The following is a 57,671-nucleotide window of genomic DNA, read 5'->3' as shown; positions in this document are numbered from 1 at the left end:
TTCTGCAATCTGCACTAGACGTCTTGTGATATTGCCACCAATTGCTCCTGCATCGCGTGTTGCAAGGTTGCCATTGTAACCAGTTGGAGATAATTGAATACCTAACTCTTGGGCCACTTCATACTTCAGTTGATTGATCGCTGCCTGTGCTTGTTGTACTACTAAAGAATTATTGTTTGCCATTTGGTAATCACTCCTTTTCATTGGTGTAATAGTAGTATTCGATGAAATAACGGAGTTATACATGGAAAATTAGGGCAATACCTTCATCGCTTGCCAGGGGGAATTTAAACGTTTCCTCCTGCCGCAGGCATCGCTAACTAATTATTCCTGCTTTTTTTTCTGCTATTATTGTCCGGTTTCTTCCCGATTGCTTAGCCTTGTACAAGGCTTGATCGGCCATATGAACCAGCTCCTCAGCCGAAACGGAGTGAGAAGAATAGTGTGAGATGCCCTGTGAGACGGTAATAATCCGCCCGATAGGATTCACACTTTTTTCAAGCCTATTGCGAATTCGTTCTGCCACAAAAAAAGCCTCATCAATGGCAACATGTGAAATAAGAGCAATGAATTCTTCACCTCCGAAACGACAGCACACATCGCCTGGCCTTACAGTGGAAGTAATAATTTTTGCGAAATGCTGTATCACTTTGTCCCCGGCTTGATGACCATATGTGTCATTAATGGTTTTAAATCTATCGATATCCATAATAATAATAGAAAAAGAAATAGATTCTTCAATCCACCGATGCATGATGGCCTCAAGTGTTCTTCGGTTTGTCAACCCGGTCAATGGATCTGTGGTTGCATCATGTGTCAATTGATCCGTCTGTTTTTTTATATCTGATAAAGCATATCTGATCGATTTTGATAACAAATCCGCCTCTCTGTTCCAATGGTGCTTCATTTCAGGGACTTCGACTTTTTCTTTGCCGATTTTGCTCACAAGGTCAGCCAAGGCAACGAAAGGCTTCGCCAATTTGCGGGCAAGCCATATGACTACTAACAGCAATATCGAAAACGGAATAATCATATTCAACAATACGGAAGTAATATGATTATTAAGTTGGTCATATACGACGCCGACAGGCGACACCACAACTACACCCCAACCATTTTCCGGAACCAATACGTATCCCGCTAATTGAGCCTCTCCCTGTAAGTTGACCATTTCTTCATGTCCGCTTTGGCCCCGAATAAGCTTCCGGACAACATGATTGGCGCTAATATCTTCACCTATCCGATTGGTGTCGCGATGGAACAGCAAACGACCGTCGGCTTCCACTATGTAAAAATAAGAACCTATTTCATCCGTTGGATTGCTTTCGAAGATCATATTCAAAACGTTGGATTCCTCAAGATAAATAGTACCTCCGATATACCCTCGATATGTACCGTCCATATCGTAGATGGGCTCACTCATAAATACGATAAGGTTTCCGCTACCTGAGGCTGCGTAAGGTTTGGAGAGGTAAGGCTTTTGTAAAGCCAAAGCGGTTTTTGCAGCCTCTGATGTAATATATCTGCCTGCTGAACTGTGAGTACCAGGAGACATGTCTCGAATAAGCCCTGTTTCATCGACCCATACCATGGAATTAAAGTAGTTGCTGCTATTACGTATTAATTCTAGCTTAGAATAGATTGCATCTGCATTCATGAAGCTTATATTTGAAAATGTATTCGCCGAATATTGCAGGCTGCTCCGCATGGATTTAAACAGAGAGTCTATGGTTTGACTCATTTTACTTGCATTAGTAAGATTCAAAGCTAGTGTAGTGTCGATTAGTGATTTTTTGCTTGATTGATAGGAGGCAATGAGAAGAATGATTAAATTCAGAAGAACAGATAAGGAGACTAGTCCTGTTAAAAGAGTGGCAAGACTAATATTTTTCCTTTGGTTTACTTTAATTTCATGCAGCATAGGCATCGAGTGCTCCCTTATGTTTTAGGTGTATGTTAAGACTTTGACAACATTTCGCCATAATTTGTCAAATCCCATTCTTATTATAGACCAATATGCCTATCAATACAGTATGGAAATACACAAAATAGAGACTAAAGGCATATTTTTTTAAGTTAAAATAGGTAAAAATAGTGAAACATCAGTTAAAATTATGGCTGAATCATAATTGGTTATATTTTCAGGATTAGTAAATAGTACAAAGGTCTTATATTAATTGCTGTGAATGACAAATTCGCTGTGGGGATTTCATGCAGGAAGCGCAATCCACGTCCAATCGAGAGAGCTTGAGGAACGTGGATCCGCTATTTTGAGGTGCACACGTTATCAATCAAGCGAAACGGAAGTACGATCTCTTATTTGCCTGAAATGTGGGGTTTCAGCTTAATATTGAAAAAATAGCGCATTGTAGTTCCGTAACATCTTGTTTTCTTGGGGGTACTGGGCATTTAGAGGATCGTAGTTCCGTATGCGGGTGGCAGGAGCCTAATACTTACTATAATTGAAAAAAACGAACTCTCAGACTTGCAGAAACGTAGGTTACTTGGGCAATTTTGGTTATTGGGGAAATAAACCATAATGTCTAAGCAGAGCTAACATGCAAGGAGAGTTCGTTTACTATGAAGGATTACCCGAAATACGTTGATTTAGACATGCTTGTAAAAAAATAGTTACTATGGTGGCAGCTTAGCTATACAGATTATGCCTTCTATCACGTTATCTCCACGCGGGTGTCAATCAAATAACCCCATCGTTCTATAGGTCCCCAGCATAGTAAGGCGAGTGAGCTGCAAGGCCATGTAGTGGGGAGTATACATAGTGGGGTCGTTAATCCAATTCAGGATGACCCCCATCACAGATGAACTTGAATAATTAAGTAAAATATCCATTGGAACGGACAGCTTCCGCTCCATCTTCATATTAGCGATCCTTGCATAGAAGCTTTCTCGAATTACTTCGTACAGTTTAACCGTAAAAACCTCAGGCTCCAGCTTGAAAAGCATAGCCTTGTAAAATCTTTGGTTTTCGGTTAAATGAGTAAACAGCAGGATAAAGAAAGGGTCAGGCTCGTCGAAGTTTCCACTATATGCTATGGGACTTGAGGGGGTTGGATGGATGAGATGAGACAATTCCTCCAGCTTTTCTTTTATAAGTTTGTCCAGCAGATCAAATTTATCCTGATAATGAGCGTAAAAGGTGGACCTGTTTATATCTGCGTTAGCTGTTATATCTTTTACTGAAATGGAGGGAAAGCCCTTTTCAAAAATTAAAGAAACGAATGCGTCAAGGATGGTTGAACGAGTTCTATGAATTCGACGGTCTGGGGAATGGGAATCCTGAATCATTTGACACCTCCAAGCTTGAGATCGGAATCAAAAAGATAAAACAACATAAATACATCATTTGTATGATAACCAACTAATTATTACAATGTGTTGCCTTGTTCGGCAGCTCCTTATAATTGTGTTTGAGTTTGTATGTGAGAAAGATAAATAAAGGGTATGCGTTTATTCTTACTTTTTCTTTCGTTCTCTGGAGTTGAGGACACTATCCGTTTATATGTTGAATAAACCGAATATAACCAACAAATCCAAGGAAAACTGTTGTTTAGAGAACATTTAAGGAGAAAATATCGGTTGTACATTACTTCGAGATTAGTATAATAATAAACATATTAAACCTACTTTATCAATAGGTATTATGTGATTTGTTGTTGAAGGAGAGAGGGTATGCCAACAAGGGGTGACCGTTTTATTTCGAGTTTGGCTGATGGACGGAATGTATGGTTAAACGGGGCGAAAGCGGATAATTTGTCTGATCATCCTGCATTTCAAGGGACGCTCGGCACGATCAAACGATTATTTAATCAACTCGATGATCCGGCAGTTCGTGATCATATTGGTTTTGCTCCTTCGGGAAGGGAAGCTTATGCGCACAGCTCATTCTTGGTGCCGTATTCTGCACAAGATTTGTCTAAGAGAAGTACGGCTTTTAATTATTGGGCCAAAGAAACCCATGGGATGATGAGCCGTTTATCCGATTACGGGCGCTCCATGATCACTGGCTGGTATGCTGCAAAGGAACAATTGGGTAAGCTGGATCCCCATTTTGAATCGAAGATCACGTCCTATTATCAGGATGCTAGAGACCGGGATTTGTTTCTGACCACAGCGATACTGGATCCGCAAATTGATCGGTCTGTCAGTCTGGATGATAACCGGATTGCCGAACGGTTTCTGCACGTCGTAAGAGAGACAAGTGATGGGATTATAGTCCGTGGAGCGAAAATGATTGCTACCGGAGCGCCGTATACACATGATTTCATTATATTTTCTTTTTTACAATTCGATAAAAAAGACCGTAAGCACGCCCACATCCTTATTGTTCCGGCCAATTCTGCGGGATTGCATATTGTGTGCAGAGAGTCTTTCGCGGATAGCAGGGAGCAAAATCATATATTGAGCTCCAGATATGAAGAAATGGATGCGGTGTTGTTTTTCGATGATGTGTTTATTCCTTGGGAGAGGGTCCTCTTGTATGGAGATTCGGAGGCTGTATTGAAGCTCCGGGCCAATAAGACGGCTAATTCGCTGGCATTCCATCAAACTGTAGTCCGTTACGTATCGAAGCTGGAATTTGTAACCGGAGTTGCTTTTGCAATTGCCGAAGCGATTGGAGTCAATGGATATTTACATATCCAGGAGAAGCTGGGTGAGCTGATAACCCAGGTAGATACGATGAAAGCACTTGTCATTGCGAGTGAAACGACGGCCAAACATGACGAATCGGGAGTCTTGGTACCTGAGATATCCTTTATTGATACGGCTAGAAATATTGGAACGAAGTTTTATCCCCGCGCTATTGAAATATTGCAGCAAATAGGAGGTGGAGGTTTCGTCCAGACACCATCGGGAATGGAGGATTTTTACGGGCCGATATCCAAGCTGATGCACTTGTATTTCGAAGGAGCTTCTGTAAGCGCAGAGAAGAAAATTCATTTGTTCAAGCTTGCCTGGGACTTGATTGGAAGTCCGCTGGGGGCAAGGCACGAGCTGTATGAACGCTTTTACGCAGGAGATCCGGTTCGAGCTTACGCCAATCAATATGTAAAATCCGATAAAGAAGCATTCACCGACCCTGTTTGGAAGCTGTTAAAAGAAGCGGGCAAATATGGATCCAAGCGGAATTACACCTATACCTAAGAGAGAGGATGAATAGGAATGGAAGTTTTCTGGTTTATTCCGACACATGGAGATGGACGTTATCTGGGAACGAAAGAAGGAGCAAGAGCAGTCAGTTATTCTTATTGCAAACAAATCGCACAAGCAGTCGATGAACTAGGATTCAGCGGTGTTCTGCTGCCGACAGGTAAATCTTGTGAGGATGCCTGGATTGTTGCTTCCACTCTAGTGCCGGTCACGGAAAACTTGAAGTTTTTAGTTGCGATTCGCCCGGGATTGATGTCGCCTACATTAGCAGCACGCATGACGGCAACCTTGGATAGATTCTCCAAAGGGAGGCTGCTGATAAATGTGGTGACAGGTGGAGATCCGGTTGAATTGGCTGGTGATGGGGTGTTTTTAGACCATGATGACCGGTATGAATTGACGGATGATTTTCTAAACATTTGGCGTAAAGAATTGGAAGGGGAGGATGTGGACTACGAAGGTGATCATTTGCGGGTGAAGGGCGGAAAAGTGTTGTACCCTACCGTGCAGAAGCCTTATCCCCCACTTTATTTCGGTGGCTCCTCAGAAGCGGCCCTGGATATCGCAGCTGAACATGTGGACGTGTATCTGACCTGGGGAGAGCCGCCTGCTCAGGTGGAACAAAAAATAAACCGCATGCGTAAGCTGGCGGAGGCACAGGGGCGAACGCTCCGCTTCGGTATCCGTCTGCACATCATTGTCAGGCCGACTGAAGAGGAAGCCTGGCAAGCGGCTGCTGAATTGATTCAGCATTTGGATGAAGATACGATTGCTGCAGCCCAACAAATTTTTGCGCGAATGGATTCCGAAGGACAAAGAAGAATGTCTGAGCTTCATAAAGGAGACCGTTCCAAGCTTGAAATCAGTCCTAATCTGTGGGCAGGCATCGGACTGGTACGCGGAGGTGCAGGCACCGCACTGGTCGGCAGCCCGGACAGCATAGCAGCAAGAATGAAAGAATATACGGAGCTTGGAATTGAGACGTTTATTCTCTCAGGCTATCCTCATTTGGAAGAAGCATACCGAACAGCGGAGCTGCTGTTTCCAAAGCTGAATCCGGGCTCCTCACGAAACGCTGATAATCCATCCTTCATCAGTCCATTCGGAGAAATGATAGCCAATAATGAGCTGCCTGGGACGACAACATCTGATTCCCAAACGCCAGTGAGCAGTGTTAAATAACAGGAAATCTACCGGATCGCCGGAGACCTTCAGCCTGGAAAGCTGTTGAGTCTCCTTTTTTCGTTCATAACAATTTTATGGAGGGGGATCGTTATGCCTTTCGAATGGAAAACAATTCGGTATGATTGCTTGCAGATTCCGAGCGTCTGGGGATTGGCCCTTCAATTAGGTGAAATGCAAAAAGATTTAAAGAGCTTGGGATTTCGACTGGAACCCGCTGCTGATTTAAAGAACGGAGAAGCGCTAGAAGTACCTCCTGCCGGAGAGGAAGCGGACATTTATTATAGCAACAGCTTAAGTACGCTTTATTCGTTAAGCAGAGGACAGAAGATTGCAATTGTAGGTTTAAACCAACTAACGGCAAAGGCATTTATTCTGGTTCGGCCGGATTCATGGATCGACTCGATTCCAAGTCTTAAGGGAGCGACTATCGGTGTTTCTTATGATTGGGATAATCGTGCAGATATCCATAAGATTGAAGCTATCCAACGGGTTACGGCAATTATCGAGCAGGCGGGATTGCTGGAATCGGATGTCCGTTGGGTCCACCTCCCTCCGGGTACAATGAATCATACGCAGCGTGAGACAGTAGCTTTGCTTCAAGGTGAAGTTGACGCAATTATCTCCTTTGGAGCGGATGCTTATGATGTGGAGCGGATCACCGGGGCACGGGTGCTTGATAGAGAGCGTCTGCCCCGCTGGGGGCAAAAAGCTGCGATTAGCAATTTAGATGAGGATATGGATTCCGCTTCGGACTTCGATTCAGACTCCGATTCAGAGCAAGCCGGGCTGTTCGCTTTCGCGCTATCCGTTGCATGGATGCAATCTTACCCGGAGGCAGTTGAGCGAGTGCTGGCACATCTTCAATTGGCTGCCGAGTGGGCGGATAAGCATCAGAAGGATGCTTACCGTCATGCTGCCAAAGCTGCTGGTATTCCCGAGAGCCGGATTGAGACCGCTTATGACGGATCGTTACTTAAACAACTGCCTCTTACTCTGGATCAAAGGCATCTTGACCTGTTGGCTAAGTATAAAAGCAGTTACCTAAAGAAGGAGCTGCTGGAGTCTGATTTCATACTCGATGATTTCGTTGACAGGAAGCTCTCTGCAAACACACAAGTTTTGATAGCTTCAGGATTGGTGCAAAGCCCGCTCTCTGACCGCGTTTCATCCTTTATGATAGACGATGTTCCCGTCCGTTATTTTGAGGACCGTAAAGAGGCAAGGCTTATCCGGTCGGACGAAGAGGCTTTGTACATAGCGCATGAGTTTGCGGATAAGATTCGCGCCGGAGCTTCGGATCGGGACCGGTATCGCCGTCTGCCCTTTGATGAGATTAAGCAGTTAGCGGAAAGCGGCCTGCTCAGTATGGTTGTACCCCAAGAATATGGGGGACCAGGAGTATCTACAGTTACCTTGGCTGAAGTGTTCAAGATCATTTCAGCTGCCGACGCGGCAATCGGGCAAATTCCGCAGAACCATCATTTCTTTGTGAAGGTATTGGAGCTGAACGGGACGGAGGATCAGAAGAGACATTTCTTCGCTGAAGTGTTGAAGGGTGCGCAGTTTGGTAACGGATTAGCTGAGCGGGGCGCTCGTGTGGGGAAATTGATGTCGACTCGCGTTACAAGCTCGGGGGAAGGTACATGGAGGGTTAACGGCAGGAAATATTATTGTACCGGCTCCTTGTTCTCTCCATGGATACCTGTATTTGCCGATGACGACGACGGTAAGCGGGTGGCGGTATTTATCCCCCGACAGGCGGAAGGACTGACGTTAATCGATGATTGGTCAGGAATAGGGCAGCGGACAACAGCAAGCGGGAGTGTTGTTCTGAGCAATGTAGAAGTACCCGATGCTTATATAGTGCCACATTGGAAAACGTTCGAAGTGCCTCAATATTTTGGCGCGTTTGCCCAGATCATGCATGCTGCAGTGGATGTAGGGATCGCTGTAGCAGCTATCGAGGATGCATCAAGGTTCGTCCGCGAGAAATCAAGACCCTCCATCCAGAGTGGTGCTGCACGAGCTTCCGAGGAACCCTATTTGATTAAACGTTTCGGGGAGCTGGGAGTGCGGCTTCAGGCGGCAGAAGCGCTGCTGGAGAAAGCGGCCGCTGCTATTGACACGGCACGAAGCAACTTGAATGAAAAGACAGCAGGACAATCCTCGTTGTTGGTTGCTTCAGCTAAAGCTGTAGCTACGGATGTCGTAATTGACATCACTAACGCCTTGTTTGAAGTAGCGGGCACCGCCTCCATGGATGAAAAATATAATTTGGATCGGCATTGGAGGAACGGAAGAATTCATACGCTTCATGACCCGGTACGCTGGAAGCTGCATCATGTGGGCAATTGGTATTTGAACGGCTTATTGCCGCCCAATCAGGCAGGGTTATAGAAAGGGAGTGATGAGATGGGAAAGAAGAAGAAACTGCTGCTGAACTTATTCGACATGAACTGTGTAGGACATAACTCCCACGGATTATGGAAACATCCGGACAACGAGCGCAGACAGTATAATGAACTTGGTTATTGGACCGATTTGGCGCAGCTTCTGGAAAAAGGGAAATTCGATGCGCTATTCCTGGCAGATGTTATCGGTGTCTATGATGTATACAAAGACACGCGTGATATATCTGTGAAAAATGCGGTTCAGGTGCCTGCCAACGATCCGGCGCTGATTGTTCCGGTGATGGCCCATGCGACTAAGCATCTGGGATTTGCTGTTACCGTTTCGACATCGTATGAGCATCCTTTTGCTCTATCTCGTCGAATGTCGACATTGGATCATCTGACTAAAGGTCGTGTTGCCTGGAATATCGTTACATCGTATTTGCCGAATGCAGCAAGAAATTTTGGTCTGGATGAGATGATTAAGCATGACGACCGATATGAAATCGCCGAAGAGTTTTTGGAGGTATGCTACAAGCTATGGGAAGGGAGCTGGGAGGAGGGCGCTGTTGTATTTGATCAGGCCAACGATACGTATGCAGATCCTGCCAAAGTACATGAAATTGGCCATAAGGGCAAGCATTTTCAGGTTGCGGGGCCGCATTTATGCGAGCCTTCTCCACAGCGCACTCCGGTTATTTACCAAGCCGGCAGCTCGGTAAGAGGCAGAACATTTGCTGCCAAGCATGCGGAATGTGTGTTTGTTGGTGGACAGACGCCGGAGGCGCTCCGCTTTTATGTAGAGGATATTCGCTCCCAGGCGAAGGCTTACGGGCGCAATCCCGAACAAATTTTAATGTTTAAGGGATTTTCGGCAATTGTTGCGGAAACTTCAGCGGAAGCACGCGATAAATTTCTTGATTTTGAACAGTATCGCAGCAGCGAAGCAGCATTAGCCCAGTACTGCGGGTCCAGCGGGTATGACTTGTCAAAGCTCGATCCTGACCAAATCTTTGAATATATGTCCACGGAAGGAAATCAAACCAGGGCGGCACAATACACCCAGTTTACGAAGAAGCGGACGGTCGGAGAAGTGAAGGAATCGATTGGAAAGTTCGGGGGAGGCTGGATGCAAGTTGGCACACCGATTGAAATTGCCGATGAAATCGAGCGTTGGATAGACGAGGCAGGCATTGATGGCTTAAATTTCGCGCAGGTGGTTACGCCAGGAACCGTAAAGGATTTTATTGATTTGGTTGTGCCGGAGCTTCAAAATCGCGGACGGGTCAAGGAAGAATATGAGGAAGGAACATACCGCCAGAAGCTGTTCGGCCGTGGTACGTCCCATCTCCCGAATGCCCACCCGGCGGCTTCCTACCGTCAAATAGCGGTACCTGCTGTTAGACGCTGACAAAACTGTTCCAAATAATATTGGTCCGTCTCGGTGAAGCGAGCTTCAACCGGACTATCAATGTCAAGTACGCCAATAACGGTATCTTGACGGAACAAAGGGATGACGAGCTCTGACCGTGAAGCCGCATCACAAGCGATGTGACCCGGAAACAGGTGGACATCATTCACACGCTGCGTTCGTCTTTGCGCAACAGCGGTACCGCAGACCCCCTTGCCGTAGGCAATGCGGGTGCAGGCAGGCAAGCCTTGAAATGGACCGAGAACCAGCTCATTGGCATCATTTAGCAAGTAGAAGCCCACCCAATTGATGGTTTCCAGGAATTGTCCAAGAAGAGCGGAGGCGTTAGCCAGATTGGCAATGCGATCCGGTTCGTCTTCAATAAGATGCTCCAATTGGCGAATCAGCAAGGTGTACCGTTCCTCTGGACTGCCTTCGTAACTTGTAAGTTGAAACATGCAATTGACCTCCTGAAATAAATATTTCATATTAATCCTATTTGAATAATATGATTATGTCAACCGGATGACTGGAGACATAACATCAGCTTGATGGCTATGTCTTTTTTCTAGAAGACTTTAGGTGTGAGGAGGAGAGCCTATGGGTAAACAAATTCGATTGAATGCTTTTGATATGAATAGCGCCATGCATAATTCACATGGGTTGTGGAAGCATCCGGGTAATCAACGGCATCGCTACAAGGAATTAAGCTATTGGGTGGAGCTGGCGCAGCTGTTGGAGAGAGGGAAATTCGATGCGCTCTTTTTGGCTGATGTGGTCGGTGTCTACGATGTGTATAAACAAAGCTTCGATCCGGCCGTGAGGGATGCGGTGCAAGTGCCGGTAAATGATCCCGCATTAATTATACCAGCAATGGCCTATGCGACCAAGCATTTGAGCTTCGCTGTCACAGTGACTACAACGTATGAGCATCCTTACGCTCATGCCAGACGGATGTCGACGCTCGATCATTTAACTCAAGGCAGACTGGCATGGAATATTGTCACCTCTTACTTGCCGAGCGCCGCCAAAAACTTCGGCTTGGACGGCATGCTCGATCATGATGAACGTTATGAAAGGGCGGATGAGTTTCTGGAGGTCGTTTACAAGCTGTGGGAAGCCAGCTGGGATGATGATGCAGTGGTCAGGGACGTGAAGAATAAAATCTACACGGATCCCGGGAAAGTTCATGAAATCAATCATGAAGGAAAGTTCTACCGGGTGCCAGGCCCCCATCTGAGTGAGCCATCCCCACAGCGAACGCCTGTCGTCTACCAAGCCGGCAGCTCGGAGAAGGGAAGGGAGTTCGCCGCCAAACATGCGGAATGTGTGTTTGTTGGGGCGTCTAATGTGGAAACTTTGCGATTCTATGTACAGGATATACGTAGAAAGGCAGCTGCATATGGAAGAAATCCCGATCACATCAAGATGTTTATGGGTTTGAACGTGATCGCAGGCGACACCCGGCAGGAAGCACAGGGGAAATTCGAGGAATATTCCAGACTGTGGAGTGTGGATGCTGCATTGGCTCAATATGGCGGCTCAAGTGGTTATGATCTGGATGCATACGATCCCCTGGAGTTTTTGGAATATAAGCCAACTAACCACGGTCAAACAACGGCAGCCCATTTCACCAAATATGCGGAAAAGAAGCTCACCGTAGGGGAAGTGAAGCAAAAAATCGGTACGATTGGAGGAAGGGGAACTGTGTTAGTGGGGACTCCTGCTGACATTGCTGATCAAATGCAGCATTGGGTGGAGGAGACCGGGATTGACGGCTTCAATCTTGCCCACTTCATAACCCCCGGAAGCTTGCAGGAGTTTATCGATAACGTTATTCCTGAACTGCAAAACCGGGGGATTTATAAGACGGAGTACGAGGAAGGCACCCTTAGAGAGAAGCTGTTTGGCCAAGGTCAGAGCAAGCTTCCGGAAGATCATCCTGGGGCAAAAGTAAGACGCCAGTCTGTTAATCAGCATTAAAATCATACCTGCGGCAATGCAGGCCAATCATCCAAATCCAATAAATCCAATGAAAAGAGGTTGTTACAATGGCAAATGAAAGACAATTAGCGCTGGAAACCTTAGCTGTACACGCAGGACAACAGATTGATCCAACGACTCTCTCACGGGCGGTACCGATCTATCAGACGACCTCTTATGGCTTCCGCGATACCGAGCATGCAGCTAACCTGTTTGCGCTGAAGGAGTTCGGCAACATCTATACGCGCGTTATGAACCCGACTACTGATGTATTCGAGCAGCGGGTGGCTGCACTGGAAGGCGGAGTTGGAGCTTTGGGCGTAGCCTCCGGGCAAGCGGCGATCACTTACTCCATACTGAACATTGCCGGTGCGGGTGATGAGATTGTTTCAGCAGCTAGCTTGTATGGAGGTACATATAATTTGTTCTCTAACACGCTTAGTAAATTGGGAATTAATGTTACATTTGTAGATCCTAGCGATCCGGAAAATTTCCGTAAAGCTATTACGAATAAAACCAAAGCCCTTTATGCGGAAACGGTCGGCAATCCGAAAGGTGATGTATTGGATATAGAGGCGGTAGCGGCTATTGCTCATGAGAATGGGATTCCACTTATCGTAGACAATACATTTCCAAGTCCTTACCTGCTGCGTCCTATTGAGCATGGCGCTGATATTGTTGTGCATTCGGCTACCAAATTCATCGGAGGCCACGGTACTTCCATTGGCGGTGTAATTGTAGACGGAGGAAAGTTTGATTGGGCGGCTAACGGAAGATTCCCGGGATTAACCGAGCCGGACCCAAGCTATAATGGAGTCGTATATACCGAGGCCGTCGGTCCGCTCGCCTATATCATTAAGGCAAGAGTGCAGCTGTTAAGGGATCTCGGGGGAGCTTTGTCTCCATTTAATTCCTTCTTATTATTACAGGGGCTGGAGACTCTGCATCTGCGTCTGGAGCGGCACAGCTCGAATGCATTAAAAGTGGCTCAATATCTTGAGCAGCACGAGGATGTAGAATGGGTAAGCTACCCGGGGCTGGAGAGTCATCCTTCCTATAAGCTGGCACAGAAATACTTGCCTAAGGGACAGGGAGCTATTCTTACCTTTGGGATTAAGGGCGGCATTGAAGCAGGGAAAAGGTTGATCCATTCCGTTCAGCTGTTCTCGCATTTGGCGAATGTGGGGGATTCCAAATCGTTGATTATTCATCCTGCGAGCACGACCCATCAGCAATTAAATGAGGAGGAGCAAGCGGCTGCAGGGGTAACATCCGGTTTAATTCGGCTTTCTATCGGTACAGAGGCGATTGACGATATTCTTTTTGATCTGGAGCAGGCTATAGCGGTTAGCCAACAACCAGCAGCAGTCTAGTTGAGCTTGATGTTTCGTGATCCAATACCAAGTAAATCCATGCGAAAAATTAATATTAAAAGGAGAGAAATCAGAATCATGAAAAAATCTTTGGGGTTATTCATATTAACTTTTATTTTGTTCCTTACGGCATGCGGAACGCAGCCGGCAGCGTCCACAGGAGGATCAGGGGGGACGGTGAATACATCGGCAGCAGGCGGTGGAACTAAAGAAGCCAAAAAAGAGGATAAAGTCATCAAGCATATTATGAGCGACAGCGGTTTTAACGGGGATATCGTGAAAATTTTAAAGGAGGAAGTCGAAAAACAAGGATATGTTTTGGAGCAGGTGGTCGTAAACGATATTATTCAGCCTAACAAGATTGTCAACGACGGCCAAGCGGATACAAATTCTTTTCAGCACGAGGCTTATTTTGACCAGTTTGTAACCGATCATGGGTTGAAAAACGTTGTTCGTGGTTTCTATACGATTTTCACGCCGTCGGGACTATACTCTAAAAAATACAAAAAAATTGAGGATGTACCGGATGGCGCTACCTTCGGGATTCCTGTCGACCCGGCAAATAACGGACGTGCGTTGTTCATGCTTCGTGACCTAGGACGTTTAAAGCTGAAAGAGGGAGTTAGCGTCACCCATGCAACGCTTAGAGATATTACGGATAATCCCCATAAATACAAATTTAAAGAAGTGGATCAATTGATGCTGCAGCGTACATTAGAAGATGTTGATGTCGGCTTCCTGTTTGCCGGAACAGCTGTACAAATCGGTTTCAAGCCTAAGACGGATGCGCTTGCTTTGGAGAAGGGTGAGGGTTTGCCGTACAAAAGTATCGTTGCTGTCCGTAAAGATTTAGCAGGATCGGAAAAAGTGAAGGTATTGCAAAAAGCTTATGAAAGCGAACGGATAAAAGAATTTTACCGGAGCAAGTATGGGGATGCGATTGAATTTATCGATAACCTAAATAAAAAGTAAGCTCTGCTTACAATAAACGAAGGAGCGATGCGTTGTGATTACGCTTCAAGATGTGAATAAAGTATTCCAAATTCCCAATGGAGAACCGCTGAATGCGGTCTCCTCAGCTTCCCTGCAGATTGATGAAGGAGATATTTACGGGATCATCGGGTTCAGCGGTGCTGGTAAATCGACGCTTCTGCGGACGATTAATTTATTGGAACGGCCGGATAGCGGCAAGATTATCGTTAATGGCCAGGATATGCTGGCTTTAAGCGAAAGCGAGCTGCGCAAAGCGCGGATGTCGATAGGGATGATCTTTCAACACTTCAATCTGCTTAATAACCGGACTGTATTCGAAAATGTCTCTTTTCCACTAGAAATTGCGGGAGTTCTTAAAAGTGAAAGAAAGCAGCGGATTGAGGAATGCTTGAGAATCGTAGGGCTGGAGGACAAGACTAAAGCTTACCCGGCCAAGCTGAGCGGAGGGCAGAAGCAGCGTGTGGCTATTGCCCGCGCACTGGCCAACCGACCCAAGGTTTTGTTATGCGATGAACCGACCTCTTCTGTCGATCCTTCAACAACCGGAAGCATCCTGGCCTTTTTGAAGGAAATCAATGAGCGCCTTGGCATTACGATCGTTATAGTTACTCATGAGATGAATGTTATCAAATCTATCTGCAATAAAGTAGCGGTTATGGAGCAAGGAGTTGTCGTAGAGAAGTTTGAGATGAATGATGCGAAATTTGTCCCTAAGTCCAATATTGCCCAATTTTTATTTAAGAATGAGATCGTGTTGGATAAAAGAGAGGTGGCTTATGTTTGATAATATCATCTATGCCGGTCCGGAGATTGTGGAGGCTCTGGGCGAAACCTTTTACATGCTGATTGTTACGATACCGCTGGCTGTACTTTTTGGTACGCCGCTCGGTACACTGCTGTATTTGACACGTCCGGGTTCTTTTGTCAAAGCACCGAAGTTTTACTTAATTCTTAACGGTTTGGTTAACCTGGTACGGTCCTTTCCGTTTCTGATTCTGATGATTGCCATTATACCTATCACCCGCTTATTGGTAGGTACGGCACTCGGAACTACTGCGGCCACTGTGCCTATGATTATAAATGCCGTGCCTTATTTTGCCCGTTTCGTGGAACAAACCTTGCTGGAAGTAAACCGAGGTGTTGTTGAAGCGGCTGAGTCGATGGGAGCGAACCGTTATCAAATTATTTGGAAGGTGCTTTATACGGAAGCCCGTTCGGGTATCGCCAATTGTATTACGATTATCACCGTCAGCTTTCTGTCCTATTCAACTGTTGCCGGGCTGGTCGGAGGCGGTGGCATCGGAGATTTTGCGATCCGTTACGGCTATTACCGCTATCAGACGGATGTTATGTTCTTTACGGTTATTTTGATGGTCATTTTCGTTCAGGCTTTTCAATTTACCGGTAACTTTATCGTTCGCAGACTGGATAAGAGACTTTAATGCATAAACCGGAGTGGAGGCGATGAATGATGCCGAAAAAGATACATTTGAATGCTTTCGAAATGAACTGTGTAGGTCATTTATCCCATGGCATGTGGGTGCATCCGGATAATAACCGTCACCGGTATACCGAGCTTTCCTACTGGACGGAGCTTGCCGAGCTGCTGGAGCGGGGGAAATTCGATGCCTTGTTTTTGGCTGATGTGGTAGGCGCTTATGATACGTACAAGGGGGGAATAGAAACCTCGCTAAGAGAAGCCGTTCAGGTTCCGTGTAACGATCCGCTCCTGATTGTGCCGCCTATGGCACTGGTAACCAAACATTTGGGCTTTGCGGTGACATTCTCCACCTCTTATGAGCATCCTTATGGGCATGCCCGGCGTATGACAACATTGGATCATCTGACGCAAGGGCGGCTGGGATGGAATGTGGTAACATCTTACCTGCCCAGCGCTGCACGCAATTATGGACTGGACCGGATGATTCCGCATGACGAGCGCTACGAAATGGCTGACGAGTATTTGGAGGTTTGCTATAAGCTGTGGGAAAGCAGCTGGGAAGATCAAGCGGTTGTTCGCGATGTGGAAACCGGCACGTATACCGATCCCGACAAAGTGCATGAGATCAACCATGAAGGCAAATATTTCAGGCTTCCCGGACCTCATCTCAGCGAACCTTCCCTGCAGAGAACTCCAGTTATTTATCAGGCGGGCAGCTCGGTAAAAGGCAAGACATTTGCGGCAAAACATGCGGAATGTGTGTTTCTGGGAGCTCCTACTGTGGAAGCATTGAAGCAGCATATCGCGGATATCCGCGCCCAGGCACAAGCAAACGGACGTCAGCCTGAGCACATCAAAATGTTTACCGGTTTGTCGGTCATCGTTGGCCGCACAGAAGAGGAGGTTCATCAGAAGGTGAAGGAGTTCGGGAGGCTTCGCAGCGTCGAGGGAGTTCTCGCCCATTATGGAGGCTCCAGCGGCTATGATTTATCCCGTTACGGCCCTGATGACTATTTGGAATATGTGGAAACCGATCACGGCCAGACGGCTGCGTCAAGATTCACCAAGCATAATAAAAAAACAGTGGGCGAGATTATCGAAACCTTCAAAAAGCTGGGCGGACAGTCGCCGTTCTTTATTGCAGGAACACCGGAGCAGGTTGCTGATAAAATCCAGTACTGGGTGGAAGAAACAGGGGTAGATGGCTTTAACCTCACGCAGTTTCTTTCTCCAGGGTCTTTCCGCGAATTTATCGAGCTGGTCATCCCTGAGCTGCAGCAAAGGGGATTGTATCGTACCGAATACGAGGAGGGGACCTTCCGTGAGCGCCTGTTCGGCCAAGGCATCCATCTGACTCCGAATGGTCATCCTGCAGCCTTGATCCGTCAGCAGACTTTTAAAGAATCTGTGGCCTTATAGTTAATTCAATATATAGGTTTTGGGGTAACCTCATGGTTGCCCTTTTATTAATTAGTAAGAGGTGTGATATTTCATACATACAAACAAGGGGTAGCGGAGTAATCTGTATGGTATAAGGAAAATAACAGGTTGATTGGAGGCCACAAAATGAGCATGCCGTGCAAATCACAGGCTGCTTCGGAGATTGCTCCTGAAGCTGAGCTGCCTAAGCTGCTGGACCGTTTGAAGCAAGACCATGCCGAATTGCTGCAGGTTCTGATGGATTTGGAAAACCAGGCGAGTCAGACGGAGCAGGAGGCCGACAAGAATCGTGCGATAAGCTCTCTACTGCATCTAAGACTCTGGACAATGGGATTCAAGGAAGAGCTGAATCGGCACTCGGAGTGGGAGGAGCGGGAGCTATTTCCATTGCTGAATATTTGTTGCCAAGGACATAATGCTCTTTCGGTCACACCGACCTTATGTGATCTGGAGAAGGATCATCAATTGGCGATGAATTACATGGACGCCTTCTTGAGAGCTGTGCATGCACTGAAATCGGATTCGGAAGCAATGCCTGTGAAACAAGCGGCGGCTTATTTGACTCATGCATGTCGCATTCTAATAAAGCATTTGGAGCAGGAGGAACGGCTCATTAATCCAATGACTGACCAAGTATCCAATGATATTCATTATTTTTCATATGATTAAATTTTTAAATTTATGAACTTCAGATGACTTCCATTATTTACTGTGCTACAATAGCTTGAGCCCTATGTATTATTTTATTAATTGAATATTTGTGGGAACAAGGTGCTTCAGCTTGCTGAAGCTTAAAAGGGAAGTTCGGTGTAAAACCGACGCGGTCCCGCCACTGTAACGGAGGAGTCATAGCGACAATGCCACTGATCTTTGTGCACAAGGATTGGGAAGGCCGCTTATGATGTGAATTCCGGAGCCAGGAGACCTGCCTGTTCTGACAACACTGCTTTGACCTACGGAAGATAGGGAAGTGTTTAGACGACCGTCGTTTATTTCATCATATATAAACAGGACATCTTTACCTTTTTTTTCTGAGGTAGGGATGTCTTTTTTTGTTTTTAAGTATGTATTGACGAAGCAAAGAATTATGAGTAAGATTTTAATTGTAATTATTACGAATAAACTTGGTAAATCAGGAGGCAATTTTTTATGAGATCCAGATCCAGATCCAAATCCAGTCGTCCAAAGTACAGCGGTTTTCTTGCACTTATTCTTGTTATTATTTTAGTCACATTGTCGGCTTGCCAAAGCTCATCATCCTCCAAGCCAACCGGTAATGGTCAGTCCACAGATACCAAAGATGCGTCCGCTGCCGGAGAGGCCAAGGAGCAGGTGTTAAAATACGTCACCTTAAATATGCCCCGCTCTTTGGATCCTGTCCATATTGATGCACAGCGGATTACATCAGATGGAATTGCTGAACCTCTCGTTATGCTTAATGATGATGGATCTATAAGACCATGGTTAGTGAAATCTTGGAAAAACCTGGAGCCGACACTGTGGGAAGTGGAATTACAGCCTAACGTAAAATTTTGGAGCGGCGCGGTCATGGATGCTGCTGCGGTAAAAGCGGCATTGGAGCGTCATCAGAAGCTTAATAAACGGGGGCCCTCACAAATTGGCGGTGTTGAATTTATCGTAAAAGACAGCCTGCATCTACAGCTCAAAACACCTAAGCCAGACCCTAACTTTATTTTCAAGCTGAACGGATTTGCAATACATAATGCTGAGGAAGCGAATCGTCTCGGAGATAAGTTTAATTCACAAGCCGATTTGACTGGCTTTATGAAGCCTATTCAGTTTACTCCAGGCGAGCTGCTCATTGCTGAAGCGTTTCCTGGATATTGGGGAGAAAAACCTAAGCTGCAGCGGCTGGAGGCAAGATTAGGAGCTGACGCACAAGCGCGACTGCTTGCATTGAAGAATGGCGATGCTGATGCGGATATGAACGTGGAAGTTGAACAGCGGGTGTCTTACGAGAAGGATCCGAAATTAGCCACTTACTTCCCAATCGGACAGACGACTAATCTATGGTTGAATATGAAAAAGGTACCGGCGCTTCAAGATAAAAATGTTCGGATTGCGCTGAATTTAGCTGTTGACCGCAAGGAGCTTATCGAAGGTGTTAGCCGCGGATTTGCGTCCAAAGCTACAGGGCATTTCCCAGCGGGACTTCCATATGCGATTTCGACAGGTGCAGAGACGGACAAGGCCAAAGCCGAGAAGCTTCTGGATGAGGCTGGCTGGAAGAAAGGCTCTGATGGAATCCGTGCCAAGGACGGACAAAAGCTGAAGCTGAAAATGTTGACTTACACGGTTTTTCAACCATTGGCAGTAGCTTTGCAATCGCAGCTTAAAAATGTAGGCGTTGAGATTGAATTAAATCCGGTCGAAACAACGGCCTCCAACCAAATGATGCTGGACGGCAATTTTGATACGGCTACCTATTGCTCTTGCGGAACGGCAACCGGCGATATTGGCGGTCAATTGTACTCCTACTACCAATCAGGCGTTGCATCTAATTACGGGGGATACAGCAATCCCGAGGTGGATAAGCTGATCAGTCAATTGACTTCGGAATTCGATGCTGTGAAACAAGTGGATTTGGCTAAACAGATCCAAACCCGCGTCCAGGAGGATGTTCCGATCATTTATTTATTCAATAATACACGTTGGGGCGCTGCCTATAACAGTAAAGTGAAAGGCATCGATAAAAATTTACAAACTAGAATCGTCCCTGGGATGTACATCTCCAAATGAAGCTAATCCGTTATTTGATCCTGCGTATACTTCTTACAGTTCCGGCTTTGTTAGGAATTACTCTTCTTATTTTCTCACTGATTCGTTTTATACCGGGTGATCCAGCGCGAGCGATTCTGCTTACAATGTTCGATCCTAGTACGAATCTCAGTGATTTGGAGAAGGATGCAGAGGTTCTGCACAAGCAACTGGGTCTTGATCAGCCCTTACCTATACAATACGGGAGCTGGTTATGGAAAATTATTCGCGGTGATTTGGGCGTATCCTTCCGGAGCAAAACGCCGATTCTCGATGAGCTGCTGCATCGCTTTCCGGCAACGCTGGAGCTTGCAGGGGCTGCGCTTATAATTATGCTCGTGATCGCGATTCCATCAGGGATCGCGGGAGCGGTATATCACCGTAAGGCTGTGGATCATGCAACAAGGGTTATTGCCTTGATTGGTGTGTCTGTACCGAGTTTTTTTCTTGGTTTGGTGCTTATGTATACCTTGTCTGTGAAGCTGGGCTGGCTTCCAACAATGGGAAGAGGCGGGGGCGATCACCTGATCCTGCCAGCTTTGACGCTAGGCATAGGGCTATCGTCAGTTACGGCGCGCTTGCTGCGAACAAGCCTGCTCCAAGTGTTTTCACAGCGATATATCATATTGGCGGAAGCAAAAGGGCTGCATCGGAGAACGATCCTGTTCAAGCATGCGCTGCCTAATGCGCTGCTTCCGGTGTTAACTTCGTTCGGGCTTGTAATAGGAGGACTTATCGGTGGAACTGTCATTATCGAGACTGTCTTTTCATGGCCAGGTGTAGGGCGGTATGTGGTGGATGCGATTACCGGGAGGGATTACCCCGTTATTCAGGCTTTTGCTCTGCTGATGGCTCTTGTTTACATCTTGTTGAATTTGGCTGTTGATGTTATTTACCGGTGGATGGACCCGCGGGTCAGACTGGAGCAGGAGGGACAGCATGGATAACCGATTTCGCAAACGTCTCTTCTATTCCTTGAAGACAGATCCGCTGGCCATTCTATTATTGGTCATTATTGTGGCAATTGTCGTGATGTCTATCGGCGGGGCATGGTTTTCGGGATATGATCCTGTCAAAGTTGACTACAAGCAGGCACTTTTACCACCTTCTGGCGATCATTGGCTTGGAACGGATAATTTCGGCAGAGATGTTTTATCGAGGCTGATGCATGGAGGAGTTGCTTCATTAGGCGCTTCGATTATGGCGGTGACCCTGATTATTTCTTTGAGTTTGATTATCGGACTTGCCGCTGGATATTTCGGCGGATGGGTTGATATGGTGCTGACCCGATTGATGGACGTGCTCTTCTCCTTCCCGCAGCTAGTGCTAGCCATAGCTCTTGCCTCGTTAATGGGTCCGGGACTCAGCAGTCTGATGATCGCGGTTGCGGCTGTGTCTTGGCCGTCATTTGCCCGGATTTTTCGAAGCTACGTATTGTCAGTTCGTAATGAAGGCTACGTGCAAGCAGCCAAAACCTCTGGAATTCCTGCCTGGAAAATCATTAGTACGCATGTTCTCGGTTCCATCGTCGGTCCGATACTGGTGTTGGTAACTCTGGACATAGGAAGCATTATCTTAAGTATAGCTTCCATGTCGTTTCTTGGACTGGGCATTCGCCCGCCGCAGCCGGAATGGGGAGCGATGCTGAATGAAGGACGGGCGTACATTGAAGAAGCGCCATGGTTGTTTCTTGCTCCCGGGCTGACCATTTTCCTAATGGTATTAGGAACTAATTATTTGGGCGATACATTGAAGGATGCTTTAGAACCCCGAGCTCTGAATATGCCCCGGCTTTTTGGCAGCAGGGGAAAAAGCAAGCGCAAGGAATCTCATATGAGCTCAACGAAACTGCTTGAGGTAGAAGGGCTGTATGTGACAGCCGCGGAGAGTAAACGAGATACACCCAAAGCGATATTGGAAGATATTCGCTTGGAGTTGCGGCCAGGAGAGTGTTTGGGTTTGGTTGGAGAAAGCGGCTCAGGGAAAAGCACGCTCGCGCTGGCGTTAATGGGGCTGCTGCGCCCTCCGCTCGAGTTAAGTGGCGGGACGATTCATCTGCTGGGAGCGGACACCAAGGATTGGGAGTGGAGTGATTGGCGCCAAGCACGCGGCAGCCGGATTGCGTATATAACGCAAGACCCTATGGATTCGCTCAACCCTGTTCTTACTATCGGCAGTCAATTGCAGGAATGCTTGACCGCTCATAAGAAAGCGGGTCTGAATAAAGCGGCGGCGAAGGCACAAGTGCTGAAGCTACTGGAGCAGACAGGCCTCTCCAAGGAAACCTACCATCAGTATCCTCATCAATTGAGCGGAGGAATGAGGCAGCGGGTTGTTATTGCTATGGCCATGATCAACGAACCGCAAATCATTGTGGCCGATGAACCAACCACTGCGCTTGATGTCAGCACCCAGGCGCGAATTATGGAGCTGCTTGCAGCTCTACAGAAGGAACGGCAAGTGGCGATGATCTTCATCACCCATGATTTGAGATTAGTTGCACAAATCGCAGATCGAATTTGCGTCATGAAGAAGGGGCGAATCATTGAGCAGGGGGATGTTCGGTCGGTATTCACAGAACCGCGCGAAGCTTATACGCGACGGCTGCTGCAGTCTATTCCCGCTTTACGGATTCCAGCTCATTTACGAAAAATAACCTGACACGAGAGTAGAAGGGGAGATGATTTATGCTTGAGATCGAGGGCCTGCAAAAAAGCTATCAAGGGAAAAAAGTGCTGGATTCGATATCGTTCTCAATCAATCCCGGTGAAATTGTCGGTTTGATCGGTATGTCGGGATCGGGAAAAAGCACTATAGCCCGCTGCGTGGCAGGACTGGAGAGGCCGGATGCCGGCAAGCTGCTGTGGAACGGCAGATCCTTAAATGAACGAGCTGTAAGACGGATGTCGCATCAAGACATTCAGATGGTATTTCAAGACCCTCGCAACAGTCTAAATCCAGCTTGGACGGTAAGAAGGAGTTTGTTGGAGTCGCTTCATCAGTTTCATAAATTTGTGAGTAAGCAGGGTTTTATAGGAAAAATGGAAAGCTTGCTTCAATCAGTCGGACTGAATGCCGATTACTTGGATCGTTATCCTCATGAGTTAAGCACCGGTCAATGCCAGCGGGTTTGCTTGGCGCGTGCACTTGCTCCTGAGCCGAAGCTTCTTGTGCTGGATGAATGCCTCTCCGCTCTCGATGTCTCGATTCAAGCTCAAATGATCAGCCTGCTTCAAGAGCTGCATCGCAATCGTCAGGTCAGTTATTTGTTTATCTCCCATGATATTGCGGTAGTTGCCGGACTATGCCAGCGAGTATTGGTTATTCAAAAGGGAATGATTGTGGAAGAAGCGGAAGTTTATGAGCTGATTCATCATCCTAAGCATCCGTATACACGTTCATTACTTGCGGCTACACCTGTTTTTCCTGAGTTTATAGAACTATCGGATGTGTTCAACGAGAGGAGTGTGATTTAAATGGGTACCGGAGTTGATTATGCCTTTCTCGAAAAACAATATAATTTTATAACGCAGGAGAATCCGCAGCCGGTATTATTAGCAAGTCTTTCTGACTTGCTGGATAAGGAGAAGGCCGAGGACCTAGTTTTGGCTGTCATGCAAATTATTCGTGCTGGCAAGCCCGATATTGCTGCATTTCATATGTCAAGCTGGTTCGGCATGGTCTGCTCAGCTATGCAGGCTTCACTATCGTTTTATGATACGGACTTGAAGTTATCCCCTGACCGGTTAAAGCTGCAAATCGTAATGGTAGAGGGACGAAGAAAAGTATCATTCGTTCTGCAGGATGCGGACAATGCTTCCATACTGTTAGAGACAGCAGGAGCATCCCGTTCCGCAGTACTGAATGCATTTTATGAACAGACTGTGCGTCCGATACTTATCGGTCTTGCCCGGGCATCCCATACCAAAGAAAATCAGCTGTGGGCGCAATTTGTCACAAGACTTTATAATGAGAAAGATTTCTTGTTACAAAAGGCTTCCTTACTCCCGGCAAGAAAATCTCTTATTGAACAGGATTTTGCCATTCTACTTCAGGAATTGAATATGGAGAAGCTGGGATTGCTACGGAATCCATTCGAACAGGAATTTCGCTGGATACAGCATATGCAGGAGCCGGATGAGCTAATACGTCAGAAGGTGGCTTGTTGTCTGGCATATCAAACAGATACTACTCATGGCTACTGCTATACTTGCCCTCGGTTAAGTGATGAGGGGCGGAGAATGAAAAGGGAAGCTTAGCACGAAAAAAATACACCATATAGCATTAGAGGATTGAAAATCAATAGGGAGAACCCTGCTGATCTTCAATCCTTTTTTATTTATTACTTTAAGTTCGCATTCAGCAATTATTAAGGTTTTATTAAGTTATCTGTTCTATCATTATAAAATACAAAGCGGCAAGCTGCTTATTTGCATCGGATCCTATTTCAATATATTAAATTTTAGTTGAGGAACTTCGATGTAAAGCTGCAATAGAACGATGACCATAAATAAAAAAACCGCAAATAAAGAAAGAGAAACGCGGGATAGGAGTGTGAGAGACCCATGCGTCCCTTGTCAAAAAGACGGAAGAAAGCAGGGCCTGGCCTAAATCGACTGTGGAGTAACTTCTTTATAGTGTTAGCCTGTGCAGTTGTGCCTTTAGTATTAGTTTTCGGCGTGGAATTTATTCAACGGGGAAATTTACAGGAAACCTGGACGTGGCTGATCCAAAACCCCAAACTGTTTACAATGAACGCTCTTTTGGATTTATTTATCTTTTTATTGATATATGCGTTATTGGGTGGGTTATTGCCATCGATTGCTGTATCTATTCTGCTATTATGTACAATGTCGTTTGTTAGCTTTTTCAAAGTGAAGTTGATTGGTGAGCCGTTTTTTCCATGGGATATCTTTCTTAATAAAGAAAGCATGAATGTTTTGCCTTTGGTAACGAACCAATCAGCTTTAATGCGAATCGGAACTATGGTGGGTACAGTATTAGTACTGCTTCTCCTGTCAATCTGGGTGCCGCGGCTTCGTTTGAAGCTAAAGACCCGTGTGGTAGTTGGGCTGATGGCAGTGTTTGCCGTGTATTCGTTTGGGGTTAATGCTCCTTGGGCTAGCCGGGTCATGGACCGCATGGGCGCAAGCGAGATCGTTTGGAATCAGTCTGAGAACTACGGGAATAATGGAATGATGCTCGCCTTTACGATGAATGTGAAGAATGCGATCGTTCCGAAGCCAGAAGGCTATGACGAGCCGACCATGGCGAATTTGGCACAATCACTGAAGGGGCAGTCTGGAATACAGCTGGCATCGGCAAAAGCAGATCCCTTTAATGGGAAGCAGCCGAACGTTATTTTTATTATGAGTGAAGCATTCTGGGATCCAACTCTGCTTCCGAATGTATCCTTTAGCGCCGACCCTGTGCCTACCGTTCACCGGCTGCAGCAGGAATCCACATCCGGTTACCTGCTCTCGCCCCAGTTCGGAGGAGGCACGAGCAATGTCGAGTATGAAGTGCTGACAGGGCAGTCGATGAGCTTCCTTCCTGCAGGCTCCGTGCCGTATCAGCAGTATATTTCCAAACCGTTACCTAGTCTTGCTGGATATTTTGAAGAACAGGGCTACAAAAGCATGGCTATTCATTCATATGAAGGCTGGTTCTGGAACCGTGAAAATGTTTATAAGCAAATGGGATTTGAAAGCTTCATGAGTAAGGATCAATTTAGCAATCCACAGTACAAAGGTGATTTCATCTCTGATGACGAGGTAGCTAATAATATTATTCAACAGGTGGATAGCACAGATAAACCTATGTTCATCTACACGGTGACGATGCAGAACCATGGCCCGTATGATGATCAGCGTTACGGCAGCAATCCGATTCAAGTCGAAGGTAATTTAACTCCGGAGGCGAAGGATACTCTCGAAACGTACACACAGGGCGCTCAGGATGCGGACGCGAGTTTGCAGAAGCTGATCGATCATTTCACCGAGACGGGTGAGCCTACGGTAATCGTTTTTTATGGCGATCATTTGCCTATGCTGGGTTATGATTATGATGTGTATAAACAGGGAGGTTTTATTCAATCCGGCAAATCGGAGCAATGGTCACTTGAGGAATTGAAGAAGATGCATAGCGTACCTTTCGTTACGTGGTCTAACGTAGATCTGCCGCAGGAGCAACTGCCGATCCTCAGTAACTCCTTTCTTGGTGCCTATATGTTGAACCATATGGGGATGCAGCTTCCGGAGACTCTTGCATACAATGCAGAGCTATCCCAGAAGATGCCCGGCATGCTGCGTAATCTGGTAGTGGATGCAAATCAGAATTTATATTCGTCCGTACCGGATTCACTCAAGAATGATGTGGATAAATACAGGCAGCTGCAGTACGATGCGCTATTCGGCAAGCAGTATTTGGCCAAGTACATCGATTCGCAGTACCTGCAGCAGACTGTGATGCCGAATTATAACCAGGAGTTTGCCGTGCAAGCTCCTGCCGAAGAAGAGATAGATGGAAGCTTGAACGCTAGCGATGGCGATAACAAGTAGGGGATAAAAGGGAAAAAGCGTTCGCGCCGCTAGGGTTAGGGGCATAATCCACGACGGAGAGGCCCTAACTTCTCGACTGTTTGCGTGAGATGGATATGGAATTTTAGTAATGGACGCACCCTTAATTAGGGTGCTTTTTTTTGTATGTGCAGCTGTTATCCCATTGCTTCCTTATATTCATTTCATTATTATTAATCATAAATGAGCCATCCGTCTTGTGCCGGTAGAGAGGTGAGTTTGAAGCGACTGTAAGGCATTTTTGCAAAGAAGTGGAAGTGTAGACATGGGCAGAGCTTCAAAGGAACGGATACAGCATGAGTCCAACAAGCGGCTATATGGAGGTAAGGTGAGAATGGTGAATACAGATGAGCTTGGGGAAATAAAATCAGTTCTTCCCGAATGGGTTGAAGCGAGCCGTCAACTGGCTGAACAAGGTAAGGTCGCGGCATACATTCCTGAGTTGGCTAAGTCACCCAAGGATGCATTGGGCATTTACATCATGGATACGGCTGGAGGCTCGGTTTCTGCCGGAGATTGCGGCTTGTCCTTTACGATGCAGAGTATATCGAAGGTGTTCACTTTGATCCTTGCTCTAATGGACCACGGAGAGGCGGCGGTGTTCTCCAAGGTGGGTATGGAACCGACCGGAGATAATTTCAATTCTATGCTGAAGCTGGAATTAGTGGAGCCTAGCAGACCTTTTAATCCGTTGATCAATGCTGGGGCGATAGCTGTCACTTCGTTAGTCGGAGGAGATAGTTCTGAAGAGAGGTCATTGCGGATATTACAATTTTTCCGTCAGCTGGCGGACAATGATTCATTGGATTATGATCTGGATGTGTACCGGTCCGAATCGGAAACAGGGCATCTTAATAGATCGCTGGCTTATTATCTCAAGGATAAAGGCATACTGCAGGATGATGTAGAGGCTGTACTGGATATTTATTTTCGTCATTGCGCTGTGAAAGTCACTTGCTCGGATCTAGCCCGAATGGCATTGGTATTGGCGCTGGGCGGCATCGATCCATCAACAGGAAAGTCGATTATTCCACGGCGATATGTTCAGATCGCGAAGGTTTTCATGACTACTTGCGGGATGTATAACGCATCCGGTGAGTTTGCAATCAACGTCGGCTTACCGGCCAAAAGCGGCGTGTCAGGCGGTATTTTATCGATTGTTCCGGGTCGGTACGGCATAGGGTTAGTCGGTCCTGCTTTAAACAAGAAGGGCAATAGCGTAGCGGGTGTGAATTTATTGGAAAAATTGTCCGGTGAGTTTGGTTGGAGTTTATTTTAAAAAATAAGGCAACCTTAGTCCGAAATTTCACAGGGCTAAGGTTGCTTTATTAATATATTAGAAAGCTACGGTACGGGGCCTTTAAAGGAACCGAAGTATGAAGCATATAAGCCTTTTACGGTACCAAAATATGAAGCATATAAGCCTTCTACGGTACCAAAATATGAAGCATAGACAGCTTTTTTAAGTTCTTAACAATGCTTTTATACATGGATTTACATAACCAAATAAAAGTTGAATTTCACTAAAACGACTTTTGACTTTCTACTCGCAAGAAGAGTGCTAGTCTAAAACACGAATGTATCTTGGTCAGGCGGTAGCGAATGGTTAACTGGAATTTCTGGAGCTAATTCTTCCGTTACATGCTTGATTAGGAACTTAGCTGGAAAATATCATGTTAATATAGATGTTTTTGGTTGAAATTCTATAAATCATTAGAAATAACAGGATGATTTCCAGTTATTTGCGAAAAAAACCTCACTAACCGGAATATAACTGGAGGAATTCCTGTTAGTTATGGAGTATCTAGCTGTGTACTTTCGACAAGCATCGATTTTGGCGGGAGATGTGTTCCCATCATGGCAAGATTACTTATCAGAGGAACACGACTTCAACCGCGGTTTATGTCCCACATCGATATCTCCCCAAGCAGAGGCTGGAACCCACCTCAATCCTCACGCGCCAACGTAGATCGTACATCAAGCTACTTTAAAGCCACCTCCATCACTCCCCAAGCAGAGGCTGGAACCCACCTCAATCCTCACGCGCCAACGTAGATCGTACAACAAGCTACTTTAAACCACCTTCATCTCTCCCCAAGCAGAGGCTGGGACCCATATCTTCCTCACGCGCCAAAGTAGATCGTACATCAAGCTACTTTAAGCGACCTCTATCTCTCCCCAAGCAGAGGCTGGGACCCATATCTTCCTCACGCGCCAAAGTAGATCGTACATCAAGCTACTTTAAGCGACCTCTATCTCTCCCCAAGCAGAGGTTGGAACTACTTCCATCCTCACGCGCCAACGTAGATCGTACATCAAGTTACTTTAAGACACATATCTCTTCATCGAAATGGCTTCAAATCACAGAGTAGAACCAGCGAGTCTGGTATTGCGCAAGAAAATCTACAAATGAATCGCGGTCGCTCATTTATGAAAGGACTCGATACTTGATAGAGATTTTCTTATTAAATAGCTACCTCTGATGTTCGAGCTGCCATTTATGTCGATTAAATAAACGGTCTTGTAAATACAGGGAATTATGGCTCGTTCCCCCTCAAATCCGAGTGTTAAGAAGAATACTATAGCATAACCGTTTGTGCAGCCTCCAAGCAGTGATTCGGTAATCGAACGAAGGAGGAGAGATTTTGTATGTTAAAACGATTTGATAAGTTATATGGTATTGACCTGGGAACATCTAACACTGTTATATATGAAAAGGGCAAGGGTATCGTGTTGAGCGAGCCGTCGGTAGTCGCAGTTAACCAAAATACCGGTGAATTATTAGCTGTAGGCGCTGAGGCGCAGGCGATGGTTGGACGAGCCCCTGGTTACGTAGATATCACTTATCCCTTAACGAACGGCGTTATCGCTAATATTGAGATGACAAGCAGGATGCTGCAGCATTTTATCAAAAAAATCCAAGGGCGCAAGTCGCTGTTGCGAAGCTCGCAGGTATACATTTCAGTGCCCTGCGGCATAACCAATGTGCAGAAGCGGGCGGTTGAGGAAACCATCATCCATAAAGGGGCCAGAAGAGCGGTTGCAGTTGAGGAACCATTGGCAGCAGCGCTGGGAGCAGGGCTCTTAATTGACGAGCCTATCGGACATTTGGTGCTTGATATTGGTGGGGGCACCTGCCAAGTAGCTGTCTTGTCGTTAGGCGGTATAGTGGCTAGTCACACTGTACATAGGGCCGGGATGTCAATAGACCAAGATATAATGGATTATGTCAAAAAGCAGTATAGTCTCGAGATTGGAGAACGTACGGCCGAAGAAATCAAGAAACGGATAGGAACAGCTAATGCGTCTGCTGAAGAACGAACGCTCGATATCCGAGGGCGTGATATGATTAGTGGCTTGCCTCGGTCAGTACGGCTAAGCTCAGGTGAAATTTACTTGCTGGTGGATGATTTTTTCAAAACGCTGGTAGAAGCGATAAGGACAACATTGGATCAGTGCCCGCCTGAGCTTGCGGGGGATGTAATTGAGCAGGGGATACTGTTATGCGGTGGAGGAGCTTTATTGGAAGGGATCGATAAACGCATTCAAGCGGAAACAGGAGTTCATGTGCATATCGCTGAAGATCCGTTGGATTGCACCGCACTCGGAGCAGGTATGATGCTGGGTGAACATGGATCCAGGCGCTCGATGAATCAGCGTACTTACAAACCGGAGGAACAGGTTGCAGTGAGCAAGGGTTCGAGTAATAGAGAAGGAAGTAAACAGTAGAAGCCAGGCAAATAGGCGGGGGTCTTGACCTGAATTTTCAAAATCATGGATGAGTCAGTCGATATGGAGCTAATGATCCAGATGCGAGTGCGCTTGGCTCATGCATGAATTGAAGATGGAGTGAGGCGGGCTGACTCTTCAACGTTTGCTCAATGCTCCTTCAGACTAAAGCCAGGACTACAGACTCAGACTACAGATGCCAAGATGAGCGGTCCATTTGTGTGTGCAGTTTGCATTTTGTAATTTTTCATTGACATAGGACGGACTCTTCAATTAGAGTACTCTTTAAATATAATTCTTAGTATTTTTGTAGGATTAATAAAATTAATGAAGTCGCCAGCATAAAATGAGGAAAACCATGGAAACTTTGCTGCATGTAAATCGTATAAAAATGGTTTTTCAAACGGGGCAGGCGAAGTAACTTCAGTGGATGATGTTAGTTTTGAAATACATAGGGAGAGACGTTTGCGTTAGTTGGAGAGTCCGGAAGCGATAAAGTGTAGCGGCGCTGTCGATCATGAGACTTCTTGGCAAAAATGGACATGTCTAAAGCGGATCCATTGCTTTGGAAAATCAGCAGCTTCTTGAGGCCAGTCCCAAAGAAATTCGCAAGCTTCGAGGAAAAGACATCTCAATCATGTTTCAAGAGACAATGACCTCGCTCAATCCGGTGTTTGGAATTGGAACGACTGGAAATCAAATTCGTGAGTAATCCGCACAAATCATTGCAGAAAATTTGAGATTAAAGGAGAAGCCCGGTTGTTCGGAACCGCGCATAATGTCCATGAGTGGGATTTTTCGAGCTAAAAAGATGTAAAATAATCTTAGTAGCTTGTGAAAAGGAGCAGGGAAATCATGACGGGATCTAAGATGCAAATGCAAGTAACAGCAGAATGGCTGGGGAAGCGCCGTTTTCAAGCAAAGGGTCCAAGCGGGTATCCTGTAGTGATGGATTCAAGTGAACAGTTCGGGGGCGAAGACTCCGGCAACAGTCCATTGGAGCTCATTCTCGTTGGGCTTGTGGGCTGCATAGGGATCGGAGTCACGAAGCTGTTGGAAAAAATGCGCCAGTCTCTGGAATCGCTCGACATTGTAGCAGATGGTATTCGTGAAGAGAGCCTTCCACATGCGATTATAGAAATTCATTTGACCTTTAATGTAAAGGGGGCGGTAGCTCCCTCTCGTATTTGGCAGGCGGTCAAGCTGGAAAGCGAGCAGTACTGCCCGGTAGCAGCGTCACTAAAGGCGGTTATTGTCCCGCATGTGGTGCTTAACGGAATCGACACACCGGCGCCCAGTCCGGAAGGACTGGAAGAACAGCAATAATAATAAAGCAGACTGTTTAAGGGAGAACCTGCTTAGACAGTCGCAAACAGTAGAAAGCAAGCTTGTACCGACCCCAAGCGCAATCGCACAATAATGCTTATTTGCTGGAAGCATCCATACAAGGAAGCCGAGCTTTCCGATTGACGGAGAGCGTTGGCTTCTGCGTAAGGATGCTTTTTCGTTATATTCCATAAAAAATGCCAATAGCTATTGAAGTTGTTGAGCGAACATGATATTATTACAATTGACTAATTGACCAAAAACAAATTATAGTCATTTTATCGGATGCAACAACTTTACTGAAGCTCAACTGCTGTAGGTTCCTCACACCAAGGAGGATTTATTTTTTAATTAAAAATGACCAAAATACTATATTGGTCATTTAGTTCATTGTGGAAGGTGATGGATAATTGAATTCGCTGAGAGAAGAATGGAACCTGATGCTGCAAGGAAAATACATACAAAGAGCGCTAATCACTCCGTTAATACTTGCGCTGGTATTCGGATACTTATTCAGCCAAAGTCAGCTGAACGAGAGCAAGATTGTAGTTATTGATGAAGACAATAGCCTCTACAGCCAGCAGTTAATCAACAAAATAAATGCTTCACAGTATGCCGATGTTATGGCAGTGCTTCATGAAGATATAGATCCGAAGACATTGCTGTATAGTGAAAAATACATGGCTGTTTTATATTTGCCTCATGGCTTGGAAGAGAACAGGTATCAAGGAAAACCATCGAATGTCGGCCTTCTGGTCGATTATACGGTACCTTCCGCAACGGCCAACTTGAGAGCGGGAGTATCCGAAGTATTGGGATATGAGAACTCCAGTGCGCCTGCTTTGGGGAAACTGAAGGCGATAGGGATGAATGATGAGCAAATTAACGGTACCTTATCGAGTATCACTCTTCAGCAAAGGCTCTTGTTTAATCCGACAAATAGTCTTGTCAATTTATTGGTTATCGGGTACGTGACCATTGTTTCTCTGGGTAATTTGTATAAAGCCACCATATCGATTGTAGCCCGGATGCGGGAAGAAAATAGGCTGATTGAAGAACTGAAGCGACCCGTTGGTTTACTGCTTAGAGTGGTTCCTTACGCAGGGGTATTTTTTGTCTCTATGGTAGTCATGATAGGGGCATTGAAGCAATTCGGGGGCTTGCGCTTTGACGGTAATGTGCTGGAATTTATGCTTCCCTTAAGCTTGTTTTGCATAACAAATGCCTGGTTTGCAATGCTGGTCGGCTGGAATGCGGCAACTCAGACTAAAGCAGAAAACCGGGTACAGCTTTTGGTTTCACCTGCTTTTCTATTATCGGGCGTCTTGTCACCTATCATGCTGTTTCCAAGCTACGTTCAAATGCTAAGTAATACTATTCCCGCGACATGGTACTTTAAGTTGTTTCGAGGAATGGGGCTCCGGGGTGGCGGGCTGGAATATTTCATGGAGGATATCGCGGCCTTCTTAATCATGATAAGCATTGTTCTTGTGCTGCTAACCTTGCTTATTGTACGAGAAAACAGGAAAGCGAACGCGGCTTCCAAACCGCTTCTACAGCTGCCGCTTAAGACCGAAGCAAGTAACAATATGACCGTGTGACCATATCACCATATGACCTTAGGAGAGGGGAACTATAGATGAAATTGAAGAAACAAGTGATTGTGGTATTGGCCTTAGCTGTGTCAGTTGGGGCCGGAGGCTGGATGCTTCAAGCGCAAGGGAAAGACGCTGTTACATTAGCCGGTGTAAGCAAGAGCAGTATCCTGACAGCCGAACAGGTTAACATCTCATTCCAAGGAGTAGGCGGCAAAATAATTGATGTTCGAGCCCTGGAAGAACAGAAGGTGAAGACAGGAGATGTGCTTATGGTCCTCGACTCGACGGATTTGGATTTGCAATTAAGAAAGGCGCAGACGGATGCGGATGTAACGACGTTAAAGATCAAGCAGAGTCAGGACAGTATTGACGTTGCCTTGAGTAAGCTGGATAACGCGGTCAAGCAAGCGAGAATTGGATTAGCTCAGGCGGAAACCCAGCAAGCGCAGGTTGAGGAAGGCGCACGCATGGAAGATATTGAACGGCAGAGGCTGGCCGTTGCAGGTGCCGAGGAAGCCTACTCCCATGCTGTTAAGCTTCAAAATCAATTGCTGAATATGGAAGAAACCTACGATTCGAATCCATATTCCTATAAGGATCATCGCGATGCAATAGAGAATACGAGGAGTCAAGTAGCAGCACTCGCCAACGCCAAGGAACAGCAGCAAGCGGTGCTCGATAAAATGGTCAATGGAGCGACCGATAAGGAACGCAAGCAGGCGGGGATACAGACCGAACGTGCACAGGCGACGGTTGAGCAGCAGCAGCTGGTTCAAGGCGATATTGACAATCAAAAAATTGGTCTAGATGCGTTAAACAAGCAGCTGGAGCAGCAGCAAATTGCGATACAAGCGTTGCAAATACAGAAGGACAGGCTGACCTTGAGGGCCCCTTCGGACGGGAAAGTTGTTAAGCTGCTTCCCAAGCTTGGCGAGAATGTAGGCTCGGGGGCGCCTGTCGTTGTTTTGGAGACCGGTAAGATGTACTACGATCTTTACGTGGATGAGACTCAGGTAGGCAAGTTTAAGCCTGACGGTGTTGTTCCGACACATTTCGCAGCTCAACAGGGCAAGATCGATGGAGTCATTCGTTTTGTGACGGTTGCTCCACAGTTTGCGGCATTGCGAATGAGCCGGGAGAAAGGTACGGCAGATTTGAATACATTCCAGGTACGTGTGTATATCGAGAAAAGCGATAGTTTGCTGCCGGGCATGACGGCTGAGGTACATATCAATGAGGTGGATAACAAGCGTTAAACCTATCGTTAGAGCTACAGACAAGATAAGGCAGAACAAGACAGAACAAGACAGAACAAGACAGAACAGACAAGACAGGAGTGATTCACATGCTTACTACCAATCAGCAGCTCAATAATGATTCTATAAGCAGGAAAAAAAGCAGCTTATTCCGCTGGAGCACAGCTTTTGCGTCCGTGCTGCTAACAGCTTCAATCCTTACACCCGCGTTCACTGCTCCCACCGCTGCATGGGCAGAAGAGGTTACGGATAACGTACAGCAGCAAGCTGCGGCACCCTATGCATTAACGGACTCGCTGCAGGTTGAGGTTAAAAGCTTGCTCAATGAGAAGACCAACGATGGAACCCGTCTCGCTGCAGTGATCCGCGTCAAAAGTCAGGGGACCAAGGCTGTTAAGTTCCCCGACCTCGATCTAAGAGTAACAACAACAGATGGTCAGGAATACACCCTTCAAGCTAGCGTCCTAAACGCGCATGTGATTCGCTCTCAAACCGTCGAAGAGCTTAATTATTACGTGGCTGTGGATCGCAATGATGTTTTCGGGCTCACTGAACTGACCTGGTATTCCGTGGATTGGTACGCCTACCCTAAGAAAGAAACCGTTCAATTGTCGATTCCCGTTAGTGGAATCAGTTGGAACGGTCAACTATCTGTGCCGCAGAATCCAGCGGACAACAGAAGCTGGGGAGAGCCGTTCGTGCTGCCTGCCGCCATCGATTCTCCGATTCGATACACTCCGGTGTCCGTGAGCAAGGACTTTGGACCGGACGGCCCGATTAACAATATTGTATTGTTAGCTGAGAATCCATCCGATGGCAGCCATACGGTGCCGGATTTCACATTGGACGGCAAGGCTGAACCAGGAGCATCCAATAAATTGGTTTTCAACGGCAAGAGAGTGGAGCAGGGGCCCATCGAGTTGGAGCCCAAGGCAAAGAAGTACATTCATTACACGATTCCAACGGATAAGGACACGGTACTCAACTCATTTAACGTACTAACAACAGAGACCTTCCAGCAAGTAGACGCTAAGGGTCAAGTGAGCGCCATATCCTACAATGTCGGACGATATAACATCCAATTGCCATCAGGTAACGGCATTTCCGCTGAATTCGCAGAAGCTCCCGTCTATGAAGCGGAAACAGCCTTTCATTTTGATTCAATCTCGAATGCAATTGACCCGAATCTATCTATTTCACTGGTAGAGTTTCATAAATACCTGAACGAAGGCGAGGGCTACCAAACAGCTATTGCCAAATATATGCTGACCAACAATGGGGATATCCCGGTACCGCTTCCTGTGTATCAAACGAAGCTGTTATCTCAACAAGGCCAGAAGTACAACGGGACCAGACAAGCGGCAGCAGCATCGGAGATTATGCCTCATTCCAGCTATGTAATCAGTTATTCGTACAATCTGCCTTCGGATTTGGAAGATAACCAGATGGTTGTATCCTTCTCAGACGGCAAAACGGCAGGAGTTACAGGTTCGTCTTTGGGAGCGTATAAGGTATCCTTCCAAGCTTCGGATCCAACCGCAAGTGAGATGTCATTTTATCCATTTAATGTAAAATTGAACACATGGACTCTGAATGCACAAACCTATGGTTCTACTACATCCCCTATCACTTACACTTACAGGCTGATGATGGATTTGGATATAGTACGGAATGAAAAAGTTACAGTCGATCAAAATTTTGCCAAGCTGCGTTTGGAGCTCATTGATCCTACAGGTAAGCAGATAGGTACCAAGGACCTTCCATTTACAGGAACGAATCGTATAATCAGCGGCAAACAATTCATTAAATTCGATAATCTTCGCACAGATGAACAAGAGTATCCACTGACGATCCATATGTATGAGGTCATTGCTACACCGACAGGTGAGGCTAAAAGGCTGGTAGGCATACTGAAGCAATAATAGCTGAACCGGAAAGCAGCAGACTTGGGCGAATAGTATTTATTCTTTCAGTCACTTTATGTGGTTACATTGCAATCCTGCCTCGAACATGGTAAGTTTTTATAAAATGACCATATGACCTATTTCGGTATGTAGTTCGAGTTTACAAAATCCGGTTGCTGATCCGGAAAGGCCGATGTGGCGCTGTCTAATATAGCCAAGCATTTTGAGTGAAAGAAGAGGTGGCCTATGTCCAAGGTTGATAAAAAGAAATTAATACTGGCTGCGGCCACGCAATCGTTTTCCCAATTTGGCTACAAGGCGACGACGATGGATTTGGTTGCTAAAATTGCGAATGTAGGGAAAGGCACGATATATACCTTTTTCACAACCAAAGAAGAGCTGTTCGAAGCCATATTGCAAAATGCTATGCTAGAAATGAAGGACGCTATACACAAGGGAATGCGTGAAGAAGATACATTTTTTCAAAATTTATTCAGGATGCTAGATTTACTGCTGGAGTTTCGCGCATGCCATGAGCTTTTTATTAAGCTGGCCCAGGAGTTTCGTGATATTGGAACACAGCAGGCACTGGAAGGCTTGCAGCGTTTGGAGAGCAGTGTTTTGGACTATTTGCGACAAGAAATTGACAAGGCGATTCAGAAGGAGGAAATCAAATCCTATGATTCTGAGGTGCTTGCTTTCACAATCCTGAAGCTTTATCTTGCCCTTGCCACGGATTGGACTAAATCGCAGACGCGGAAGCCCCTAGATAAGGAGCAAATTATGGAGTACGTCCGTTTGTTCGTTTTAGATGGGTTGACGACGGATAAGTCAATAAAGCTGTGAAGAGGTTCACTGAATATATAATAAAGGTGCCGTCCTAGAGGGTACAATGGAATGAGTCAGTCTTGAAATTCAAACAAAGAAGCTTCTATCCCATTTTAAGAGTGGGGTGGAGGCTTTTTTGTTGTTAGGAGATAAAAGTATAGGTTTGCTGGGTTCCCCGAGCACTTCAGAAGGGCTACCAACCCATACATCAAAGGAAACATAACATCAACAACGGCGGTACTTCCCCATCCCTCCCTCCCTCGAAACGTACAAACGCAGATCGTACAGCAAGGATGGCGTGTCCAATTGACTTTACTCAACCGTAACGACGCGCTTCTTCCTCAAGGTTTTTCCAACGCGCGCGAATCCCGGGCGCGCGTTGCGGCATTGCATGGCGGTCGGTCGAACCCCACTGCGTATCTGGTCACTCTTGGCATTTTGCCGGACGATAGGAATGGTTAACTGGAATTTCTGGAGCTAATTTTGCCATCCCATCGTTTATAAAGAGTCTAACTGGAAAAGCTCCATCTAATGAAGCTCTTATGGTGAAAAAACGGCGTATATGATGGGATTAACAGGATGATTTCCTGTTATTTGGGTAATTTGTCTGCGTGGCCCGATATTAGCGTGAGGATTTCCCGTTAATCCTGGTAGAACCCTGCTCCCCATTTATCCAATCACCTTTGCTTTTATTTTCAATAGGATTGCGCCATGCGCCAGATCAGCATCGCGAATAGGCTATGGACACTAATAATACGTAAATTAAATTACAACAACAAATTTATGTAATAAAATTTACAAAAATTCAATACCAAGTTTACACTCCTCAAATAGTTGATCGGTATAATTGCCTTCATGAAGCTATAGGAGGTAATCATTCTAATGAAAAAATCATTGCGATTTACCAAAATTTCCGTGCTGCTGGTTGCTGCTATATCCATGTCGCTTACCGCTTGCGGGTCCACTGGGCCAAAAGGGGGGGCTGCCCCTGTACAAGCTGGGGATGAATCGAAGCTGTTCGGGTTAAGCAAGACAGAGACACCGGATGAGCTTTATGAAAAAGCCAAGAAGGAAGGGAAAGTGGTTGTCTATTCTCCTTCCGCACGTGCCAATGATGCGAAGAAAACATTTGAAGCCAAGTATCCGGGCATTACGGTCGAAGTGTTCAAGCTGAAGTCTAATGATTTGATGGACAAGCTCATTAAAGAGCAGGATGCTGGCTTATTTAACGCCGATGTGATCATTACCAAGGAAGTCAGCGGCGCTGTTGGCGAGGAGATGGTCAAGCCGGGTCGAGTGTACAAATATTTGCCTGAGGATATCGCACCGAATGTGGATGAACCTTTTCGCACGAAGGACGGGTACGCCAACTATTTGGAAATGAGAACCTTGTACTACAATACGGAAGCTTACAAATCTGCTCCTGTCTCAAGCTGGTGGGATTTGACGACACCGGAATGGACAGGCAAAGTATACTTGGTTGACCCGCTCAGCTCGCCTGCTTTTATGGATTTGTTCACAGGGATGGTAGTTAATAGCGATGACATGAAAAAGGCTTATAAAGATAAATTCGGTAAAGAAATTGAACTGCACGGAACAGAAAATGCAGGCTACGAATTTATTAAACGTCTTAGAGAAAATAAACCTGTTGTCCTTAAAGGCAGCGGCGATGTGCTGGATGCAATCGGTAAAGCCGGGACCAAAAGCCAGGCTGTAGGAGTTGCGGTATCGGGAGACGAACGCAAAATCGAGGATGACGGCTTGAAGGTTGCCCCGATCTATGACATTAAGCCCAAAACCTCAGTACCTGATGCAGGATATGTGTACATGGCTCAAAAGGCGCCGCATGAGTATGCCGGCAAATTGTTTATCCGTTGGATGATGGGTGAAAAAGACGGCAAAGGCGCTGGTGTGGAGCCATTTAATGAGCTGGGCTCATGGGTTCCGCGTTCGGATGTAAAAAGTAAAAATGCGATTCCGTATGAAAAGCTGAATATGTGGACTTATGAGGCCAAAGGGTTTTATACCAATTCTGCAAAAGTAAGAGATTTTTGGATCAAGCTGAAATAATTATCGCAAGTTGAAAGGGAGTTAGCACAGATGGCTAAAGGAGAGGCTTCAAGCCTTATGCCAAAGGAGCGCTTGGTTCGTCTCAAGAACATCGCTAGAAGGATTATCACCAGTCCGGTATATCTTGTTAGTGCATTGTCACTATGCGTTCTTGCTTACACCATATTGCTGCCGTTATGGCAGATCATTCAAACTACACTGCTCTGGCAGCGCCAGGACCTGCGTCTGACACCAGAGGCGAATCCGGGGCAGCTAACGTTGTTCCATTGGCTGAGGGTGCTGGACAGCGATATGAGCCAAGCGTTGTTTTACAAGCCAATACTCAACTCTGTCAGCGTTGGGATTACCGTATCTCTATTGTCAATGCTGCTGGGGACGGCAATTGCCTGGCTCGTGACCCGTACGGATCTGCCTTTTAAGAAAATGATTGCCTTCTTGGCTTTGATTCCGTATATGCTTCCATCCTGGATCATTTCGTTGGCATGGTTAATTGTATTTAAAAACGAGAAGATCGGCGGCAGTGACGGCTTGCTGCAAGCGGTGTTTCATATTAATCCCCCGGATTGGCTATCCTATGGCTTCTTGCCTATTGTGGCTTCGCTTACGATCCATGACAGCGTGTACTTTTATTTATTGGTAGGCGTTGCGCTTAGTTCAATGAATAGTCAGCTTGAGGATACTGCCAGTATTATGGGAGCAAGCCGTCTGACAATTTTAAGGAAAATTACGTTGCCGCTGGTGCTGCCGGCTATTCTTTCCGCATTGATTCTTACGTTTACCAAGGCGATGGGATCTTTTGGCGTACCAGCTTTATTGGGGCTGCCTGTTGAATATTACACGATTGCGACTATGCTTTACAGCGCTATGAGAAACAGAATGACGACCGAAGCTTACGTATTAAGTCTGATTCTCATGTTTATTTCGATGGTCACGATCTATTTCAACCAGAGGATGATAGGAAAAAGAAAAAGCTTCGTCACGATCGGCGGCAAGGACGGCAGGAAGACGCTGACTCCTCTTGGCAAATGGCGAGTGCCGGTAGCGGGCGGCACGCTGCTGTTCATGCTGGTCATCGGTGTGTTTCCATTAATCTTGTTGCTGTGGCAAACCTTTATGTTAAAGGACGGAAACTACAGCTTCAGCAATCTGACCTTGCATTATTGGACCGGTGAATCGAATTTCAAAATTGCCTCCGGGGAGCCTGGTGTGCTGCGTAATAATGCGATGTATCTGGCGTTAATAAATTCGCTGAAAATTGCTCTCATTTCCTCGATTATAGCGGCACTATTTGGTTTGCTGCTTGGTTATGTTATATCCAGAGGAAGGAAACTTTTGATTGCACGCTGGATTGAACAGATTTCATTTTTACCTTATCTAATACCGGGCATTAGCTTGGCAGCTATTTATATTTCGATGTTTGCCAAACCTATATTATTTTTGCCGGCCTTATACGGTACGCTTACGCTGATAATTTTGATCTCCATAGTTAAGGAGCTGCCTTTTACAACCCGTGCCGGCAACAGCGCTATGCTTCAGGTAGGAGGAGAGCTGGAGGAGGCCGCCGTAATTCAGGGAGCTTCCTGGTTCCGCAGGTTTTCCAAAATCCTGCTTCCACTCAGTAGAAAAAGTCTGATCAGCAGCTTTTTGCTCGTATTCATAGGCGTAATGAAGGAGATGGACTTAATTATTTTACTGGTTACTCCGACGACGGGAACGCTGACGACCCTTACATTTTGGTATGCGGAAAAAGGATATTTTCAATTTACCGACGCCATTATTACGATCATTATTGTCATCATTATGATTATGTACTTTTTGGCTACGAAACTTGGAAAAGCAGACCTGACGAAAGGGCTTGGAAACTGATATGAGCATCATTCAATTAAGCAACGTCAATCAATATTTTGATAAAAACCATGTGCTGAAGCAAATCAATCTGGAGGTTGAGGAAGGCGATTTCATGACCTTTCTGGGACCATCGGGCTGCGGAAAAACGACAACGCTGCGAATTATTGCGGGCTTGGAGAAACCCGAATCCGGAATCGTTACCATTCAAGGAAAGATCGTAGACCATGGAGAAATGCATGTCCATGCGGCTCCATCGGCAAGAGGATTGAGCTTGGTATTTCAAAGCTATGCGCTTTGGCCGCATATGACTATTTTCGATAATGTTTCTTTCGGCCTTGAAGTCAAGAAAATACCTAAGGCGGAAATTAGGAAGAAGGTAGAGCTTGCACTTGAAAAAATGCGTATTCGCGATCTTATAGACCGCTATCCTTCCGAATTATCGGGGGGGCAGCAGCAGCGGGTTGCCATTGCCAGAGCTATTGTGACAGAGCCGAAAATTCTTTTGCTGGACGAGCCGTTATCCAATTTGGATGCCAAGCTGAGGATCGAAATGAGAACCGAGTTGAAAAGATTGCATCGGGATATGAAGACAACGATCATTTATGTGACGCATGATCAGGTAGAGGCGCTCACAATGTCAACGAAGATTGCGCTGTTTTTTGACGGGAAGATTGTGCAGGTGGATACGCCGCGAGGCCTATATAGGAATCCCGGTACGCTTCAAGCGGCTGATTTCATCGGGAATCCTAGCATCAATTTGATTGAAGCGAGATCTGTGGAGGCAGAAGGAATGCTGCGGACGACATCCAGCTTGGGCCAATTGGACTTTTTCTATGAAGGGCATCAGAGCGGTGAAGTTGTGCTGGCCTTGAAGCCGGAAGATATTCATATTTCCAGGCTGCCATCGGAGGGCGCGATTCCATGCCAGGTTTATTCCGTTCTGCCCGCGGGGTCTGAAACCTTGATCCAATTGCAGCAAGGCGACAGGGGCTTGTTGGCGAAGACGATTGGGGAGGTTGATTACGAGATGGACAGCACAGTATGGATTTCTTTCCCAGCCGACAAAATCAATGTGTATGACAAGCTGTCAGAGAAATTAATATCAAAAAACCGCATTTAAACTTAATTGGGGATATAGGAGCTGTACTGCTTTCGCAGCGCAATGAAATGCTCCAGCTGCTTTAATGTAGCTTCCTTGTTATGCATCCCTGCAGCGACAATCAGGCTTTCGACTAACGCCATCGGCGCTACCATAGAGTGGAATTCCCACATTTGGCCGCGGAATGAATAAAGAACGATATCAGCTAAAGCATTCATATCGGAGACAAGCTGGTCCGTTATTAATATAGTTGTATAACCGGTTTCTTTGGCATGGCGCAGAAGTATTTCAGTTTCGGCAAGCATTCTCACAAAGCCGAAAATAACAACCGTGTCCTCCTTGTGAAGGTGGGCAAGAGCTTCGAACAATTCGCGACCGCTCTTTGGAGTTGTCGTTGCTGCATAACCGAAGCGGGTAAGCCTGAATTGCAGCAGATCGCCTAACGCTTCGGAAGGTCCGGGAGCGAAGATGTGTATATGGCGCGAGCGGTTAAGCGCTTGGACAGCTAGGTTGAAGTCCTCACGTGAGAGATGGGCGGAGGTTTCTTTTAAATATTGAATACTAAGATCAATCATATCGCCCGGCAAGTCATCGGCGCCTACTTTGTTCAGCAGGTTCTGAATCTTATTGGCAGGTGAAATATCCCCGTTCTCATGAATGAGGGACAGCTTATAATCCTTGAGGTTTTTGAAGCCGGCAGCTTTCCAAAATCGGGATACGGAGGCAATGCTAATTTGCAGCTCGGAAGCCATATCCTGCTCGGTAAGTGTAACGATTCTGGTTCCGTTTTTTTCGATAAAATCAGCTATCTTTTTTTGATTGGCTGACATGTTTTCCAGATTCCATTTGAAACGCTTGTCCATGAGGATGTCCCCCCTTTCTTGAAATAATAATATCATACAACTAGGAGAGAAGAGAATGAAAATTGATTTCCACACCCACGTGAAGCTATCCAAGAAGGTGACGTTCTCACCGGAATATTTGCAAGAAAGCATACTTGAAGCCAAGGGAAATGGGCTTACGGCAATCACATTGACGGAGCATTTTAATACAACGCGATTTTTTGACATTTATGACTTTCTTGACAGTAAGTATGCTTATCATGAAGACTATTACGATATTGACGGCTTTAAGCTGTTTGCAGGTATGGAGATTGATGTGAAGGAAGGCGGGCATATTCTGTTCATTGGAAACCGGAAGGACGTACGGAAGATCCGTGAGCAGTTGAACGGTCATGAAGAGGAAGGAAGCTTTATCTCTGTAGTTGATTTATTTCGAATGGATGGGGTCAGCGATATGATCAAAATTGGAGCTCACCCTTTTCGGGAATCCAATCCGCTGCATCATTTGCCGGAAGACATTCTTAGGCAGTTCGATTTCTTTGATCTGAACGCCAAGGATTTATACAAATACGGGATATCGGCTATGCAAGAGCAAGTTAACGATTTTGCCCAAAAGCTGGGCGTGCCTGTAGTCGGTGGAAGCGATACTCACCATCCTTTACAGTTTGGAAGTGTTACTAATGTTCTTGAAGAGGAATGCAGCACCATCCCGCAGCTCAAGCAAACCATTCTTAAAGGTAAATATGAACTGGAAATTTCCCCGTGCTTGATGACCAAGGTAAAGGCAGCTTCGATGGTTAAAGAGGTAATCAAAGCAAGCATGAAGAACGGCTAATACGTCTTTTTGTTAATAAACGATACCGACTAACCCCCTCATAGATGTGTAAAAGATAGAACCTTCAAAACCACTTTTATAGCGGTTTTGAAGGTTCTTTTTGCAAGCCAATATTAGGGTCAAGCTTCGGAGTAGTTTCATCCTTGGAGAGCATAAAATCATCGAGGCTAAGGTCTGCTTTGCTCTGATTACAGAGCATACAGGCGCATACACAATTAACGGGTGTTGTATGACCACCCTTCGCCCGAGGCAGCAGGTGATCGATGGTATCGCCGTATTCTCCGCAGAAATAGCAGGTGTATTGGTCGCGCTCCAATATATACTGACGAAAGGTCTTATTGCTGTACACGCGGAGTACGGTATTGCGGTTTATGACGATGGCCGCATGCTCTCGTACAAGGGTAACGGCTGTTTCCAGATCCGTTTCCTGCTGCCAGCGACGGCCTTTATCCGTTCTCCCTCGCATCCTTAAGATGCCTTGCCGGTTTGGGACAAGTATGGAGGCGTCGGGTCCTCCCAGCTTTGGCGGAGGTGCAGGAAGCGGCCGGTGGGCTATTCGCCTGGGGGGCGAGGATTGCGGCTCTTGCCGCTGGTCCTGTGACCTTTTGGCGTCTTTCAGCCGCTTGCGGCAAGCTTTGCAGGTTCCGCGGCGAGACTCTTTGCCTGAACGTTTGCCCGTTCTGCGAAGAAAGTCAGCAAGCAGCTTTGGCATTTTGCAGCTCGTGCATTGTTTATATCGTAGGTTATCCGATTCCATACCGGGTTGGCTTGCTAAATCCTGCTGATTCTGCTCCAATATGACCACCTCAAAAAAGTGTTGTTACAGCATAGATTAACTCTATTGTACAACAAAATGTTTTTTTTCAGTAATCATGCCACGTAACAGTGAAAAATAGCGGGCATTGACAAAATGGTTGATTCGAAATATGTTATAATTGAAAGTAAACGAAACTAATAAAATAACTAAACGAAGTTAAATAATTTCATTTTGTAGAAGGGCAGGAGCATTCATGGCATTAGTATCATCCACACCTATGCTGCAGCAGGCAAGAAAGCAAGGATACGCGGTAGTAGCCTTTAACGTTCATACGTTAGAAATGCTGCAAGCCGTAGTTGACGCTGCGGAAGAGAGCCATTCGCCGCTTATTTTGCAAACGACTGTAGGAACTGTGAAGCATCTGGGTATTGAATATATTGCAAATGCGGTACGAACAGCGGCGGAAAAGGCGCGAATACCGATTGCGCTTCATTTGGACCATTGTCAAAGCTTCGAGCTCATTATGCAATGCATTCGAGCTGGCTACACTTCAGTTATGATTGATCAGTCGATGCACCCATTTGAGAGAAATGTAGAGATGACCAGGAAAGTGGTCGAGGTAGCCCGTGCATTGAATGTGAATGTAGAGGCTGAATTAGGCAAGGTTGGCGGTGTTGAGGACGATATACATGTTGATGAAGATATGGCATCTCTTGCAGATCCCAATGAGTGCCAGCGTTTTGTTGAGTTGACGGGGGTATCGACACTGGCGCCAGCCATAGGTACTGCACATGGTATATACAAGGGCGAACCGAATATTGATTTTCAAAGAATTGAGGCAATTGCGGGTAGGGTTGAAGTGCCGCTCGTGCTGCACGGAGGCTCTGGAATCCCGGAAGCGCAGGTGAAACGGTGTGTAGCATTAGGAATGGCCAAAATGAATGTAGCGACTGAGTTAAAGAACGCATTTACGAACTCTTTGCAGCGTTTCTTTGTCGAGCATCCGAATGATCTGGACCCGCGCTCTTACATGTCTATTGCCAAAACGGTTGTTAAACAATTGGCGTTACAAAAGATGGAGCTTTGCGGCTGCACTAATAAAGGTTAGCTGCCGGGGGCTGAGAAGGTGGCGAATAACATTCCGAACACATATCTAATCGGTATTGATATTGGTACTTCCGGTTGTAAGGTCGCCCTGTTCGATACGGAAGGTACCGTTGTATTTCAAGGAACAGAGCCATACCCAACTCATTATCCACAGCCTGGGCATGCGGAGCAAAATCCGAATGATTGGTGGCGCGCAGTATGTGTTAATCTTCAAGCTATGTTTAAGCAAACAGGCGTACTACCCGGTCAGATTAAGGGAATAGGGGTCGATGGACAGAGCGGGGCTGCAATTCCGGTTGATCGGCAAGGACAGCCATTGAGGAATGCCATCATTTGGTTGGACCGCAGGGCTGCCCCACAATGTGCACAATTAATCCAAACAATCGGCCCGGATAGGCTGTTTGAGGTTTCCGGAAATCCGATGGCACCTTCCTATGTCACGGGTAAAATACGTTGGATTCAACAGAACGAGACTGAAGTTTATAAACGGACATCCAAATTTTTACAGTGTAATAGTTATATTGTATATAAGCTGACAGGGGAATATTCCCAGGATGTGTCGCAAGGCAATGGTCTTCATGCTTTTAATATTGGAACAAAGTCATGGGATTATAATCTTGCTGAGCAAATGGGGATATCCCCGGAGCTGCTTCCTCCTATTTATGAATGCAGTGATATAGTGGGCGGAGTGACCGCTCTTGCAGCTTCGGAAACCGGCTTGGCCGTTGGAACGCCCGTCGTAGCAGGTGGACTGGACGCAGCATGCGCTACGCTGGGTGCCGGCGCCATCCATGTTGGAGAGGTTCAGGAGCAAGGAGGCCAGGCTGGTGGTATGAGCATTGTGATGGACCAGCCTATCAAGAACGAGAAGCTGATACTTAGCTGTCATGTCGTAAAAGATATGTGGATTCTGCAGGGGGGAACGGTAGGAGGCGGCAGCTTGAACTGGCTGAGGCGAGAATTTGCTGGTGAAAGCAAGGATTCGGGGCAGTTCTTCCAGCAAGTTAATGAAGAAGCCATGCGTATTCGGGCAGGCAGTGAAGGGCTCGTGTTCCTTCCCTATATGGCTGGGGAGCGTTCGCCAATCTGGGACCCCGAGGCCAAGGGTGTATTCATCGGCTTATCCTATGAAAAAACAAGAGGGCATATGGCTCGGGCCATTATGGAAGGCTGTGCTTTCGCTTTGCAGCACAATCTTAGGACCGCTGAGGAGAGTGGAGCCCGGATTAACATCTTGCACAGCACCGGGGGCGCAGCTAACAGTGCGCTTTGGACTCAAATTAAGGCGGATGTGACGGAGAAAACATTCAAGGTCTCTTCGTCCGACTCTGCAACTACGTTGGGCGCAGCCATCTTGGCGGGCGTGGGAACCGGAATTTACCGGAATTATGAAGATGCGGTGGCGAGGACTGTACGTATGAGCCGCGAGCAAATGCCTAATTCGGATAATCAGCAAATATACCGGATGGTTTATGATATTTATCTGGAAACATATAGCAGACTGCAAGATTTGTTTCCGAGGATGGGAGGGTGAACCTTATGAAAGCAGCCGTATTGTATGCGCCTAATGATATACGAATAGAAGATATTGATATTCCTGCTTTGGAATCCCATGAAATCTTAGTGAAGGTGAAAGCAACGGGAATATGCGGCTCTGATTTGCCGAGAGTTTTGGGAGAAGCAGCTCATCATTATCCTATCGTGCTGGGACATGAATTTGCCGGGATCGTAGACCAGATAGGCAGCGGAGTTACCCGAGTGAAAGTTGGCGACAGAGTCGTAGGGGTACCGCTCAAGCCTTGCAGGCAGTGCGATGATTGCCGCAGCGGCAATTACGCTCAATGCAAGCACTATTCCTTCATTGGCTCCAGAGTCAATGGAAGCTGGGCGGAATATGTTGCGATTCCTGAAGACAATGCGATCCTGTTCGGTGAGGATGTAAGCTTTGAAGAGGCCGCATTGGTGGAACCATCGGCAGTAGCTCTGCATGCTTTGCAACTAATCCAGTTTCAAGGCGGAGAGCATGTGGCCATTCTGGGCGGCGGCAATATTGGTTTGCTCGTTCTGCAATGGGCCAAAATATTGGGAGCAAGAGAGGTTACGGTATTCGATATTGATGAACAGAGATTGAAAACAGCGCAATTATTGGGAGCTGATCATGTCATTAACTCGCTGAATTCCGGGTCCGAGGATAAATGGAAGAGCATCACAGGTGGTAAAGGCTTTGGTGTAGTCATGGAAACCGCAGGCTCCGACATAACCATGAGACAGAGCTTTGAGTTAGCTGCAAATAAAGCAAAGGTTTGCTTCGTGGGGACCCCTGTGCGTGATTTGACATTTTCGCATAAACAGTTTGAGCAGATGAATCGCAAAGAATTTACGCTGACAGGCTCATGGATGTCTTATAGCGCACCTTTTCCGGGAAAGGAATGGGAAACGACGCTTCATTTTTTGCGTAAAGGCCAACTGAATTTCAAAGATATCGTATTCAGCAGATTGGAGCTGGATCAGATCAACGAAGCTTTCGACTTATATCGAAAACCCGGTGCAGTGAAAGGTAAAATCATGCTGCTCAACCGTTGAATATTTAAGCTGAATTACCAATAATCCTAAGTCTTCCTCACCAATCAGCCAATTGTCTTTTCAGTGCAAATTCTTTATACTACTGTGTAAACGAAATCAATCGGAATATAACGAAACGAATATATAGATTTGTGAGGGAGCCTTAATGGAAACAGAGCACGTGGGCCGCAAGATGAGGGGTTTGGAAAGGCATCAATTCATTATCAACTATTTGAAGCATCATAAGAGTGCGGATGTTTCGTTCCTGAGCTCAGAGCTGAAAGTTTCGGAAGTCACGATTCGCAAAGATTTGGAGAAGCTGGAGCGCGACAAGCTGCTCCTTCGAAGTCACGGGGGCGCCGTGGTTAATGAGCATTTGTTCCTGGAGCCCTCTTTTGTAGAGAAGGAGGATAAATTTACAGCGGAAAAATCGGCGATTGCCGAAGAAGCCGCCAAGTTCATTAAGGATGGAATGACGATAGCGTTGTCGACAGGCACGACGATTGGTCGTATGACATCACGGATTAAGGATCGAACATCATTGACAGTCGTTACCAATGCCATTAACATAGCTACAGCCATGATGGGACTTGACAGTATTCAAGTTTTTTTGACTGGCGGCCATATTCGTCCCCATACGTTTGCGCTTGTCGGAGAAACAGCAGAGAAAGCTTTGGATGGCGTATATGTGGAATATGCGTTTATTGGAGCTAATGGATTCAGCATAGATCAGGGATTAACGACTCCAAGCATGGAAGAGGCCAGAGTGGTCCGGAGAATTATCGATCATGCCGAGCATGTGATTGCGCTGCTGGACTCCAGTAAATTCAATAAAGTGGCTTTTTATCGTATTGTTAACATAGATAAGATTGATACTGTAATTACGGATAGGGATGCTCCGTCCGGTGTCATTGACCAGCTTCGTGAGAAAGGAATCCGAGTTATACTTGCGTGAAAGATTAGTTGAGGATATGGGTAGGAATTAAAAATAATTCCTATCGTTTTATAGGGGTTTAAGATTATAGCATATGAAAATAAAGAAAGCAATAAAATGCTTGAATTTTCCAAGTGGATATAGTAATGTACAAGAGTAGTAATTGTACGTACTATACTAATGATAATCAAAGAGGAGGAATCGACCGTGGAAAAAATGTGCATGGAAATGATGATGGGTATGTGTATGGAAGACATGATGTGCAAGATGAGAAGCATGAAGATGATGATGGACAAAATGATGGAAATGAACATGATGGAAAACATGGATATGAACATGATGATGTCCAAAATGCAAGAATGCGATGAAATGATGACTATGATGATGACTATGATGCGTGAAATGAAACAAACTTCGATGTAATTCAAGCTACATACAGCATGTTCATTGACCAAAATGAAGATGCCGGTTCTATGCAGAGCATTTGTTTGCATGCATTATGATTTATCGCCGATAAAGCAGCCCAACTGCTTTATAGAACCATGCCACTGGCAGAGCGGATCACTGCATGCCATTCTATTTTATATACGTATTTCTTTAATCCTTCTCGAAATAACAACCCTCTGATTCCTCAGCTCCCAAACCTGTTCCCTCAAAGTTTCGATCTGACTGCTATCTTTACTCTTCCGAAGCTGTTCGTAAATCTCCAACATCTTACCATTAATCATATCGAACATTCTCCATAGGTTATATTGAAGCGTTTCTTGCAACTCATGCTGAATATGGGTGTCTTTATTGCTTAACGTCTGCAAAATCTGCTGCTGCCATTCGGTGTCGCCAAGCTTGCGGGCATAGTTATAGAGATCCAGATAATCGTCTACCCACAATAAGGATATTTGTTTTGAAGTAGAAGAAATCATTATCAGCATCTCCGTTCGAAATTTAGTAGTGTTCTTATACCGAGTATTATACTAGGAATTATCAGAAATGCAATAGTGAAATATAAATTTTTCTTTTTGGGTTTGGATGTATGGTTTTAGTTGATTAAAAAACTTTCAGCATCTATGATGAATATGAGTCCCACTGAACAGTAGGAAATCGGCGGGAATTATTGCATATATTGAATTCGTAAGGAGTGTGTGGTAGTGCGCAGACGTTTGGTCATAGAGGCAGTTATGCTTGCTATTTATGGAGAGATGCTAGTTCCGGATAGGGATGTGGAGTATCTTGTTCCCTATTCAACTATACAGGAGCTGTACGAGCTAAGAGAGAGCAAGGAGCCTATTATGCCGGAGTCGGATGATGAAATCCATGTGCGGACGAAGATTAACGAGCTTATCAACATGACGGAAGAGCCGTTTAACCGCAAAAAGATTGAGCGCGCACTGTCAGTTCCTTGGGCCAAAAGCTCGCCTCTGCCATTGAACAGTAAAGTAACTCTTACTATTATTTATGCAGTGGAGAATGCGGAATATGGAGAACAGTTCGACCCGATAGAAACGGATCTTATATTGACCTCCCTTCATGAGAAGGTGCCCATGCTTACGGACCAGCCGGAATTTGTGGATAGACTGATTGAGGCAGAGGTTCCGGTGCAGGTGTATGACATGGATGATTTCGAATATGCAGTCGAGGGAGATTGAATAGATCATCATGCAGATCACAGCCCCCATTCGAAAAGTGCTTCTAATGAACGCCTCCTCCAATATTATATTTAACTATATCGGTATTTTTGTGAATTTATATATTTGGGAGCAAGGGCACAGCATATTTGATGTTACGTGGTTTAACCTGATCTTGTTCATGACTTGGAGCATGGCTTTTGCGATTGGGTCGAAGCTGCTGACGATTTACACGACTCGAGTACTTATTCGAATGACGGCTCTATGCGGAGCTTTGACGTTCTTGCTGCTTACTTCGCTCACATTGGATAATCGATTATTATGGATAGCTATTATTGCTGTTCCGGTTGGTATTATGTGGGGATTTTATGCAGCTTCGCAAAACATTACGTTGTCGGCTTTTGGCAAAGGCAAGGATTTTGAGGTGTACTTTTCAATCGCGACTATTATCGGTCAAACGATATCTATCGTAAATCCGGTTGTGTTTGCTCTTATTATAAAATGGATTGGATATTCGGGTTCTTTTCTACTCATGTTTGTGTTTGTAGCCATACTTATGACGGTATCGTTTATGATTCCGCCTATTACGTTAGCTGGGGAAAAGCAGCCGTTATTTCAAAATATGCGGTTTTCAACTGTATTTTCCTATCCGGCAATTCGGTGGATGGTCCCTTCGTGTTTAGCCGCGGGGGTATTTTTGCAGTTTCAAGGCTTGTTTGCTATCATTTTTACGTTTTCCGTTTCCAGTGACAAATTGGTTATCGCCTTGTTGAACGTGCTCTATGCTGTTTCGGCAATTATAGCTATGGTGCTGCATCGGAGGCTGAATATTAACGGGGGCATATGGCTGAAGGTCGGAATGATCGCTATAGCCGTAGGCTTTCTGGTGGCTCTGCTGCAGCATTCTGTTTTTCTGGTATTGTCCAACATATTAACGACAGTGGGGCTATTCTATTTTGGAACCGTCTGGAACAGCGATCAATTCCGCATTATTAGCCGACACACCTCGATTGAGCAGGCGAGAATCTTGCTTTGGAGAGAATGGTGTTTAAATATTACGCGGATTATGATGTTGATTCTTATACTGTTTGTTCAGGATTTGAAGGGCGGGATATTCATCGCATTGCTTGGGTTCGCCCTTGGTTGTGCATTCCTCATTCCTTTCTTTTCGCAAAAAGGTGCGGAAGCATTCGCTCGTCAGATGGACGGAGTGGAAAAGTAGGGGACGAAGAAGCAAGGGATGGAGCAGCAAGTATAACTTCTTCGAAGTATTTCGAATTAGACTTGTATAGGAAAAGGAAAGGCGCTGAACACGTGATTATCGTGACTGGCGTCTTTTTTTGACATATCTGCACATTAATTCCCTCCCACCACGCACACACGTATGAGTTTGCACAATGAGAGCTTTAGATCTTGAACGAACTTCATGATCAGGGGTGATTAAGGATGATCAAAGGGAATTTTTAATGGATAGCTGCTAAGCTGCTATGAGCCCTGAAGGATTTGAACGGAACAAAACTTCCGTTATTCCATCTGCGACCTCCATTTTAAGGCGATAGCGGAAGGCGGAATTCCGTTATTGGGGGAGAATGGGAGCATATTGAACACAAACAGAGAGATAAGGGAACTGGCGGTTCCTTTAAAGCTCTGTTTTTTGCGTTTTTTCTATGATAAAGGAACAAATGCTTCCGCTAGCTATGAGTAACGGGACGAAGAATATGCATAATAAGATTTCCCCGTATTCGGAGATTTTTCTACTTTTTTAAAGAAGTTTTTCCATTCTTTCCCTTGGGATTCGGATATACAATTAGCATTAAATAACGATCCGAGGTGTGACAGGATGGGCGAAACGCTGGTTTACATGGAAGGTATCGATAAGCATTTTCCAGGTGTTCACGCACTTGATCAATGTCGGTTCGAATTGGCAGGCGGGGAGGTTCATGCGCTGGTAGGTGAGAACGGCGCCGGTAAATCAACGCTTATGAAGGTGCTGACAGGAGTCTATCAGAAAGATGGGGGCCGCATTCTCTACAAAGGGGCGGAAGTGGAAATCCCCCATACGAGGGCCGCACAAAAATTAGGTATCAGCATTATTCATCAAGAGCTTAATCTGATGCCTGACCTAACGATAGCGCAAAATATTTTTATCGGCAGGGAGCCGCGTCAACCTTTCAAGCTATTTTTGGATGAAAAGTCGCTTAATAAACAAGTGCAGCTGCTCTTTGACCGGATGAATCTGCAGTTGGATCCACGTATGCTGGTGTCAGAGCTAACGGTAGCCAAGCAGCAAATGGTTGAAATTGCGAAAGCGCTATCTTTTAACTCCGAAGTGCTGATCATGGATGAACCTACGGCTGCGCTAACGGACGCTGAGATTGATGAGCTGTTTCGGATTATACAGCAGCTGCGAGACAACGGTGTAGGGATCGTTTATATCTCTCACCGAATGGAGGAATTGAAGCGGATTACCGATCGCATTACCGTCATGAGAGACGGCTGTTACATTGATACGGTCCAAACCGCTGAAGTATCCATTGATCAGATCATTTCCATGATGGTGGGGAGGGAGATTTATAATGCTGCCAAGCCTGCGGTGGATAAGGCTGACAGTGAAAAGGTGCTTGAGGTAAGGCATCTCAATCAAGGCTCTACATTGAAGGATATTAGCTTTCACTTGAAAAAAGGGGAAATACTCGGCTTTGCAGGTTTGATGGGAGCGGGACGTACAGAGGTGGCGCGTGCTGTATTTGGAGCGGACCCGTTTGATTCGGGAGAGATCCAAGTGTTTGGCCGGAAGGTACGGATTAAACATCCTCATGATGCCGTAAAGCATGGGATAGGCTACCTGTCCGAGGATCGCAAACGATTTGGGCTCATGGTGGAGATGGATGTGAAAACGAACATGGCCATTTCCTTTTACCGTAAATTCAGACGGGGATCGGGTTGGATGAAGGACAGCAGCATCCAGCAGACTGCCGAGCATTTTGTTGAGGCCTTGAAGGTGAAAACGCCAAGCGTAGATCAATATGTAAAATACCTTTCAGGCGGCAATCAGCAGAAGGTGGTTATCAGTAAATGGCTGGTGCGCAATTGCGATATTCTGATTTTTGATGAACCAACAAGAGGCATCGATGTAGGGGCAAAAAGCGAGATTTACAAGCTGCTCGATGAGTTGGCATCTCAAGGTAAGTCCATTATTATGATCTCTTCTGAGCTGCCGGAAATATTGCGCATGAGCCACCGGATTCTGGTTATGTGCGAAGGCAGAATAACAGGAGAGCTGAGCAGCCAGGAAGCAACGCAGGAAGCCATTATGAAATATGCAACCATACATAAATAGGGGGATGGCCGAGTCATGAAATTATCCGTGCTTAAATCACAAGCAACGATTAAAACAGGGGCTACGCAAAAAATATTGGCTTTTGCCAGCTTGATTATACTCGTTGTCATTTTCTCAGTGTCATCGAGCAACTTTTTTCAATTCGATAACATAATCGGCATTATGCTCTCTACGGCTGTAATCGGTGTGCTGGCCTTAGGCTCCACCTTCGTCATCATTACCTCCGGCATCGATTTGGCGGTTGGTACCGTAATGACCTTCTCCTCCGTAATGACGGGTGTCATTATCACGGTGTGGCATCTGCCTATGCCTCTGGGCATTGTGGGCGGCATTGCAACGGGTGCGGTTTGCGGAATCATTAGTGGTCTGGCGGTTGCCAAGATGAAGATTCCTCCATTTATCGCTACCTTGGCTATGATGATGATAACGAAGGGATTATCGCTTGTAATATCCGGGACGAAGCCTATTTATTTCAATGATACTCCCGGCTTTGATAAGATTTCCATGGGTTCGGTTATTAGCTATATTATACCGGGCCTGGAAATTCCTAATGCCGTCCTGATCTTCTTCGTGGTTGCGATAATTGCCAGCATTATTTTGTCCAAAACAATTATCGGACGCTATAATTTTGCGCTTGGCAGCAACGAAGAAGCAACCCGTCTCTCCGGCGTTAACACCAACTACTGGAAAGTTGTTATATACACCTTGACCGGTGTTTTCAGCGGTATTGCCGGTGTCATGATGGCCTCACGGCTGAATTCAGCTCAGCCGGCATTGGGGCAGGGGTATGAGCTGGAAGCCATCGCTGCTGTAGTTATCGGCGGCACATCGTTAAGCGGAGGAAAGGGCTCGATTCTCGGGACGGTTATCGGTGCGCTCATTATGAGTGTGCTGACGAATGGGCTGCGCATCTTGTCAGTGAAGCAGGAATGGCAAACAGTGATTGTAGGACTTGTCGTTATTGTGGCCGTTTATGCGGATATTTTGCGCCGTAGCAAACAGTAGGGCATGTTCAAAAAGCCTCATTCTTCACCTTCTTACAGCATCGGCATCCTTGTTGCTGAAAATCGACTTTGAGAATCCGCATCAGTAGGTTTTTCCTCCTTATTCAAGGAGTTAACTATCATATCAAATTCATAGTTAGGGGCGATCCATTTGAAAACAAGTAAAAGGTTCATGTTTACCGCTGCATTAATGCTGCTTGCAACAACGGTATTCAGTGCTTGCGGAGCGAGCAACCCGGCACCGGCGGCACCAAAGCCGCAGGCAGGCGGAGCGGCTGCTCCAACGACAGCTGCACCAGCACCGGCTCCCGATGCGAAAAAGACGGATAAAATTTACATTCCGGTTATTTCCAAAGGTTTTCAGCATCAATTTTGGCAAGCTGTTAAGCAGGGGGCCGAAAAGGCAGCCAAGGAGTTTCAGGTGGAGATTACATTTGAGGGGCCTGAGACCGAATCCCAAGTAGACAAACAAATCGAGATGCTGCAAGCGGCATTGGGTAAAAATCCGAAAGCTATCGCATTTGCTGCCCTCGATAGTAAAGCGGCAGTCCCTCTGCTGCAGAAGGCCAAAGCGGCGAATATTCCAGTGGTAGGTTTCGACTCCGGTGTGGATAGTGATATTCCGATCACAACTGCGGCTACCGATAATGCTGCTGCTGCTGGCTTGGCTGCCGACAAAATGGCAGCGCTCATAGGCAACGAGGGTGAGGTAGCGTTGGTTGTGCATGACCAAACGAGCCGCACTGGAATCGACCGTCGCGATGGCTTCGTTAACCGGGTTAAAGAGAAATATCCTAACATCAAAATTGTGGATATCCAATACGGCGGCGGCGATCAGTTGAAATCGACCGACCTGGCCAAGGCGATTATCCAGGCGCATCCGAATGTTAAAGGTTTTTTCGGTGCTAACGAGGGCTCGGCTATCGGGGTTCTGAATGCAGTGACCGAATCGAAGAAGGATAAAATAGTCGTTATTGGTTACGACTCAGGTAAGCAACAAATCGACGCAGTTCGCAGCGGCAAGATGGCGGGGGCCATCACGCAAGACCCGATTGGCATTGGTTACTGGTCCGTTAAGGCAGCGGTGCAAGCTATTAAAGGCGAAGCGGTAAAGAAAAACATCGATACAGGCTTCCATTGGTATGATAAGTCTAACATTGATTCCGATCAGATTAAGCCGCTTCTGTACAATTAAGGGTCAGCCAAAAGAGCTGTGAGATGAAAATCCCATGCTCTTTTTGCATTTCCATTTATTACTAAGTTTATATTGCTCAATGAATGGCGGTCTGTGTATGATGAATGTAGAAGTCGCCGCGATGAATAGCTCTGCTTGATTTTTCAGTTACCATAACTTTGTATCTATAAACTTATCCCGAGGGGCAGCGCACATGTATAAGATCATCATTGTTGACGATGAAGATGAAGTAAGAGAGGGCATTGAGCTGAAGACCGATTGGAGCGCATGCGGCTTTGAACTGGCTGGCGCTTTTGAAAATGGGCGTGACGCACTGGATTCTATCCAATCGCTGCAGCCGGATGTGATCATAACCGATATATGCATGCCGTTTATGGATGGTTTGGAGCTGGCTCGGCAAGTCGCGGAGCAATACAGAGATATTGTGGTTGTCATTGTTACCGGGTTCGAGGATTTTGAATATGCGAAGCAGGCTATCAAGCTGAAGGTGAAGGATTATTTGTTGAAGCCCATTAATTCTCAGGAGTTCACAAGCTTTCTGTTAACACTGAAGCAAGAGCTGGATGCGCAGCGCCAGAAGAGGGAGGACCTAAGCCATTTGCAGCTGCAGCTTAATCAAAGCCTTCCCCTGTTAAAGGAAAGATTTCTGGAGCGGCTGGCTGCCACTGTAATAAAAAAGGAAGAGGTTGAACGCAAATTCAACTATTTTCAGCTGTCATTGAGCGGTCCTGCTTATGTTGCGCTAGTAGGGGATATCGATGGATATATTCGCGATACGCTCATGAGTGGAGATGCGGAAGCAGAGCTGCTGCGGTTCGCTGCTTTTAATATTATGCAGGAAATTTTCGAGAAGGAAAGCGGAGGTATTGTTTTCCGAACGCGTGATGATAAGATCGCTGTGATCTTTCCCGGGAAGTTTGAGGAAATTGAAATGCAGGCGCAAACCTTGGCGGAGCATGCCAGGCACAGCGTACAAAAATATTTGAGGCTAACCGTATCCATCGGCATCGGGCGGGTATGTACGGAGGTTTCATTCATCTCCAAGTCGTTCCAGGGTGCTCTGTCAGCGCTGGA

47 protein-coding genes and 1 riboswitch (2 of these 48 cut by a window edge) are annotated in these 57,671 nt (G+C 46.0%); of the genes, 40 read left to right on the top strand and 7 right to left on the bottom strand.

Annotated elements, in window-relative coordinates:
* The 3 genes from NV381_RS18365 to NV381_RS18355 all read right to left on the bottom strand — a co-directional run.
* On the bottom strand, nt 1-183 hold the 5' portion of the coding sequence (locus NV381_RS18365; protein WP_171654113.1) for an alpha/beta-type small acid-soluble spore protein. Its footprint begins 27 nt before the window's first position; 183 of the gene's 210 nt are visible here — the first part of the coding sequence; it begins with the start codon at nt 181-183; the stop codon falls past the left edge of the window.
* A gap of 133 nt (nt 184-316) precedes the next feature.
* Nucleotides 317-1,927 carry a sensor domain-containing diguanylate cyclase gene (locus NV381_RS18360; RefSeq protein ID WP_258214749.1) on the bottom strand — a complete coding sequence of 537 codons (1,611 nt, stop codon included), beginning with the start codon at nt 1,925-1,927 and terminating at the stop codon, nt 317-319.
* 767 nt (nt 1,928-2,694) lie between these two features.
* Entirely contained in the window at nt 2,695-3,306 is a 612-nt protein-coding gene (locus NV381_RS18355) for a TetR/AcrR family transcriptional regulator (RefSeq protein WP_258214748.1), read from the bottom strand.
* Between the two features lie 384 nt (nt 3,307-3,690).
* Here NV381_RS18355 and NV381_RS18350 point away from each other — a divergent pair, with 384 nt between their 5' ends.
* The 4 genes from NV381_RS18350 (at nt 3,691) to NV381_RS18335 (ending at nt 10,155) form a co-directional block, all read left to right on the top strand.
* A complete protein-coding gene (locus NV381_RS18350; RefSeq protein WP_258214747.1) occupies nt 3,691-5,163 on the top strand; it encodes a 4-hydroxyphenylacetate 3-hydroxylase family protein in 1,473 nt (490 codons plus the stop codon).
* A gap of 18 nt (nt 5,164-5,181) precedes the next feature.
* Nucleotides 5,182-6,351: an FMNH2-dependent alkanesulfonate monooxygenase gene (gene ssuD / locus NV381_RS18345; RefSeq protein WP_258214746.1), complete on the top strand. Its 1,170-nt coding sequence runs from the start codon at nt 5,182-5,184 to the stop codon at nt 6,349-6,351.
* 93 nt (nt 6,352-6,444) lie between these two features.
* Nucleotides 6,445-8,751, top strand: coding sequence for an SfnB family sulfur acquisition oxidoreductase (locus NV381_RS18340; protein ID WP_258214745.1), 2,307 nt, complete (start codon nt 6,445-6,447; stop codon nt 8,749-8,751).
* A gap of 15 nt (nt 8,752-8,766) precedes the next feature.
* On the top strand, nt 8,767-10,155 hold the full coding sequence (locus tag NV381_RS18335) for an LLM class flavin-dependent oxidoreductase (RefSeq protein WP_258214744.1): 1,389 nt from the start codon (nt 8,767-8,769) through the stop codon (nt 10,153-10,155).
* On the opposite strand, the gene NV381_RS18330 is transcribed toward NV381_RS18335, so the two are convergent.
* Nucleotides 10,125-10,613, bottom strand: a complete 489-nt coding sequence (locus NV381_RS18330; RefSeq protein ID WP_258214743.1) for a GAF domain-containing protein — start codon at nt 10,611-10,613, stop codon at nt 10,125-10,127. The genes NV381_RS18335 and NV381_RS18330 overlap by 31 nt on opposite strands.
* A gap of 142 nt (nt 10,614-10,755) precedes the next feature.
* Between NV381_RS18330 and NV381_RS18325 the strand changes: the two genes are divergently transcribed.
* The 24 genes from NV381_RS18325 (at nt 10,756) to NV381_RS18210 (ending at nt 42,420) form a co-directional block, all read left to right on the top strand.
* Nucleotides 10,756-12,138 carry an LLM class flavin-dependent oxidoreductase gene (locus NV381_RS18325; RefSeq protein WP_258214742.1) on the top strand — a complete coding sequence of 461 codons (1,383 nt, stop codon included), beginning with the start codon at nt 10,756-10,758 and terminating at the stop codon, nt 12,136-12,138.
* Between the two features lie 68 nt (nt 12,139-12,206).
* Complete coding sequence (locus tag NV381_RS18320; protein ID WP_258214741.1) at nt 12,207-13,511, top strand: homocysteine synthase; 1,305 nt, start codon at nt 12,207-12,209, stop codon at nt 13,509-13,511.
* A gap of 78 nt (nt 13,512-13,589) precedes the next feature.
* Nucleotides 13,590-14,483 carry a MetQ/NlpA family ABC transporter substrate-binding protein gene (locus tag NV381_RS18315; protein ID WP_258214740.1) on the top strand — a complete coding sequence of 298 codons (894 nt, stop codon included), beginning with the start codon at nt 13,590-13,592 and terminating at the stop codon, nt 14,481-14,483.
* Between the two features lie 34 nt (nt 14,484-14,517).
* A complete protein-coding gene (locus NV381_RS18310; protein WP_308862007.1) occupies nt 14,518-15,288 on the top strand; it encodes a methionine ABC transporter ATP-binding protein in 771 nt (256 codons plus the stop codon).
* Nucleotides 15,281-15,946, top strand: coding sequence for a methionine ABC transporter permease (locus NV381_RS18305; protein WP_258214739.1), 666 nt, complete (start codon nt 15,281-15,283; stop codon nt 15,944-15,946). Before NV381_RS18310 ends, NV381_RS18305 begins: the two co-directional genes overlap by 8 nt.
* A gap of 26 nt (nt 15,947-15,972) precedes the next feature.
* On the top strand, nt 15,973-17,364 hold the full coding sequence (locus NV381_RS18300) for an LLM class flavin-dependent oxidoreductase (RefSeq protein ID WP_258214738.1): 1,392 nt from the start codon (nt 15,973-15,975) through the stop codon (nt 17,362-17,364).
* Between the two features lie 147 nt (nt 17,365-17,511).
* Nucleotides 17,512-18,054 carry a hemerythrin domain-containing protein gene (locus NV381_RS18295; RefSeq protein WP_258214737.1) on the top strand — a complete coding sequence of 181 codons (543 nt, stop codon included), beginning with the start codon at nt 17,512-17,514 and terminating at the stop codon, nt 18,052-18,054.
* 83 nt (nt 18,055-18,137) lie between these two features.
* Nucleotides 18,138-18,333: riboswitch (cobalamin riboswitch) on the top strand.
* A gap of 201 nt (nt 18,334-18,534) precedes the next feature.
* Nucleotides 18,535-20,145: an ABC transporter substrate-binding protein gene (locus NV381_RS18290; RefSeq protein WP_258214736.1), complete on the top strand. Its 1,611-nt coding sequence runs from the start codon at nt 18,535-18,537 to the stop codon at nt 20,143-20,145.
* Nucleotides 20,142-21,110 carry a nickel ABC transporter permease gene (nikB, locus tag NV381_RS18285; RefSeq protein WP_258214735.1) on the top strand — a complete coding sequence of 323 codons (969 nt, stop codon included), beginning with the start codon at nt 20,142-20,144 and terminating at the stop codon, nt 21,108-21,110. Before NV381_RS18290 ends, nikB begins: the two co-directional genes overlap by 4 nt.
* Nucleotides 21,103-22,824, top strand: coding sequence for a nickel transporter permease (gene nikC / locus NV381_RS18280; RefSeq protein WP_258214734.1), 1,722 nt, complete (start codon nt 21,103-21,105; stop codon nt 22,822-22,824). Before nikB ends, nikC begins: the two co-directional genes overlap by 8 nt.
* A gap of 26 nt (nt 22,825-22,850) precedes the next feature.
* The gene (locus tag NV381_RS18275; protein ID WP_258214733.1) at nt 22,851-23,639 is read left to right on the top strand and encodes an ABC transporter ATP-binding protein; all 789 of its coding nucleotides are present in this window, start codon (nt 22,851-22,853) and stop codon (nt 23,637-23,639) included.
* Nucleotides 23,640-24,422, top strand: coding sequence for a (2Fe-2S)-binding protein (locus tag NV381_RS18270; protein WP_258214732.1), 783 nt, complete (start codon nt 23,640-23,642; stop codon nt 24,420-24,422).
* Between the two features lie 306 nt (nt 24,423-24,728).
* A complete protein-coding gene (locus NV381_RS18265) occupies nt 24,729-26,723 on the top strand; it encodes an LTA synthase family protein (protein ID WP_258214731.1) in 1,995 nt (664 codons plus the stop codon).
* A 352-nt stretch (nt 26,724-27,075) separates the two neighbouring features.
* Nucleotides 27,076-28,020: a glutaminase A gene (gene glsA, locus NV381_RS18260; RefSeq protein WP_258214837.1), complete on the top strand. Its 945-nt coding sequence runs from the start codon at nt 27,076-27,078 to the stop codon at nt 28,018-28,020.
* 1,370 nt (nt 28,021-29,390) lie between these two features.
* The gene (locus NV381_RS18255) at nt 29,391-30,470 is read left to right on the top strand and encodes a rod shape-determining protein (RefSeq protein ID WP_258214730.1); all 1,080 of its coding nucleotides are present in this window, start codon (nt 29,391-29,393) and stop codon (nt 30,468-30,470) included.
* A 565-nt stretch (nt 30,471-31,035) separates the two neighbouring features.
* Nucleotides 31,036-31,182, top strand: coding sequence for a hypothetical protein (locus NV381_RS18250; RefSeq protein WP_258214729.1), 147 nt, complete (start codon nt 31,036-31,038; stop codon nt 31,180-31,182).
* A gap of 143 nt (nt 31,183-31,325) precedes the next feature.
* A complete protein-coding gene (locus tag NV381_RS18245; RefSeq protein WP_258214728.1) occupies nt 31,326-31,796 on the top strand; it encodes an OsmC family protein in 471 nt (156 codons plus the stop codon).
* A gap of 410 nt (nt 31,797-32,206) precedes the next feature.
* Nucleotides 32,207-33,397, top strand: a complete 1,191-nt coding sequence (locus NV381_RS18240) for an ABC transporter permease (protein WP_258214727.1) — start codon at nt 32,207-32,209, stop codon at nt 33,395-33,397.
* A gap of 38 nt (nt 33,398-33,435) precedes the next feature.
* Nucleotides 33,436-34,650: an HlyD family secretion protein gene (locus tag NV381_RS18235; protein WP_258214726.1), complete on the top strand. Its 1,215-nt coding sequence runs from the start codon at nt 33,436-33,438 to the stop codon at nt 34,648-34,650.
* A gap of 89 nt (nt 34,651-34,739) precedes the next feature.
* A complete protein-coding gene (locus NV381_RS18230) occupies nt 34,740-36,572 on the top strand; it encodes a hypothetical protein (RefSeq protein ID WP_258214725.1) in 1,833 nt (610 codons plus the stop codon).
* A gap of 228 nt (nt 36,573-36,800) precedes the next feature.
* On the top strand, nt 36,801-37,400 hold the full coding sequence (locus NV381_RS18225) for a TetR/AcrR family transcriptional regulator (RefSeq protein WP_258214724.1): 600 nt from the start codon (nt 36,801-36,803) through the stop codon (nt 37,398-37,400).
* A gap of 864 nt (nt 37,401-38,264) precedes the next feature.
* Nucleotides 38,265-39,452, top strand: coding sequence for an ABC transporter substrate-binding protein (locus tag NV381_RS18220; protein WP_258214723.1), 1,188 nt, complete (start codon nt 38,265-38,267; stop codon nt 39,450-39,452).
* A gap of 30 nt (nt 39,453-39,482) precedes the next feature.
* Nucleotides 39,483-41,318, top strand: coding sequence for an ABC transporter permease (locus NV381_RS18215; protein ID WP_258214722.1), 1,836 nt, complete (start codon nt 39,483-39,485; stop codon nt 41,316-41,318).
* Nucleotide 41,319: 1 nt separating this feature from the next.
* The gene (locus NV381_RS18210; RefSeq protein ID WP_258214721.1) at nt 41,320-42,420 is read left to right on the top strand and encodes an ABC transporter ATP-binding protein; all 1,101 of its coding nucleotides are present in this window, start codon (nt 41,320-41,322) and stop codon (nt 42,418-42,420) included.
* A 2-nt stretch (nt 42,421-42,422) separates the two neighbouring features.
* On the opposite strand, the gene NV381_RS18205 is transcribed toward NV381_RS18210, so the two are convergent.
* Entirely contained in the window at nt 42,423-43,262 is an 840-nt protein-coding gene (locus NV381_RS18205; RefSeq protein ID WP_258214720.1) for a MurR/RpiR family transcriptional regulator, read from the bottom strand.
* A gap of 55 nt (nt 43,263-43,317) precedes the next feature.
* Between NV381_RS18205 and NV381_RS18200 the strand changes: the two genes are divergently transcribed.
* A complete protein-coding gene (locus NV381_RS18200) occupies nt 43,318-44,076 on the top strand; it encodes a PHP-associated domain-containing protein (RefSeq protein ID WP_258214719.1) in 759 nt (252 codons plus the stop codon).
* A 76-nt stretch (nt 44,077-44,152) separates the two neighbouring features.
* On the opposite strand, the gene NV381_RS18195 is transcribed toward NV381_RS18200, so the two are convergent.
* Nucleotides 44,153-44,872 carry an HNH endonuclease gene (locus tag NV381_RS18195; RefSeq protein ID WP_258214718.1) on the bottom strand — a complete coding sequence of 240 codons (720 nt, stop codon included), beginning with the start codon at nt 44,870-44,872 and terminating at the stop codon, nt 44,153-44,155.
* A 214-nt stretch (nt 44,873-45,086) separates the two neighbouring features.
* Between NV381_RS18195 and NV381_RS18190 the strand changes: the two genes are divergently transcribed.
* The 5 genes from NV381_RS18190 (at nt 45,087) to NV381_RS18170 (ending at nt 49,859) form a co-directional block, all read left to right on the top strand.
* Entirely contained in the window at nt 45,087-45,941 is an 855-nt protein-coding gene (locus tag NV381_RS18190; protein ID WP_258214717.1) for a class II fructose-bisphosphate aldolase, read from the top strand.
* An 18-nt stretch (nt 45,942-45,959) separates the two neighbouring features.
* Nucleotides 45,960-47,474, top strand: coding sequence for a xylulokinase (locus NV381_RS18185; protein ID WP_258214716.1), 1,515 nt, complete (start codon nt 45,960-45,962; stop codon nt 47,472-47,474).
* 5 nt (nt 47,475-47,479) lie between these two features.
* Nucleotides 47,480-48,523 (top strand): galactitol-1-phosphate 5-dehydrogenase, encoded by a 1,044-nt coding sequence (locus NV381_RS18180; protein ID WP_258214715.1) that lies wholly within the window; start codon nt 47,480-47,482, stop codon nt 48,521-48,523.
* Nucleotides 48,524-48,668: 145 nt separating this feature from the next.
* The gene (locus NV381_RS18175) at nt 48,669-49,457 is read left to right on the top strand and encodes a DeoR/GlpR family DNA-binding transcription regulator (RefSeq protein ID WP_258214714.1); all 789 of its coding nucleotides are present in this window, start codon (nt 48,669-48,671) and stop codon (nt 49,455-49,457) included.
* 186 nt (nt 49,458-49,643) lie between these two features.
* On the top strand, nt 49,644-49,859 hold the full coding sequence (locus NV381_RS18170) for a hypothetical protein (protein ID WP_258214713.1): 216 nt from the start codon (nt 49,644-49,646) through the stop codon (nt 49,857-49,859).
* Nucleotides 49,860-50,017: 158 nt separating this feature from the next.
* Here the strand turns inward: NV381_RS18170 and NV381_RS18165 are convergent, their stop codons facing one another.
* Nucleotides 50,018-50,356, bottom strand: a complete 339-nt coding sequence (locus NV381_RS18165) for a hypothetical protein (RefSeq protein ID WP_258214712.1) — start codon at nt 50,354-50,356, stop codon at nt 50,018-50,020.
* Between the two features lie 225 nt (nt 50,357-50,581).
* Between NV381_RS18165 and NV381_RS18160 the strand changes: the two genes are divergently transcribed.
* The 6 genes from NV381_RS18160 to NV381_RS18135 all read left to right on the top strand — a co-directional run.
* Nucleotides 50,582-51,079: an ADP-heptose synthase gene (locus tag NV381_RS18160; protein WP_258214711.1), complete on the top strand. Its 498-nt coding sequence runs from the start codon at nt 50,582-50,584 to the stop codon at nt 51,077-51,079.
* Nucleotides 51,080-51,089: 10 nt separating this feature from the next.
* Entirely contained in the window at nt 51,090-52,280 is a 1,191-nt protein-coding gene (locus NV381_RS18155) for an MFS transporter (RefSeq protein ID WP_258214710.1), read from the top strand.
* A gap of 618 nt (nt 52,281-52,898) precedes the next feature.
* Nucleotides 52,899-54,398, top strand: a complete 1,500-nt coding sequence (locus NV381_RS18150; RefSeq protein ID WP_258214709.1) for a sugar ABC transporter ATP-binding protein — start codon at nt 52,899-52,901, stop codon at nt 54,396-54,398.
* Nucleotides 54,399-54,413: 15 nt separating this feature from the next.
* A complete protein-coding gene (locus tag NV381_RS18145; RefSeq protein WP_258214708.1) occupies nt 54,414-55,403 on the top strand; it encodes an ABC transporter permease in 990 nt (329 codons plus the stop codon).
* 150 nt (nt 55,404-55,553) lie between these two features.
* Complete coding sequence (locus tag NV381_RS18140) at nt 55,554-56,597, top strand: ABC transporter substrate-binding protein (protein ID WP_419182280.1); 1,044 nt, start codon at nt 55,554-55,556, stop codon at nt 56,595-56,597.
* Between the two features lie 193 nt (nt 56,598-56,790).
* Nucleotides 56,791-57,671, top strand: partial view of a response regulator gene (locus NV381_RS18135; protein ID WP_258214707.1) — the 5' portion only. It continues 736 nt past the right edge of the window; the window shows 881 of its 1,617 coding nt (coding positions 1-881); the start codon lies at nt 56,791-56,793; the stop codon falls past the right edge of the window.

The organism is Paenibacillus radicis (ex Xue et al. 2023) (genome assembly GCF_024722015.1).
GTDB lineage: Bacteria > Bacillota > Bacilli > Paenibacillales > NBRC-103111 > Paenibacillus_S.
The sequence above is the reverse complement of the archived record's forward strand: the minus strand, read 5'-3'. Positions and strand labels throughout refer to the sequence as shown.

What these genes read in the sequence shown, in the direction of transcription:
- NV381_RS18360 (WP_258214749.1), bottom strand. Translation starts at nt 1,927, where the DNA reads ATGCCTATGCTGCATGAAATTAAAGTAAACCAAAGGAAAAATATTAGT.
- NV381_RS18355 (WP_258214748.1), bottom strand. Translation starts at nt 3,306, where the DNA reads ATGATTCAGGATTCCCATTCCCCAGACCGTCGAATTCATAGAACTCGT.
- NV381_RS18350 (WP_258214747.1), top strand. Translation starts at nt 3,691, where the DNA reads ATGCCAACAAGGGGTGACCGTTTTATTTCGAGTTTGGCTGATGGACGG.
- ssuD (WP_258214746.1), top strand. Translation starts at nt 5,182, where the DNA reads ATGGAAGTTTTCTGGTTTATTCCGACACATGGAGATGGACGTTATCTG.
- NV381_RS18340 (WP_258214745.1), top strand. Translation starts at nt 6,445, where the DNA reads ATGCCTTTCGAATGGAAAACAATTCGGTATGATTGCTTGCAGATTCCG.
- NV381_RS18335 (WP_258214744.1), top strand. Translation starts at nt 8,767, where the DNA reads ATGGGAAAGAAGAAGAAACTGCTGCTGAACTTATTCGACATGAACTGT.
- NV381_RS18330 (WP_258214743.1), bottom strand. Translation starts at nt 10,613, where the DNA reads ATGTTTCAACTTACAAGTTACGAAGGCAGTCCAGAGGAACGGTACACC.
- NV381_RS18325 (WP_258214742.1), top strand. Translation starts at nt 10,756, where the DNA reads ATGGGTAAACAAATTCGATTGAATGCTTTTGATATGAATAGCGCCATG.
- NV381_RS18320 (WP_258214741.1), top strand. Translation starts at nt 12,207, where the DNA reads ATGGCAAATGAAAGACAATTAGCGCTGGAAACCTTAGCTGTACACGCA.
- NV381_RS18315 (WP_258214740.1), top strand. Translation starts at nt 13,590, where the DNA reads ATGAAAAAATCTTTGGGGTTATTCATATTAACTTTTATTTTGTTCCTT.
- NV381_RS18305 (WP_258214739.1), top strand. Translation starts at nt 15,281, where the DNA reads ATGTTTGATAATATCATCTATGCCGGTCCGGAGATTGTGGAGGCTCTG.
- NV381_RS18300 (WP_258214738.1), top strand. Translation starts at nt 15,973, where the DNA reads ATGATGCCGAAAAAGATACATTTGAATGCTTTCGAAATGAACTGTGTA.
- NV381_RS18295 (WP_258214737.1), top strand. Translation starts at nt 17,512, where the DNA reads ATGAGCATGCCGTGCAAATCACAGGCTGCTTCGGAGATTGCTCCTGAA.
- NV381_RS18290 (WP_258214736.1), top strand. Translation starts at nt 18,535, where the DNA reads ATGAGATCCAGATCCAGATCCAAATCCAGTCGTCCAAAGTACAGCGGT.
- nikB (WP_258214735.1), top strand. Translation starts at nt 20,142, where the DNA reads ATGAAGCTAATCCGTTATTTGATCCTGCGTATACTTCTTACAGTTCCG.
- nikC (WP_258214734.1), top strand. Translation starts at nt 21,103, where the DNA reads ATGGATAACCGATTTCGCAAACGTCTCTTCTATTCCTTGAAGACAGAT.
- NV381_RS18275 (WP_258214733.1), top strand. Translation starts at nt 22,851, where the DNA reads ATGCTTGAGATCGAGGGCCTGCAAAAAAGCTATCAAGGGAAAAAAGTG.
- NV381_RS18270 (WP_258214732.1), top strand. Translation starts at nt 23,640, where the DNA reads ATGGGTACCGGAGTTGATTATGCCTTTCTCGAAAAACAATATAATTTT.
- NV381_RS18265 (WP_258214731.1), top strand. Translation starts at nt 24,729, where the DNA reads ATGCGTCCCTTGTCAAAAAGACGGAAGAAAGCAGGGCCTGGCCTAAAT.
- glsA (WP_258214837.1), top strand. Translation starts at nt 27,076, where the DNA reads ATGGTGAATACAGATGAGCTTGGGGAAATAAAATCAGTTCTTCCCGAA.
- NV381_RS18255 (WP_258214730.1), top strand. Translation starts at nt 29,391, where the DNA reads ATGTTAAAACGATTTGATAAGTTATATGGTATTGACCTGGGAACATCT.
- NV381_RS18245 (WP_258214728.1), top strand. Translation starts at nt 31,326, where the DNA reads ATGACGGGATCTAAGATGCAAATGCAAGTAACAGCAGAATGGCTGGGG.
- NV381_RS18235 (WP_258214726.1), top strand. Translation starts at nt 33,436, where the DNA reads ATGAAATTGAAGAAACAAGTGATTGTGGTATTGGCCTTAGCTGTGTCA.
- NV381_RS18230 (WP_258214725.1), top strand. Translation starts at nt 34,740, where the DNA reads ATGCTTACTACCAATCAGCAGCTCAATAATGATTCTATAAGCAGGAAA.
- NV381_RS18225 (WP_258214724.1), top strand. Translation starts at nt 36,801, where the DNA reads ATGTCCAAGGTTGATAAAAAGAAATTAATACTGGCTGCGGCCACGCAA.
- NV381_RS18220 (WP_258214723.1), top strand. Translation starts at nt 38,265, where the DNA reads ATGAAAAAATCATTGCGATTTACCAAAATTTCCGTGCTGCTGGTTGCT.
- NV381_RS18215 (WP_258214722.1), top strand. Translation starts at nt 39,483, where the DNA reads ATGGCTAAAGGAGAGGCTTCAAGCCTTATGCCAAAGGAGCGCTTGGTT.
- NV381_RS18210 (WP_258214721.1), top strand. Translation starts at nt 41,320, where the DNA reads ATGAGCATCATTCAATTAAGCAACGTCAATCAATATTTTGATAAAAAC.
- NV381_RS18205 (WP_258214720.1), bottom strand. Translation starts at nt 43,262, where the DNA reads ATGGACAAGCGTTTCAAATGGAATCTGGAAAACATGTCAGCCAATCAA.
- NV381_RS18200 (WP_258214719.1), top strand. Translation starts at nt 43,318, where the DNA reads ATGAAAATTGATTTCCACACCCACGTGAAGCTATCCAAGAAGGTGACG.
- NV381_RS18190 (WP_258214717.1), top strand. Translation starts at nt 45,087, where the DNA reads ATGGCATTAGTATCATCCACACCTATGCTGCAGCAGGCAAGAAAGCAA.
- NV381_RS18180 (WP_258214715.1), top strand. Translation starts at nt 47,480, where the DNA reads ATGAAAGCAGCCGTATTGTATGCGCCTAATGATATACGAATAGAAGAT.
- NV381_RS18175 (WP_258214714.1), top strand. Translation starts at nt 48,669, where the DNA reads ATGGAAACAGAGCACGTGGGCCGCAAGATGAGGGGTTTGGAAAGGCAT.
- NV381_RS18165 (WP_258214712.1), bottom strand. Translation starts at nt 50,356, where the DNA reads ATGATTTCTTCTACTTCAAAACAAATATCCTTATTGTGGGTAGACGAT.
- NV381_RS18155 (WP_258214710.1), top strand. Translation starts at nt 51,090, where the DNA reads ATGCAGATCACAGCCCCCATTCGAAAAGTGCTTCTAATGAACGCCTCC.
- NV381_RS18150 (WP_258214709.1), top strand. Translation starts at nt 52,899, where the DNA reads ATGGGCGAAACGCTGGTTTACATGGAAGGTATCGATAAGCATTTTCCA.
- NV381_RS18145 (WP_258214708.1), top strand. Translation starts at nt 54,414, where the DNA reads ATGAAATTATCCGTGCTTAAATCACAAGCAACGATTAAAACAGGGGCT.